Origin of the sequence: Klebsiella sp. GN_Kp190 (assembly GCF_040061795.1) — a bacterium.
Lineage (GTDB): Bacteria > Pseudomonadota > Gammaproteobacteria > Enterobacterales > Enterobacteriaceae > Klebsiella > Klebsiella michiganensis.
Map to the genome: position 1 here is coordinate 1 of NZ_JBEAFN010000030.1, position 57671 is coordinate 57671.

Genomic DNA, 57671 nt, shown 5'->3' on the forward strand with positions numbered 1-57671 from the left:
GAGCCGGAGAAAGTATCGGCAACTAAAAATGGTTGCAGGCGTTCACAGTATCTACCGACCTGCAGACTGCTGTTAACCCGTAGCCCGGTCATACAGCAGCGCCACCGGGAAGAAGCCGCACCGATACATTAATCCCGGCACATTCCCCGGGTTGCGGCGCTGCGCGCCTTACCCGGGCTACCGGTCCGCAGACGGCTGTAACCCCGTAGCCCGGCTAAGCGCAGCGCGAGCCGGGGAGAAACCACACCGGTTCATCACTCCGGCACATTCCCCGCAGGCGGCGCCCTGCGCCTTGCCCGGGCTACCGGCCCGCAGACAGCGGTGGGCTTGTAGCCCGGTCAGCGCAGCGCCACCGGGAATAAAGCAACTCCTACAGCAGGGCCAGCAGAAATATGACTTCGCCCAGCTCAATCGCCGCGCCTAATGTGTCACCGGTTTGCCCGCCCAGGGTACGCTTCAGCGCCTGACCCAGCGCCCAAACCAGCACCAGAGTGATAAGCGCCGCCCGCAGACCGTTGACCCCGAGCAGCAGCGTCGCCAGCGCCAGCGCGATCCCCATGGTAATCAGCATCTGCCGCAGCGTGATTTTGCCGATAAATAAGTTGCCCAGCCCCTCTTCCCGGGCGTAGCGCTGACGATACATCAGCAGCACCGCCATACCGCGGCCGACGGCGCAGGCGGCAGCCAGCGCGGCAAGCGCCGACGTGCCGCGCAGCGCCACTTCGCTGACCACCAGCACTTTGGCAACCAGCACAAAAATCAGCGCCAGCCCGCCGTGAGTGCCCAGCCGACTGTCGCGCATGATTTCCAGCATCCGCTCGCGGCGGCGGGCGGAAAAGATGCCATCGCAGGTATCCGCCAGCCCATCAAGATGGAACCCGCCGGTCAACAGCGCCAGCGCCAGCACGCCGAGCAGCGCGGCGAGCGGGCCGCCGCACCACGGCTGCAGCAGCATCACAACGGCGCCAGCAATCGCCCCCAGCAGCAGCCCCACCAGGGGAAATGTAATGATACTGCGTTGATATTGTTCAATTTCCAGCCCCTGGGATAAACGCGCCGGGACCGGCAGGCGGCTGATAAATGATAATGCGGCAAAAAAAGACTTAATCATTGAGTGATGACTCCTGTCGATAAACCCCGCGGCAGCGGTTATTCACGCCCGCCACCGACCGTGACCTGACTTATCCGCGCGGCTGCCGCGCGGAGAAAGCCTGCCCGCGTTCTTCCAGCCGCCAGTGGGCAAGCCGGGTATCACGGTGGTGTTGAATGCGCGCGGCCATTTGGTTGTCGGAGAGCCGGGAGGTAGCGATGAAGATCGCCGAAACGAAAGAGTTGAGTAAAGATTCGGCGTCACGGCGTTGGCCGCTAAGCGCGTCGCCGGTCATCAGTATCATCGCGGCGGCACCTGTTGCAGGGACAGCATGAGATAAACCCTTCCGATATCAATATGTTTACGGCGGAAGTATACCAAATTCCTGGGTAAAGGTTCAGCGTCGCGCGGGCGGTTTTGCTAAGGAACTGTGAGGTCACGCAAGAGGAAGAAGAGGAACTCCGGCAGCGAGCGCCGCCGGAGCGCATTAACGGGGCTTACTCGGCAGATTTATCTTCGACTTTCGCTTCGCCCATCGCTTTCAGCTTTTTAGAGATATCGCGACGTTCTTTGGAGATCTCGGCGTTTTTGATGATGTAATCGTCAACGCGATCTTCGTAATCGCTCTTCATGCTGGCGATGATGCCCTGAATAGCTTCAACGCTCATGCCCGGCTTGATGTAGTCGCTCAGGTTGTCCAGCAGCAGTACGCGCTTCTGGTTATCACGGATCTTTTTCTCAACGTCCTGAATTTCACGCTGCAATTTGTTCTTACGACGGTACAGGCGAACAAACTCCAGTACGTCCTGGAAAGAAGGCTTAGTTGTTTCCATTTTTATACCCCTAATATTTGAGATTCGGATTCGCTAAAGCGACTGCTACATAGGGCTAACATAACTGTTAGCAGCCGCTGATGACAATGTTTTTTCCTTTGCCGTTATCATAACCCTAAACGCTGCTGAATCGAAGCAAGCGATGGAAAAACCACGTGAGTCTGGTCTTTATTTACGCAACGCACGGCAGATTAAATGCGACAGCAGTTCGAGCTGGCGCGCCAGCTCGATAGTTAACCAGACATAACCGTGGATGGGCGTTTCGGAGAAATTGTCGTCCTGCTGCTCTTTGATGAGCTGGCGCAGTTCGGCCACGATTTCGTTGAGCTTTTCATTGTTGGCAAGAATCGGCTGCGGATTGCCCTCATACAATGCGTGGGCGATAGTCAGCAATGTTTGCTGGGTCATTTGCTGGGTTTCGCGCAGCGTATGGGCGTTAAGCATCACGAAGTGGCCGGGACGCGACGCCCAGTAGGCGTTGATTTGCAGCTCCAGCATGCACACCAGGTTACGGCTAACGGTCTGGATCGCCTCAAAGATGGCCTTCTGGATATGCGTCTCTTTGCTGGCAGGGGTAATTAATCCGCGCATTTTCACCACGTCGTTAAGCACCTTCTGCATATGCTTTTCCAGACGCGGACGCTCAACGAGGTTCGGCGAGAAGCCCGCCTGATACAGACGGTTGAAGGCGGTGACGTAGCTGGCCATCTGGATACGCCAGTGCAGAAAGGCCCGCTGCGGCCAGATACCGGTAAACAGCATCGCCAGCAGGGAGCCGAAGATAACGTCGCCGCTTCGCCACAGCGCGGTGGTCAGGTCGCCCGGCGGTGCGCCGACCACTACCGCCAGGGTGATGCCGATCAGCAGCGCCTGGTAGGGCTTTTTGCCCAGCGCCAGCCAGCCGCAGAGGAACATCGCCACCGCGCACCACAGCAGCATAATGGGCAGAGAGATAAGCTCCAGCTTGAGCGCCACCAGCCCGAGCGCCGAGCCGAGGATCGTGCCGCCGATACGTTCAAACGCGCGCGGTACGACGTTTCCCCAGAAGGAGATAGGCCCCATCACCACCACCAGGGTGATGAGGGGCCAGGTGCCTTCAGGAACGTTAAGCAGGCGCACCAGCACAAAGGTGAGCACAAAGGCCAATGCTATTCGCACGCCATGGACGATGCGGTAATGGCGATACAGCCGAATTTCAAATGGCTTAAGTGATTTATCCGCGCGCACAACCTACTCCGACACAACGAAAAGGCCAATTGTAACTGCTTTTTCGCCGCAAGCATCACGCGAATGTAATAAACCTTGTCAAACGAAGGGACAACGTTCTACTTCACCGCCGGCTCGACCGCGATATACATATCAATATCCCAGTAGCCATCCTGGTTACCATCGTTAAGATAGACTTCAAAACAGGGCTTCATCGCCATCTGATGGGTTGTGCTTTGCATCAAGCTCTCGAAGAACTGGTACCACGGCGTCGCAAAGTCAAAATTCTCGACTCTGGCACGGGCAACCGCATAATCCCCGCCGGCGATTTCGGTCATCATCACGCCTTCGCTACCCTCAGGAATCTGGTAGTCGTCCGCCACCGTGACGGCGGTATCGCAGCGCAGCTTTTCCGCCGGGACTTCGTCCGGGTTGTCGTAGTAAACGGCCACCCACTCCTGCGCCGGCACCTGGCTGTTATCGACCCACATCATCAGCTGTTCAAACCCCTGTTTTACCGTCTGCTCCCAGGGACCGACCAGATGAAAACCAGCAATTTTCTTCTTGCCTACGGATTTAACGTTATAGTCCATGCTGCCTCCACTGTTGATAAAATACTGTATGTATATACACATAAATTAGCAGTACTATCACCCACAGTATGTGCGGCAATTCACAAATCCGCGCGGCAAGAAGATGAAAAAATCGCCGCCATACGGTTATAAACTGAACGGTAGCTCAACGCCGATGCTGGCCCCAACATCGTCGCTGGCGCTGTGGTTAGCGTCGGTGTACCACAGGGAGGTATTCAGGCGTACCGTTGGCATAACATCGCCGCTCCAGCCCAGCTGTACGCCCTTCAGCGTATCGGCGCGCGGGAAGGCTTTATTGATTCGCTGGTTTTTTGGATTGACCTCAGCGTAGACCAGCCGCGCGCTCCAGCGCTGATTCTCTTCGGTTACCAGCTCCACCTTACCGGCATATAAACGCCCGTCGCCGCCCATCGCATCGCCCAGCGGATAGCCCTGCTGGTAGTAGCCGTCTTTATAGATAAAGTGGTTATAGATGTAGTTAGTACGGCCCATGTTCGAGCGGGTATCGTGGGCTTCCAGATACCAGTTAACCGCATTGCTGTTCCACTGGTGATGCCCTTCCACGCCGCCAAGATAGAGGTGCGCCGAGGGTAAATATCCGGCTTCGTCCTCGCCGATCATCTGGCCGTAAATGCTCACCGGCCAGCCGAGGGTGGGCGCCAGCTTCAGCTTGAAATCAAAACCGGCCAGCTGGTTGCCGGGATCGTCGGCCGAGTCGCCGGTGTTATCATTGCCGGTGAGGCCGTCCCAGAAGCTGCTGAATGAGGAAGGCCGCCCTTCGCCGCCCCACTGCATAACGCGCGAGGCTCCCAGCTCCAGCGAGGTGAGCGGTGAAAAAGTCAGGCGACCACCGAAGATTTTGGTATGCGGTACGGCTGCGTACTGGTTCATCTGGCTGGCGGAAAGCTGGTACTGCCAGGGGCCAATCCAGCTTAGCCATGAGGTTTCCGGCGCCCGCTGTTCGGCGCGCTGCAGCAGAAAACCGGTCATGGGACGCGCGGCATCGGAGCGGATCAGGCTACCTTCATAGCCCGGCCCCCACCACTGGGGGATTTGCCCGAACGCCAGCCACTGGTTCCACAGCTTAACCGCGCCGTATGCGCCGTTGGCGTTCACGCTCGAACCGTTACTGATGCGCTTGTCGCCTTCAACATTGCCCTGCAGGTGCAGATCCCACCATTCGCCGCTGTTGTTCAGGGCGAGAGAAAGCGACTGGTCGGCGGGGTAAGACTGGGCGAACCCCTGCGGCGTGCCCGGCTTATCAGTGGAGCTGTAGCCGGTAACGCGCACGTCAGCTTTCAGCGCGCTTAATCGCTGATTTACCCGACCCAGTACCACCCGCTCTGCGGACGTTGTCGGATGGGCATTGGCCAGCGCGCGCTTAATCTCCTCTTCGCTCAGAGGCCAGGTCGACAGGCTCAACGAGAGGGTTCCACGGTCGGATAACCAGGCTAAATCATTGCGGAATTCGTTATCGGCCAGAACGAGGCCGGAGGCAAAACTCGAAGTGCTAAAAACGGTGAACAGTCCCAGAGAAAGCGCACTACGCGCAAAGTATTTCATCTTCCCAGCTCCATTTATGGCGCACAAGCGCCAGGCTTTTTCCTGAAGGGTGACCGGGTAAGGTAATGGAGTGAAAGTAAACGAAGCGCCAACCGAAGCGGCATAATAATCAAACAGCTACGAGATGCCGCTCCGGGCGGAGCGGCGGAGAAGTTACAGTTTTTGATGCAGATAATCGCTAAAGCGCGACAGCACGCCGCCCTTGCCAACGCTTTCCAGCGTCACCAGCGGCCAGTGGGCCACCACTTTATCACCATCGTAAAGGGAGATTTCGCCAACCCGCTGGTGGGCGGCGATCGGCGCTTCCAGCACTTTGTTATCCAGCACGTATTTGGCCTTAATGCGCGAGACTTCCGACTTCGGCAGCGCTAACCAGAAGTCCTGATCGGTCCCCAGCTTAATCTGCTCTTTATCGCCATACCAGATTCGCTCAACGCCGACCTGCTTGCCGTCCTGCAGGACCTGGACGGTATCGAAGTTTTGCTGGCCCCAGTGCAGCAGCTTCGCCGCCTGCTGTTCACGCCCTTTCGGGCTGTCGGCCCCCATCACCACCGCAATCAGCCGGCGCTGGCCGTCCACCGCGGAGGCAATCAGGTTGAAGCCGGCGCCTGAGGTGTGGCCGGTCTTCAGACCATCGACGTTCATGGTCTTATCCCACAGCAGCCCGTTGCGGTTCTGCTGGGTAATGCCGTTCCAGGTCAGGCTCTTCTGGCTGTACATATGGTAGACGTCCGGCTCGCCGTGAATAATCGCCCGCGAGAGCACCGCCAGATCGTAGGCCGAACTGTGCTGACCCGGCGCGTCCAGACCGTGGACGGTTTCAAAATGGGTATCCTGCAAATGCAGTTTTTCCACGTAGCTGTTCATCAGCGCGACGAACTGCGGCTGGCCGCCGGCGACGTAGTCCGCCAGCGCCACGCAGGCATCGTTGCCGGAGTCAACGATCAGCCCGCGGCTTAAATCGCGTACGCTGACCCGATCGCCGGGCTTAAGGAACATCAGCGAAGAACCATTAAAGACCGGGTTACCCTGCGCCCAGGCGTCTTTCCCGACGGTGACGATGTCGTCAAAGGTGATGCGGTGGCTGTCGATAGCGCGATCGACCACGTAGCCGGTCATGAGTTTGGTCAGGCTGGCGGGATTGCGCTGCTGATGCTCGTTACCGGCGGTCAGGATCTGGCCGGTGGTGTAATCCATCAGCACCCAGGAACCGGCCTGAATAGAAGGAGGCGTCACGTTGACGGGAAAATCATTGGCGGCAAATGCGCAGGAAACGCTCGCAGCGAGCAAAGATACAGCAATAAACAAACGGCCTTTCAACGGCATATCCTCTAAATTGACAGATTCGCTGTCCTTTTTACGGAACTTCTCGTTTCAAATCAGGGTTTAATTGCAAGAAAATATGACATCGCCGACGCGAGACAAAGGGGATACCCTTCTGATGGCCCGGCAAATCGTTTACCATGAAGGCTGCTCGCCACCAGGAATAATGAACAGATTATGCAAGATAGCGCCAGCCAGCCCGGATTTTTATTTCACGATTACGAGACCTTCGGCACCAGTCCCTCGCTCGACCGACCGTCGCAGTTTGCCGCCATTCGCACCGATGAAGACCTGAATATCGTCGGCGAACCCGAAGTCTTCTACTGCAGGCTCGCCGATGACTATCTGCCGCAGCCGCAGGCGGTCATGGTCACCGGGATAACGCCACAGGAGGCGAACGCCAAGGGGGACAACGAAGCCGCTTTCGCCCGCCGCGTTCACGATCTGTTCACGGTGCCGAAAACCTGCATCGTCGGCTATAACAACGTGCGCTTCGATGACGAAGTAACGCGCAACATTCTCTATCGTAATTTTTACGATCCCTACGCCTGGAGCTGGCAGCACGACAACTCCCGCTGGGATCTGCTGGACGTGATGCGCGCCTGCTATGCGCTGCGCCCCGAAGGGATCAACTGGCCGGAAAATGAAGAGGGCTTACCGAGCTTCCGGCTGGAGCATCTGACCGTCGCTAATGGCATCGAACACAGCAACGCCCACGACGCGATGGCCGACGTTTACGCCACTATCGCCATGGCGAAGCTGGTGAAAACCCAGCAGCCGCGCCTGTTCGATTATCTTTACGCCCACCGCAACAAGCGTAAGCTGGCGACGCTGATTGACGTGCCGCAAATCAAACCGCTGGTGCATGTTTCCGGCATGTTCGGCGCGGCGCGCGGCAATACCAGCCTGGTCGCCCCGCTGGCGTGGCACCCGGACAACCGTAACGCGGTGATTATGGTCGACCTGGCCGGAGACATCGCCCCCCTGCTGGAGCTCGATGCCGACACCCTGCGCGAGCGGCTGTATACGCCGAAAAGCGAGCTGGGCGATCTGGCTGCGGTGCCGATCAAGCTGGTCCACCTGAATAAATGCCCGGTGCTGGCGCAGCAAAACACCCTGCGTCCGCAGGATGCCGACCGGCTGGGCATCAATATCCAGCGCTGTCTGGAGAACGCCCAGCTGCTGCGGGCCAATCCGCAGGTACGTGAGAAAGCGGTGGCGATTTTTGCCGAAGCGGAGCCGTTTGTGCCGTCCGATAATGTCGATACGCAGCTGTATAACGGCTTTTTCAGCGATGCCGACCGCGCGGCGATGAAAATCGTACTCGAAACCGAGCCGCGCAACCTGCCGGCGCTGGATATTACCTTCGCCGATCAGCGTATCGAGCGCCTGCTGTTCAACTATCGCGCGCGCAACTATCCCGGCACGCTGGATGAAGCCGAGCAGCAGCGCTGGTTAGAGCACCGTCGCCAGGTCTTTACGCCTGAGTTTTTGCAGACCTACGCCGATGAGCTGCAGATGCTGTACCAGCAGTATGCGGACGATAAAGAGAAGCTGGCGCAGCTGAAGGCGCTGTGGCAGTACGCGCAGGATATTGTTTGATTGGCAGAAATTCCCGGGTTGCGGCTAACGCCTTACCCGGGCTACAAACGATGGCAGGACTCGTAGCCCGGGTAAGACGCCTCGCGTCGCACCCGGGAACGTTGCTTAGCCTTTGGCGCGGCTGGCGATAATCGCCTCAGCCACGTTGCGCGGGGCTTCCGCGTAGTGGTGGAACTCCATGCTGTAGGTCGCCCGGCCCTGGGACATTGAACGCAGCGTGGTGGAATAGCCAAACATCTCGGCCAGCGGCACGTCGGCGCGGATAATCTGGCTGCCGAACCGCTCCTCCATCCCCTGCACCATTCCGCGACGGGAAGAGAGATCGCCCATGATATTCCCGGCGTACTCTTCCGGGGTCTCCACTTCCACATGCATCACCGGTTCAAGAATAACCGGGTCGGCCCTGCGCGCCCCTTCCTTGAAGCCAAATATCGCCGCCATCCGGAAAGCCATCTCCGACGAGTCGACGTCGTGATACGAACCAAACGTCAGGGTCGCCTTGATATCCACCACCGGATAGCCCGCCAGCACGCCGGTGCCCATCGCTTCGCGCAGCCCTTTTTCCACTGAAGGGATGTACTCGCGCGGCACCACGCCGCCTTTGGTCGCGTCCTCAAACACGAAACCGCTTCCCGGCTCCAGCGGTTCCAGGGTCAGCACCACGTGACCGTACTGCCCTTTACCGCCGGACTGGCGGACAAATTTGCCCTCCACCTCTTTGACCGTTTTGCGGATCGTCTCGCGATAGGTCACCTGCGGACGCCCAATATTCGCCTCGACGCCAAACTCACGCTTCATGCGGTCGACGATAATCTCCAGATGCAGTTCGCCCATCCCGGAAACGATCGTCTGGCCGGACTCCTCGTCAGTATGCAGACGAAATGACGGATCTTCCGCCGCCAGCCGCTGCAGGGCGATACCCATTTTCTCCTGATCGGCTTTGGTTTTCGGTTCAATCGCCAGCGAAATCACCGGCTCCGGAAACTCCATCCGTTCGAGGGTAATCACCGCATCCGGGTCGCACAGCGTGTCGCCGGTGGTGACATCCTTCAGGCCGACGCAGGCGGCAATGTCCCCGGCGTGCAGTTCGTCCACCTCATGGCGATCGTTGGCCTGCATCAGCACGATGCGTCCGATGCGCTCTTTCTTACCTTTCACCGGATTCCACACCGCATCGCCTTTTTTCAACGTCCCGGAATAGACGCGGATAAAGGTCAGCTGTCCGACGTAGGGGTCGGTCATCAGCTTGAAGGCCAGCGCCGAGAACGGTTCGTCGTCGCCCGGATGACGTTCAGCGGGCCGCCCTTTCTCATCCACGCCCTGAATCGCCGGGATATCCAGCGGCGACGGCATCAGCTCAACCACCGCATCGAGCATCCGCTGCACACCTTTGTTTTTAAACGCGCTGCCGCACAGCACCGCCTGGATTTCCCCCTTCACCGTGCGCTGGCGCAGACCGGCGACAATCTCCGCCTCGTCCAGCTCACCGGTTTCGAGATACTTATCCATCAGTTCGTCGCTGGCTTCCGCCGCCGCCGAGACCATTTTCTCCCGCCACAGACGGGCGGTTTCCACGAGGTCGTCAGGCACCGGCGCATAGCTGAAGGTCATCCCCTGGGTGGCGTCATCCCACAAAATGGCGCGCATTTTGATGAGATCCACCACCCCGGTGAAGTGCTCTTCGGCGCCAACCGGGATCGCAATCGGCACCGGATTGGCCTTCAGGCGATCGATCATCATCTGCACCACGCGGAAAAAGTCCGCGCCGGGGCGGTCCATCTTGTTGACGAAGGCCAGCCGCGGAACGTGGTATTTATTCGCCTGCCGCCAGACGGTTTCCGACTGCGGCTGCACGCCGCCGACGGAGTCGTAAACCATCACCGCGCCGTCCAGGACGCGCATGGAGCGTTCCACTTCGATGGTGAAATCCACGTGCCCGGGGGTATCGATGATGTTAATCCGGTGCGGCTCGAAGCTGCGGTCCATGCCGGGCCAGAAGCAGCTCACCGCCGCGGAGGTAATGGTGATCCCGCGCTCCTGCTCCTGCGCCATCCAGTCGGTGGTTGCCGCGCCATCGTGTACTTCCCCCAGCTTGTGGCTCATCCCGGTATAAAACAGGATGCGCTCGGTGGTGGTGGTTTTGCCGGCATCGATATGCGCGGAGATACCGATGTTGCGATAACGTTCGAGGGGGATGGGTCGGGGCATGATGCGTCCTTAGTCATTGTGACTGTTAACAGGCGGCCGGAATTGGCCGCCGTTCATATAACGGCATCTATCATAGTACAACTGTACGAGTATATTCGAACTATTTTTGCTATCGTTACTATTGGTGAAGCTGCGACGACCCGCGTGGCTTTAGAAAAGCAGTTTCGGTATATTACCGGCCAGCCGCCGATACGGGCTGCTGCTCACGGAGCTGCGCCGCCGCCGACACAGGAATATTATGATCGCCAATCACCCCGAACGTGAACAAATTCGCCTCGAAAATGTCCTTTTCGCTCTCGGCAACCCGCTGCGGCTTGAGATTATCCGTATCCTTGCCGACGGCAGCGAGCAGAGCTGTAACGCCCTGCGTCATGAAGATGTGGCGAAGTCGACCATGACCCACCACTGGCGCGTCCTGCGCGACAGCGGTGTGATCTGGCAGCGGCCTCAGGGGCGGGAGAATTTGATTTCGCTGCGCCGGGAAGATTTAGACGCGCGCTTTCCCGGCCTGCTGGATACGCTGCTTAAGGTCATGCAGCACGATAGCTAAAGGCCTGCGCGCCGGCCCCTACTCCTCACCGGCCAGCCGCCGATACTGGGCAAAGCGGGCGCGCGCATCCTCCTCGGTTCTGCTAAAAAGCGCATCCGCGAGATGCGGCGTCGTTTTGTGCAGCGAGGCGTAGCGCACTTCGCCAAGCAAAAAGTCGCGGAAGCTCTCCTCCGGCTCTTCGGAATCGAGCATAAACGGCGTCTTGCCCTCCGCTTCCCGCTGCGGATGATAGCGCCACAGGTGCCAGTATCCCGCTTCAACCGCCCGTTTCGCCTCGCGCTGGCTGCAGCGCATACCGGCTTTCAGCCCGTGGTTAATGCAGGCGGCGTAGGCAATCACCAGCGACGGTCCCGGCCAGGCTTCAGCCTCGGCGATCGCGCGCAGCGTCTGATCTTTATCGGCGCCCATGGCGACCTGGGCCACGTACACATTGCCGTAGCTCATCGCCATCATGCCAAGATCTTTTTTCCGCGTGCGTTTGCCCTGCGCGGCAAACTTCGCGATGGCCGCCACCGGGGTCGATTTAGACGACTGCCCGCCGGTATTGGAGTAAACCTCGGTATCAAACACCAGAATATTCACGTCTTCCCCGCTCGCCAGCACGTGATCGAGACCGCCGAAGCCGATATCGTAGGCCCAGCCGTCGCCGCCGAAAATCCACTGCGACCGGCGCACAAAATAGTCGCGGTTCTGCCATAGCTGCTCCAGCAGCGGCACGCCCTCTTTTTCCGCCGCCAGCCGTTCGCTGAGCCGGTCCGCGCGCTCGCGGGTACCCTCGCCTTCATCCTGCTTCGCCAGCCACTGGCGCATCGCGTCGAGGAGTTCGTCGCTGACCGGCAGCGCCAGCGCGGCGGTCATATCATCGGCGATTTGTTGACGCACCGCCTGGCCGCCGAGCATCATGCCGAGGCCAAACTCCGCGTTATCCTCAAACAGCGAGTTCGCCCATGCCGGGCCGTGCCCGCGGTGGTTGGTGGTATAGGGAATCGACGGCGCGCTGGCTCCCCAGATTGAAGAGCAGCCGGTGGCGTTAGCGATCAGCATCCGGTCGCCAAACAGCTGGGTTATCAGGCGGGCATAAGGCGTTTCGCCGCATCCCGCGCAGGCGCCGGAAAACTCCAGCAGCGGGGTTTCAAACTGGCTGCCTTTGACCGTCGTCTTCCGGAACGGATTGCTCTTCGGCGTCAGCGCCAGCGCATAGTCCCAGACCGGCGCCATCTGGCGCTGGCTATCAAGAGACTGCATTTTTAACGCCTTGCCGCGCGAAGGACAGATATCCACACAGTTGCCGCAGCCGGAGCAATCCAGCGGCGAAATAGCCAGATGGTAGTGGTACGCCTTCGCTCCCTGAGCGGGTTTGCTCAACAGCCCGGCCGGCGCGGCGTCCTGCTCTTCGCCGTTGAGCAGCGCCGGGCGGATCGCCGCGTGGGGGCAGATAAAGGCGCACTGGTTACACTGCGTGCAGCCCTCCGGCTGCCAGACCGGCACTTCCAGCGCGATCCCGCGTTTCTCCCAGGCGGCGGTGCCCGAGGGAAAGGTGCCGTCTTCCATGCCGACAAACGCGCTTACCGGCAGCTGGTCGCCGCACTGGCGGTTCATCGGCTGCAGAATATCGCGGATGAAATCCGGCATCATGGCTGAAGCCTGCGCCACGGGCTCATCCAGCGTCGCCCAGTGCGCCGGAATGGTCACCTGATGCAGCGAGGCCATGCCCAGCTCGATCGCCCGCTGGTTCATCTCGATCACCGCCGCCCCTTTGCTGCCGTAGCTTTTTTCAACCGCCTGCTTGAGGTAATCCGCCGCGGTCTGCGGGTCGATAATCGCCGCCAGCTTAAAGAACGCCGCCTGCATCAGCATATTAAAGCGCCCGCCCAGCCCGAGCTCGCGGGCGATATCCACGGCGTTCAGGGTATAAAAATGGATATTTTCCCGCGCCAGATAGCGTTTAAAGCCGACCGGCAGATGCTGTTCCAGCTCCGCATCGGACCAGCTGCAGTTGAGTAAAAAGGTCCCGCCCGGCTTTAACCCATCCAGCAGGTCATAGCGCTCCACGTAGGACTGCTGCGAACAGGAGATAAAATCGGCCCGATGGATCAGGTAGGGCGAATTGATCGGCCGGTCGCCGAAGCGCAAATGCGAAACGGTAATGCCGCCGGATTTTTTCGAGTCATAGGAAAAGTAGGCCTGCGCGTAGAGCGGCGTTTTGTCGCCGATGATTTTAATCGCGCTTTTATTGGCCCCAACGGTGCCGTCCGAGCCCATGCCCCAAAATTTACAGGCGGTGATGCCATCATGCGAGACCGCCAGCGTCTGCTGGCGCGGAGGCAGCGAGGTAAAGGTGACATCATCGACAATGCCGAGGGTAAAGCCGTCCATCGGCAGCGGTTTATTGAGGTTGTCAAAGACCGCCGCGATATCGTTAGGCAGAACGTCCTTACCGCCAAGCGCGTAGCGGCCGCCGACAATCAGCGGCGCATCGTCGTGGTGGTAGAAGGCGTTTTTCACATCCAGGCACAGCGGTTCGGCCTGAGCGCCGGGCTCTTTGGTGCGGTCAAGCACGGCAATCCGCTGTACGGTTTTCGGCAGCTGAGCGAAAAAGTGGGCCAGCGAAAAAGGGCGAAACAGATGCACGCTGAGCAGCCCGACCTTCTCTCCCGCCGCGTTCAGCGTATCCACCACTTCCTGAACGGTGTCGCAGACCGACCCCATGGCGATAATCACCCGTTCGGCATCCGCCGCGCCGGTGTAGTTAAACAGATGGTACTCCCGGCCGGTGAGCGCGCTGATTTGCGCCATATAGCTTTCGACAATATCGGGCAGCGCCTGATAAAAACGGTTACCCGCCTCTCTTTCCTGGAAGTAGATATCCGGGTTTTGCGCCGTTCCGCGGATGACCGGATGATCCGGATGCAGCGCGTTACGGCGGAAGCTGTCGAGCGCGGCCCGGTCCAGCAGCGTCGCCAGCTGGTCATATTCCAGCACCTCGATTTTTTGAATTTCGTGCGAGGTGCGGAAACCATCGAAGAAGTTAACAAACGGGATGCGTCCCTTAATCGCCGCCAGATGCGCCACCGCCGACAAATCCATCACCTGCTGCACGTTGTTCTCCGCCAGCATCGCGCAGCCGGTCTGGCGAACCGCCATCACGTCCTGGTGATCGCCAAAAATATTCAGCGAATTGGTCGCCAGCGCCCGGGCGCTGACGTGAAAGACGCCCGGCAGCAGTTCACCGGCGATTTTGTACATGTTGGGGATCATCAGTAGCAGCCCCTGGGAGGCCGTATAGGTGGTGGTGAGCGCCCCGGCCTGCAGCGCGCCGTGTACCGCGCCTGCCGCGCCGGCTTCCGACTGCATCTCCATTAAGCGCACCGGCTGGCCAAAAAGGTTCTTTTTCCCCTGCGCCGCCCACTCGTCGACGTTTTCCGCCATCGGCGTGGAAGGGGTAATGGGGTAAATCGCCGCGACCTCGGTAAAGGCATAAGAGATCCAGGCCGCCGCGGCGTTGCCATCCATTGTTTTCATTTTTCCGGACATTGTTCAATCCTCGAAGGTGAGAGGCATCTTCGCCGCCTCAAATAAGCGGCAAACCCAGTTGTTGCCTCAAGCACAGCCTGTGCCAGCTCGCGGATGACCGAAGAGTTAGCGCGAATTCAACGCGTTATGAAGATAAAGGCAACGCAGCGCGCCGAGAGATTGCGTGGAACAAGACACAGGGGACGACAAGCTGTTGAACAGACGACAAACCGCCACAATGGCCCCGGCAGGCGGAATTGTTCTGTTTCCCACATTTGGTGGCCTTATTGTGCCGTTTTGTTTTACGCCCTGCGCGGCAATGAATTAATAAATTCATAAAAATCAGATAAATAAATAAAAAGGCACGGCTGGTATGTTCCCTGCACTTCTCTGCTGGCAAACACTCAACCACAGGAGAAGTCACCATGACCATGCGTCAATGCGCTATTTACGGTAAAGGCGGTATCGGCAAATCCACCACCACGCAGAACCTCGTCGCCGCGCTGGCGGAGATGGGTAAGAAAGTGATGATCGTCGGCTGCGATCCGAAGGCGGACTCCACCCGCCTGATCCTGCACGCTAAAGCACAGAACACCATTATGGAGATGGCCGCGGAAGTCGGCTCGGTCGAGGATCTTGAGCTCGAAGACGTGCTGCAAATTGGCTACGGCGACGTGCGCTGCGCGGAATCCGGCGGCCCGGAGCCAGGCGTCGGCTGCGCGGGGCGCGGCGTGATCACGGCGATCAACTTTCTTGAAGAAGAAGGCGCCTACGAGGACGATCTCGATTTTGTCTTCTATGACGTGCTCGGCGACGTGGTCTGCGGCGGCTTCGCCATGCCTATCCGCGAAAACAAAGCCCAGGAGATCTACATCGTCTGCTCCGGCGAAATGATGGCGATGTACGCCGCCAACAATATCTCCAAAGGGATCGTTAAATACGCTAAATCCGGCAAGGTGCGCCTCGGCGGCCTGATCTGTAACTCACGCCAGACCGACCGTGAAGACGAACTGATCATGGCCCTGGCGGAAAAGCTCGGGACCCAGATGATCCACTTTGTCCCCCGCGACAATATCGTGCAGCGCGCGGAGATCCGCCGAATGACGGTGATCGAGTACGACCCCGCCTGCCAGCAGGCCAACGAATACCGCACCCTGGCGCAGAAGATCGTCAACAACACCATGAAAGTGGTACCGACACCCTGCACCATGGATGAGCTGGAGTCGCTGCTGATGGAGTTCGGCATCATGGAAGAAGAAGACACCAGCATCATTGGTAAAACCGCCGCCGAAGAAAGCGCGGCCTGAGCACAGGACAATAATGATGACCAACGCAACGGGCGAACGTAATCTGGCGCTGATCCAGGAAGTCCTGGAGGTGTTCCCGGAAACCGCGCGAAAAGAGCGCAGAAAGCACATGATGGTCAGCGATCCGCAAATGGAGAGCGTCGGCAAGTGCATTATCTCTAACCGCAAATCACAACCCGGCGTGATGACCGTGCGCGGCTGCGCCTACGCCGGCTCGAAAGGGGTGGTATTCGGGCCAATCAAGGATATGGCCCACATCTCGCACGGGCCGGTCGGCTGCGGCCAGTATTCCCGCGCCGGACGACGCAACTACTACACCGGGGTCAGCGGCGTCGATAGCTTCGGCACGCTGAACTTCACCTCTGATTTTCAGGAGCGCGACATCGTCTTCGGCGGCGATAAAAAGCTCAGCAAACTGATTGAAGAGATGGAGCTGCTGTTCCCGCTCACCAAAGGGATCACCATACAGTCAGAATGCCCGGTGGGGCTGATCGGCGATGATATCAGCGCGGTGGCTAACGCCAGCAGCAAAGCGCTGGATAAACCGGTGATCCCGGTACGCTGCGAAGGCTTTCGCGGCGTGTCGCAGTCGCTGGGGCACCATATCGCCAACGACGTGGTGCGCGACTGGATCCTCAACAATCGCGAAGGACAGCCGTTTGAAACCACCCCTTACGATGTGGCGATCATCGGCGACTACAACATCGGCGGCGACGCCTGGGCCTCGCGCATCCTGCTTGAAGAGATGGGGCTACGGGTGGTCGCGCAGTGGTCCGGCGACGGCACGCTGGTGGAGATGGAGAACACCCCATTCGTCAAGCTGAACCTGGTTCACTGCTACCGTTCGATGAACTATATCGCCCGCCATATGGAGGAAAAACATCAGATTCCGTGGATGGAGTACAACTTCTTCGGGCCGACCAAAATCGCCGAATCGCTGCGCAAAATCGCCGACCAGTTTGACGATACCATTCGCGCGAACGCCGAAGCGGTGATCGCCCGGTATGAGGGGCAGATGGCGGCGATTATCGCCAAATATCGCCCGCGCCTGGAGGGGCGTAAGGTGCTGCTCTATATGGGCGGCCTGCGGCCACGCCACGTCATCGGCGCCTACGAGGATCTCGGCATGGAGATCATCGCCGCCGGGTACGAGTTTGCCCATAACGATGACTACGACCGCACCCTGCCGGATCTGAAAGAGGGCACGCTGCTGTTCGATGACGCCAGCAGCTATGAGCTGGAAGCGTTCGTTAAGGCGCTGAAGCCCGACCTTATCGGCTCCGGCATCAAGGAAAAATATATCTTCCAGAAAATGGGCGTGCCGTTCCGCCAGATGCACTCGTGGGACTATTCCGGCCCGTACCACGGCTACGATGGTTTCGCCATTTTCGCCCGCGATATGGATATGACCCTGAACAACCCGGCGTGGAACGAACTCACCGCGCCGTGGCTGAAGTCTGCGTGATTGCCCACTCACTGTCCCGTCTGTTCACCGATTTGTGGCGCGGGAGGAGAACACCATGAGCCAAACGATTGATAAAATTAATAGCTGCTATCCGCTATTCGAACAGGATGAATACCAGGAGCTGTTCCGCAATAAGCGGCAGCTGGAGGAAGCGCACGATGCCCAACGCGTGCAGGAGGTCTTTGCCTGGACCACCACCGCCGAGTATGAAGCGCTGAATTTCCAGCGCGAGGCGCTGACCGTTGACCCGGCGAAAGCCTGCCAGCCGCTTGGCGCGGTGCTTTGCTCGCTGGGATTTGCCAATACCCTGCCGTACGTCCACGGCTCCCAGGGGTGCGTGGCCTACTTTCGCACCTATTTTAACCGCCATTTCAAAGAGCCGATCGCCTGCGTCTCCGACTCGATGACCGAGGACGCGGCGGTCTTCGGCGGCAACAACAACATGAATCTGGGTCTGCAGAACGCCAGCGCGCTGTACAAGCCGGAGATCATCGCGGTTTCCACCACCTGCATGGCGGAAGTCATCGGCGATGACCTGCAGGCGTTTATCGCCAACGCCAAAAAAGATGGCTTCGTCGATAGCAGCATCGCCGTGCCCCATGCCCATACGCCAAGCTTTATCGGCAGCCACGTCACCGGCTGGGACAACATGTTTGAAGGCTTCGCCAAAACCTTCACCGCGGACTACCAGGGGCAGCCGGGCAAACTGCAGAAGCTCAATCTGGTGACCGGCTTTGAAACCTATCTCGGCAACTTCCGCGTATTAAAGCGGATGATGGAACAGATGGCGGTGCCGTGCAGCCTGCTCTCCGATCCGTCAGAAGTTCTCGACACGCCCGCCGACGGCCATTATCGGATGTATTCCGGCGGCACCACGCAGCAGGAGATGAAAGAGGCCCCTGACGCCATCGATACGCTGCTTCTGCAGCCGTGGCAGCTGCTGAAGAGCAAAAAAGTGGTGCAGGAGATGTGGAACCAGCCCGCCACCGAGGTCGCGATTCCGCTGGGGCTGGCCGCTACCGATGAACTGCTGATGACCATCAGCCAGCTTAGCGGCAAGCCGATCGCCGACGCCCTCACCCTTGAGCGCGGCCGGCTGGTTGACATGATGCTCGATTCCCACACCTGGCTGCACGGCAAGAAATTTGGCCTGTACGGCGACCCGGACTTCGTGATGGGCCTCACCCGCTTCCTGCTGGAGCTGGGCTGCGAGCCGACGGTGATCCTGAGCCATAACGCCAACAAACGCTGGCAAAAAGCGATGAAGAAAATGCTCGATGCCTCGCCGTACGGGCGCGACAGCGAAGTGTTTATCAACTGCGATTTGTGGCACTTCCGTTCGCTGATGTTCACCCGTCAGCCGGACTTTATGATCGGCAACTCCTACGGCAAGTTTATCCAGCGCGATACCCTGGCGAAGGGCAAAGCCTTTGAAGTACCGCTTATCCGCCTCGGCTTTCCGCTGTTCGACCGCCACCATCTGCACCGCCAGACAACCTGGGGTTATGAAGGAGCGATGAACATTGTCACGACGCTGGTGAACGCCGTACTGGAGAAACTGGATAGCGATACCAGCCAGCTGGGCAAAACCGATTACAGTTTCGATCTCGTCCGTTAACCATCAGGCGCCCCGCGTCATGCGGGGCCAGGAGGGAGTATGCCCATCGTGATTTTCCGTGAACGCGGCGCGGACCTGTACGCCTATATCGCGAAACAGGATCTGGAGGCGCGAGTGCTGCAGATTGAGCATAACGACGCTGAACGCTGGGGCGGCGCGATTTCGCTGGAAGGGGGACGCCGCTACTACGTCAATCCGCAGCCGGGGCGCCCCGCCTTTCCGATAAGCCTGCGCGCGACGCGCGGCGCGTTGATATAAGGAGCTGGAGATGTCCGACAACGATACCCTTTTCTGGCGCATGCTGGCGCTGTTTCAGTCCCTGCCGGACCTGCAGCCGGCGCAAATTGTCGACTGGCTGGCGCAGGAGTGCGGCGAGACGCTGACTCCGGCGCGGCTGGCGACCCTGACCCAGCCGCAGCTGGCCGCCAGCTTCCCCTCCGCGACGGCGGTGATGTCCCCCGCTCGCTGGTCGCGGGTGATGGCGAGCCTGCAGGGCGCGCTGCCCGCCCATTTACGCATCGTTCGCCCTGCCCAGCGAACGCCGCAGCTGCTGGCGGCGTTTTGCTCCCAGGATGGCCTGATGATTAACGGCCATTTCGGCCAGGGGCGGCTGTTTTTTATCTACGCGTTCGATGAGCAAGGCGGCTGGCTGCACGATCTGCGCCGCTATCCCTCCTCGCCCACCCAGCAGGAAGCCAGCGAAGTGCGCGCCCGGCTGATTGAAGACTGCCAGCTGCTGTTTTGTCAGGAGATCGGCGGGCCCGCCGCCGCCCGGCTGATCCGCCACCGGATCCACCCGATGAAAGCGCAGCCCGGGACGACGATTCATGCCCAGTGCGAGGCGATCAATACGCTGCTGGCCGGCCGTTTGCCGCCGTGGCTGGCGAAGCGGCTTAACCGGGATAACCCTCTGGAAGAACGCGTTTTTTAATCCCTGTTTTGTGCTTGTTGCCCGCTGACCCCGCGGGCTTTTTTTTGCGTATGGACGCGTTCCCCACGTTACGGTCAGGGGAATATTCCGTTCACGGTTGTTCCGGGCTTCTTGATGCGCCTAACCCCCTCGCTGCCAGCCTTCCAGCAACAAATAGCCATGCCAGTGCGATAGGACATAAAGCATTACTTACCGCCATCCCTTGTCCGATTGTTGGCTTTGTCGCAAAGCCAACAACCCTTTTTCTTTAAATATCAAGGCGCCGCTTATGGAGCGCGAATTGCATCTTCCCCCTCATCCCCCACCGTCAACGAGGTCACTATGAAGGGAAATGAAATTCTGGCGCTGCTGGATGAACCGGCCTGTGAACACAACCATAAACAAAAATCCGGCTGCAGCGCGCCCAAACCCGGCGCCACCGCCGGCGGCTGCGCGTTCGACGGCGCGCAGATAACCCTGCTGCCCATTGCCGACGTGGCGCATCTGGTCCATGGCCCCATCGGCTGCGCCGGAAGCTCCTGGGATAACCGCGGCAGCGCCAGCTCCGGCCCCACCCTGAATCGGCTCGGGTTCACCACCGATCTCAACGAACAGGACGTGATTATGGGCCGCGGCGAACGTCGCCTGTTTCACGCCGTGCGCCATATCGTCACCCGTTATCATCCGGCGGCGGTCTTTATCTACAACACCTGCGTACCAGCCATGGAGGGCGATGACCTGGAAGCGGTATGCCAGGCCGCGCAGACCGCCACCGGCGTACCGGTTATCGCCATTGACGCGGCCGGTTTTTACGGCAGTAAAAATCTCGGTAACCGGCTGGCCGGCGAGGTCATGGTGAAACGGGTAATCGGTCAGCGCGAGCCCGCGCCCTGGCCGGAGAGCACGCCCTTTGCCCCGGAGCAGCGTCACGATATTGGCCTGATTGGCGAATTCAATATTGCCGGCGAGTTCTGGCATATTCAGCCGCTGCTCGACGAGCTGGGGATCCGCGTGCTCGGCAGCCTCTCCGGCGATGGCCGTTTCGCCGAGATCCAGACCATGCATCGGGCGCAGGCCAATATGCTGGTCTGCTCGCGGGCGCTAATTAACGTCGCCAGAGCCCTGGAGCAGCGCTACGGCACGCCGTGGTTCGAAGGCAGCTTCTACGGGATCCGCGCCACCTCCGACGCCCTGCGCCAGCTGGCGGCGCTGCTGGGCGATGACGACCTTAGCCAGCGCACCGAAGCGCTGATTGCGCGGGAGGAACAGGCGGCGGAACTGGCGCTACAACCGTGGCGCGAACGGCTGCGCGGCCGCAAAGCGCTGCTCTATACCGGCGGGGTGAAATCCTGGTCGGTGGTCTCGGCGCTTCAGGATTTGGGCATGACCGTGGTGGCAACCGGCACGCGTAAATCCACAGAAGAGGATAAACAGCGGATCCGCGAGCTGATGGGCGAAGAGGCGGTAATGCTGGAAGAAGGCAACGCCCGCACGCTGCTGGATGTGGTCTATCGCTATCAGGCCGACCTGATGATTGCCGGCGGACGCAATATGTACACCGCCTATAAAGCCAGGCTGCCGTTTCTCGATATCAATCAGGAGCGCGAACACGCCTTCGCCGGCTACAAGGGGATCGTCACCCTCGCCCGCCAGCTATGTCAGACCATCGACAGTCCTATCTGGCCGCAAACCCATGCCCGCGCCCCGTGGCACTAAGGAGTACACCATGGCAGACATTTTCCGCACCGATAAACCGCTGGCGGTCAGCCCGATCAAGACCGGCCAGCCGCTCGGCGCAATCCTCGCCAGCCTCGGGATTGAACACAGTATCCCTCTGGTCCACGGCGCGCAGGGATGCAGCGCCTTCGCCAAAGTCTTTTTTATTCAACACTTCCACGACCCGGTTCCCCTGCAGTCGACGGCGATGGACCCCACCTCGACGATTATGGGCGCGGACGGCAATATTTTCACCGCCCTGGATACCCTCTGCCAGCGCAACGCGCCGCAGGCTATCGTGCTGCTCAGCACCGGGCTGTCTGAGGCTCAGGGCAGCGACATTTCCCGCGTGGTTCGCCAGTTTCGCGAAGAGTATCCCCGGCACAAGGGCGTGGCGATATTAACCGTTAACACGCCGGATTTTTATGGTTCCATGGAAAACGGCTTCAGCGCGGTGCTCGAGAGCGTCATTGAGCAGTGGGTTGCGCCGACGCCGCGCCCGGCTCAGCGCAATCGCCGGGTCAACCTGCTGGTCAGCCACCTCTGCTCGCCGGGCGATATCGAGTGGCTGCGCCGATGCGTCGAAGCCTTTGGTCTGCAGCCGATAATCCTGCCGGACCTGGCGCAATCGATGGATGGGCACCTGGCGCAAGGCGATTTCTCGCCGCTGACCCAGGGCGGGACGCCGCTGCGCCAGATAGAACAGATGGGACAAAGCCTGTGCAGCTTCACCATTGGCGTCTCCCTCCACCGCGCGTCATCGCTGCTGGCCCCGCGCTGCCGGGGCGAGGTTATCGCCCTGCCGCACCTGATGACCCTCGATCGCTGCGACGCCTTTATTCATCAACTAGCGAAAATTTCCGGACGCGCCGTTCCCCCGTGGCTGGAGCGCCAGCGCGGTCAGCTGCAGGATGCGATGATCGACTGTCATATGTGGCTTCAGGGCCAGCGCATGGCGATAGCGGCGGAAGGCGATCTGCTGGCGGCGTGGTGTGATTTCGCCAACAGCCAGGGGATGCAGCCCGGCCCGCTGGTGGCTCCTACCGGCCATCCCAGCCTGCGCCAGCTGCCGGTGGAACGCGTGGTGCCGGGAGATCTGGAGGATCTGCAAACGCTGCTGTGCGCCCAACCCGCCGACCTGTTGGTGGCCAACTCCCACGCCTGCGACCTGGCGGAGCAGTTTGCGCTGCCGCTGGTGCGCGCGGGTTTTCCGATCTTTGACAAGCTCGGTGAATTCCGCCGGGTGCGTCAGGGGTACAGCGGAATGCGCGATACGCTGTTCGAGCTGGCAAACCTGATGCGCGAGCGCCATCACCACCTCGCCCGCTACCGATCGCCGCTTCGCCAGAACACCGAATCTTCACTCTCCACAGGAGGCGCCTATGCCGCCGATTAACCGTCAGTTTGATATGGTCCACTCCGATGAGTGGTCTATGAAGGTCGCCTTCGCCAGTTCCGACTATCGTCATGTCGATCAGCATTTTGGCGCCACGCCGCGGCTGGTGGTATATGGCGTCAAGGCGGATCGGGTCACCCTGATCCGGGTGGTTGATTTCTCCGTTGAGAACGGCCACCAGACGGAGAAGATCGCCAGGCGGATCCACGCCCTTGAGGATTGCGTCACGCTGTTCTGCGTGGCGATTGGCGACGCGGTTTTTCGTCAGCTGTTGCAGGTCGGCGTCCGCGCCGAACGCGTTCCCGCCGACACCACCATCGTCGGCTTACTGCAGGAGATCCAGCTTTACTGGTACGACAAAGGGCAGCGCAAAAATGCGCGCCAGCGCGACCCGGAGCGCTTTACCCGTCTGCTGCAGGAACAGGAGTGGCATGAAGAACCGGACCCGCGCCGCTAGCCGTGTCGTTTGTGTGACAAAGCCCACAAAACATCCCGACACTGTCGGGCGCGTCTTGTCAGGGTAAAATATAACAAATTGAAAATATTGAATTTTATTCTCTGGTATCGCATTTGCTAGTTCGTTAACGCCACCGCACTCCTGCGGTGAACCGCGCCCCGGCGTTTTCCGTCATCATCCCTGGAGCTGACAGCATGTGGAATTACTCCGAGAAAGTGAAAGACCATTTTTTTAATCCCCGCAACGCGCGCGTGGTGGACAACGCCAACGCGGTAGGCGATGTGGGGTCATTAAGCTGCGGCGACGCGCTGCGCCTGATGCTGCGCGTTGACCCGCAAAGCGAAATTATCCAGGAAGCGGGCTTCCAGACCTTCGGCTGCGGCAGCGCCATCGCCTCCTCCTCCGCGCTGACGGAGCTGATTATCGGCCATACCCTGGCCGAAGCCGGGCAGATAACCAATCAGCAGATTGCCGATTATCTCGACGGGCTACCGCCGGAGAAAATGCACTGCTCGGTGATGGGCCAGGAGGCCCTGCGCGCGGCTATCGCCAACTTTCGCGGCGAAAGCCTGGAGGAAGAGCATGAGGAGGGCAAGCTGATCTGCAAATGCTTCGGCGTCGATGAAGGACACATTCGCCGCGCGGTGCAGAACAACGGCCTGACCACCCTTGAAGAGGTGATCAACTACACCAAAGCGGGCGGCGGCTGCACCGCCTGCCACGAAAAAATCGAGCTGGCGCTGGCGGAGATCCTCGCGCAGCCGCCGCAGACGCCGCCCGCCGCGGCCAGCGGCAAAGATCCGCACTGGCAGAGCGTCGTCGAGACCATCGCTGAACTGCGCCCGCATATTCAGGCCGACGGCGGCGATATGTCGCTGCTCAGCGTCGCCAACCACCAGGTGACCGTCAGCCTCTCCGGCAGCTGTAGCGGCTGCATGATGACCGATATGACCCTGGCCTGGCTGCAGCAAAAACTGATGGAACGTACCGGCTGTTATATGGAAGTGGTGGCGGCCTGAGCCGCGGTTAACTGACCCAAGGGGGACAAGATGAAACAGGTTTATCTCGATAACAACGCCACCACCCGTCTGGACCCGATGGTTCTGGAAGCGATGATGCCCTTTTTGACCGACTTTTACGGCAACCCCTCGTCGATACACGATTTTGGCCTACCGGCCCAGGCGGCTCTGGAGCGCGCGCATCAACAGACCGCGGCGCTGCTGGGCGCGGAGTATCCCAGCGAGATCATCTTTACCTCCTGCGCCACCGAAGCTACCGCCACCGCCATCGCCTCGGCCATCGCCCTGCTGCCGGAGCGGCGCGAAATTATCACCAGCGCGGTCGAACATCCGGCGACGCTGGCGGCCTGCGAGCACCTGGAGCGCCAGGGCTATCTGATTCATCGCATCGCGGTGGATAGCGAGGGGGCGCTGGATATGGCGCAGTTCCGCGCCGCGCTCAGCCCGCGCGTCGCGCTGGTCAGCGTGATGTGGGCGAATAACGAAACCGGGGTGCTTTTCCCGATCGCCGAAATGGCGGAGCTGGCCCATGAACAAGGGGCGCTGTTTCACTGCGATGCGGTACAGGTAGTGGGCAAAATACCGATTGCCGTGGGCGAGACCCGCATCGACATGCTCTCCTGCTCGGCGCATAAGTTTCACGGACCAAAAGGCGTAGGCTGCCTCTATCTGCGCCGGGGAACGCGCTTTCGCCCGCTGCTGCGCGGCGGTCATCAGGAGTACGGTCGGCGCGCCGGGACGGAAAATATCTGCGGAATCGTCGGCATGGGCGCGGCCTGCGAGCTGGCGAATATTCATCTGCCGGGAATGGCGCATATCGGCCAGCTGCGCGACAGGCTGGAGCATCGACTGCTGGCCAGCGTACCGTCGGTCATGGTGATGGGCGGTAGCCAGCCGCGGGTGCCCGGCACGGCGAATCTGGCCTTTGAGTTTATTGAGGGAGAGGCCATTCTGCTGCTGCTCAACCAGGCCGGGATCGCCGCCTCCAGCGGCAGCGCCTGCACGTCAGGCTCGCTGGAACCCTCCCACGTGATGCGGGCGATGAATATCCCCTATACCGCCGCCCACGGCACCATCCGCTTTTCCCTCTCGCGCTACACCCGGGAGAAAGAGATCGATTACGTCGTCACCGCGCTGCCGCCGATTATCGACCGGCTGCGCGCGCTGTCGCCCTACTGGCACAACGGCAAGCCGCGCCCGGCGGACGCCGTCTTCACGCCGGTTTACGGCTAAGGCGGAGGTGGCTGATGGGACGCGTGCTGATTAACGATACCACCCTGCGCGACGGCGAACAGAGCCCCGGCGTCGCCTTTCGCACCAGCGAAAAGGTCGCCATTGCCGAGGCGCTTTATGCCGCAGGGATTACGGCGATGGAGGTCGGCACCCCGGCGATGGGGGACGAGGAGATCGCGCGGATCCAGCTGGTGCGTCGTCAGCTGCCCGACGCGACGCTGATGACCTGGTGCCGGATGAACGCGCTGGAAATCCGCCAGAGCGCCGATCTGGGCGTTGACTGGGTGGATATTTCGATTCCGGCTTCAGATAAGCTGCGGCAGTACAAACTGCGCGAGCCGCTAACGGTGCTGCTGGAGCGGCTGGCGATGTTTATCCGCCTTGCGCATACGCTCGGTCTGCAGGTATGCATCGGCTGCGAGGACGCCTCGCGCGCCGGGGGCCAGGCCCTGCGCGCTATCGCCGAGGTCGCGCAGCAGTGCGGCGCCGCCCGCCTGCGCTATGCCGATACGGTCGGCCTGCTCGACCCCCTCTCCACCGCGGCGCAAATCTCGGCCCTGCGCGAAGTCTGGGCCGGGGAAATCGAAATGCACGCCCACAACGACCTGGGTATGGCCACCGCCAATACGCTGGCGGCGGTAAGCGCCGGGGCCACCAGCGTGAATACGACGATCCTCGGCCTCGGCGAGCGGGCGGGCAACGCGGCGCTGGAAACCGTCGCGCTGGGCCTGGAGCGCTGCCTCGGCGTGAAGACCGGCGTGCATTTTCCGGCGCTGCCCGCGCTCTGTCAGAGGGTCGCCGAAGCCGCCCAGCGCGCCATCGACCCGCAGCAGCCGCTGGTCGGCGAGCTGGTGTTTACCCATGAATCAGGGGTCCACGTGGCGGCGCTGCTGCGCGACAGCGAGAGCTATCAGTCGATCGCCCCTTCCCTGATGGGCCGCAGCTACCGGCTGGTGCTGGGTAAACACTCCGGGCGTCAGGCGGTCAACGGCGTATTTGACCAGATGGGCTATCACCTTAACGCCGCGCAAATTAACCAGCTGCTGCCCGCCATCCGCCGCTTCGCCGAGAACTGGAAGCGCAGCCCGAAAGATTATGAGCTGGTGGCTATCTACGACGAGCTGTGCGGTGAATCCGCCCTGCGGGCGAGGGGGTAATGATGGAGTGGTTTTATCAAATTCCCGGCGTGGACGAACTTCGCTCCGCCGAATCCTTTTTCCAGTTTTTCGCCGTCCCCTACCAGCCCGAGCTGCTTGGCCGCTGCTGCCTGCCGGTGCTGGCAACCTTTCACCGCAAACTGCGCGCCGAGGTGCCGCTGCAAAACCGGCTGGAGGAAAACGCCCGCGCTCACTGGCTGCTGGCGCGACGACTGCTCGCGGAGAGCTATCAGCAACAGTTTCAGGAGAGCGGAACATGAGACCAAAATTCACCTTTAGCGAAGAGGTCCGCGTCGTACGCGCGATTCGTAACGACGGCACCGTGGCGGGCTTCGCCCCCGGCGCGCTGCTGGTCAGGCGCGGCAGCACCGGCTTTGTGCGCGACTGGGGCGTTTTTTTGCAGGATCAGATTATCTACCAGATCCACTTTCCGGAAACCGATCGGATCATCGGCTGCCGCGAACAGGAGCTGATCCCCATCACCCAGCCGTGGCTGGCCGGAAACTTGCAATATGGGGATAGCGTGACCTGCCAGATGGCGCTTGCGGTCAACGGCGATGTGGTCGTGAGCGCCGGCCAGCGGGGACGCATCGAGGCGACCGATCGCGGAGAGACCGGCGACAGCTACACCGTGGACTTTAGCGGCCGCTGGTTCAGGGTTCCGGCGCGGGCCATCACCCTTATAGAGGAGAGAGAAGAATGAACGCATGGCAACGTTTTGCCCGGCAGCGGCTGGCGCGCAGCCGCTGGAATAGCGACCCCACGGCCCTGGAGCCGGCCGATACGCCGGCTTTTGAACAGGCCTGGCAACGTCAGTGCCGCATGGAGCAGGCGATCGTCGCGCGGGTCCCGGAAAGCGATATTCCGGCGGCGCTGCTGGAGAATATCGCCGCCTCCCTTGCCGTCTGGCTCGACGAGGGGGAATTTACGCCGCCGGAGCGCGCAGCCATCGTGCTGCATCACGCCCGACTGGAGGTCGGCTTTACCGATATCGCCCGCCAGGCACCGCAGCCGGATCTCTCCACGGTACAGGCCTGGTATCTGCGCCACCAGACGCAGTTTATGCGCCCGGAGCAGCGTCTGACCCGCCACCTGCTGCTGACGGTCGATGGCGACCGCGAAGCCGTACATCAGCGGATCCTCGGCCTGTATCGGCAAATCAACGCCTCCCGGGACGCGTTTGCTCCGCTGGCTCGCCGCCATTCCCACTGCCCAAGCGCCCTGGAAGAGGGCCGTCTGGGCTGGATTAGCCGCGGGCTGCTCTATCCCCAGCTCGAGACCGCGCTGTTTTCACTGGCGGAAAACGCCCTGAGCCTCCCCGTCGCCAGCGAGCTGGGGTGGCATCTTTTATGGTGTGAAGCAATTCGTCCCGCCGCGCCCATGGAGCCGCAGCAGGCGCTGGAGAGTGCGCGCGATTATCTTTGGCAGCAGAGCCAGCAGCGCCATCAGCGCCAGTGGCTGGAACAAACGATCTCCCGTCAGCCGGGCCTGTGCGGGTAGCCTCGCGGCTACCCGTTAACGCCTACAGCACCGCGCGTTTAATCTCCTCAAGCCAGCTCGCCAGACGCGCTTCGGTCTGGTCGAACTGGTTATCCTGATCCAGTACCAGCCCAATAAAGCGTTCGCCCTCCAGTGCCGCAGAGGCGCTGAATTCATAGCCCTCATTTGGCCAGCTGCCGATTATCTGCGCGCCGCGCGCGCGCAGAGCGTCGTACAGCGGACGCATCCCGCTAACGAAGTTGTCCGGGTAGCCTTTCTGGTCGCCGAGGCCGAACAGAGCCACGGTTTTCCCGCTCAGGCTGGCGTCGTCGAGGCCGCTGATGAATTCGCTCCATGATTCGCCTTCGCATCCGGCCTCAAGCCCCGGCAGCTGGCCGTCGCCGAGCGTCGGCGTGCCCAGCAGCAGCACCGGATAGGCCATAAAGTCGTCCAGCGTCGTGCGGTTAATGTTGACCGGGGCATCCGCCAGCTCGCCCAGCTGTTTGTGGATCATTTTCGCGATTTTGCGGGTTTTACCGGTATCGGTGCCAAAGAAAATACCAATGTTCGCCATATTGCGCTCCTGTCGGAAAGGGGGATTGAAAACACGCGTTCTCGCAGAGGTATTGCGAAGGCTGTGCCAGGTTTCTTTGCACTATCGCGGCTCACCCCTGCCCCAAAACGATCGCTTCCGCGCCCGCCCGCCGCCCGCAGCGGGGCCGGCGGGCCGCTTAAAATGAAAAAAGCGCTGGGTTTTCCCCTACCGGATCAATGTTTCTGCTTATCTCGCCGATAAGGGCGCACGCTTTGCATGGTTATCGAGATTCGACAAACGCCGCGGCGTTCTCGTCACGGTGTCGGACAAATTGTCATAACTGCGACACAGGAGTTTGCGATGACCCTGAATATGATGCTCGATAACGCCGTACCCGAGGCGATTGCCGGTGCGCTGACTCAACAACATCCGGGGCTATTTTTTACGATGGTCGAACAGGCATCGGTAGCCATTTCCCTCACCGACGCCCGGGCGAATATTATCTACGCCAACCCGGCGTTTTGCCGCCAGAGCGGATATTCGCTGGCGCAACTGCTCAATCAAAACCCGCGCCTGCTGGCCAGCAGCCAGACGCCGCGCGAAATCTACCAGCAGATGTGGCAAACCCTGCTTCAGCGCCAGCCGTGGCGCGGCCAGCTGATTAATCAGCGCCGCGACGGCGGCCTGTATCTGGTGGATATCGACATCACGCCGGTGCTGAATCCCCAGGGCGAGCTGGAGCATTATCTGGCGATGCAGCGGGACATCAGCGTCAGCTATACCCTGGAACAGCGGCTGCGCAATCATATGACGCTGATGGAGGCGGTGCTCAACAACATCCCCGCCGCCGTGGTCGTGGTGGATGAGCAGGATCGGGTGGTGATGGATAATCTCGCCTACAAAACGTACTGCGCGGACTGCGGCGGAAAAGAGCTGCTGGTCGAGCTCCAGATTTCACCGCGCAAAATGGGGCCCGGCGCGGAGCAAATCCTGCCGGTGGTGGTTCGCGGCGCGGTCCGCTGGCTGTCGGTGACCTGCTGGGCGCTGCCCGGCGTAAGCGAAGAAGCCAGCCGCTATTTTGTCGACAGCGCCCCGGCGCGCACGCTGGTGGTGATCGCCGACTGCACCCAGCAGCGCCAGCAGCAGGAGCAGGGCCGTCTCGACCGTCTGAAGCAGCAGATGACCGCCGGAAAGCTGCTGGCCGCCATTCGCGAGTCGCTGGACGCGGCGCTGATTCAGCTTAATTGCCCGATCAATATGCTGGCGGCGGCCCGTCGGCTGAACGGCGAAGGCAGCGGCAACGTGGCGCTGGACGCGGCGTGGCGCGAAGGCGAAGAGGCCATGGCGCGACTGCAGCGCTGCCGCCCTTCTCTCGAGCTGGAAAGCAGCGCCGTCTGGCCGCTTCAGCCCTTCTTTGACGACCTGTACGCCCTCTACCGCACCCGCTTTGACGACCGCGCGCGGCTGCGGGTTGACATGGCATCGCCGCATCTGGTCGGCTTCGGCCAGCGTACCCAGATGCTGGCCTGCTTAAGTTTATGGCTCGATCGGACGCTGGCCCTCGCCGCTGAACTGCCCTCCGTACCGCTGGAGATCGAGCTTTATGCCGAAGAGGACGAGGGCTGGCTCTCGCTGTATCTCAACGACAATGTACCGCTGCTGCAGGTGCGCTACGCCCACTCACCCGATGCCTTAAACTCTCCCGGCAAAGGGATGGAGCTGCGGCTGATCCAAACGCTGGTCGCCTACCACCGCGGCGCGATTGAACTGGCTTCTCGACCCCAGGGAGGCACCAGCCTCGTTCTGCGATTCCCGCTCTTTGATACCCTGACCGGAGGTGAGCAATGATCCATAAATCCGATTCGGACACCACCGTCAGGCGCTTCGATCTCTCCCAGCAGTTTACCGCCATGCAGCGGATAAGCGTGGTGCTGAGCCGCGCCACCGAAGCGAGCAAAACCCTGCAGGAGGTGCTGAGCGTTTTACATAACGATGCGTTTATGCAGCACGGGATGATTTGCCTGTACGACAGCCAGCAGGAGATCCTGAGCATCGAAGCGCTGCAGCAAACGGAAAACCAGACGCTGCCCGGCAGTACGCAAATTCGCTACCGGCCGGGAGAAGGACTGGTCGGTACCGTGCTGGCGCAGGGCCAGTCGCTGGTGCTGCCGCGCGTCGCCGATGACCAGCGGTTTCTCGATCGTCTGAGCCTGTACGACTACGACCTGCCGTTTATCGCCGTTCCGCTGATGGGCCCTCATTCCCGGCCCATCGGCGTACTGGCGGCGCAGCCGATGGCGCGTCAGGAAGAGCGGCTACCCGCCTGCACGCGCTTTCTCGAAACCGTCGCCAATCTGGTGGCCCAGACGATTCGCCTGATGATTCTGCCGACCTCCGCCCCGCAGCCGCCGCAGCAGAGCTCCCGAGTTGAGCGCCCGCGCGCCTGTACCCCTTCGCGCGGTTTCGGCCTGGAGAATATGGTCGGCAAAAGCCCGGCGATGCGGCAGATTATGGACATTATCCGTCAGGTCTCCCGCTGGGATACCACGGTGCTGGTGCGCGGCGAGAGCGGCACCGGGAAAGAGCTGATCGCCAACGCCATTCATCATAATTCCCCGCGCGCCGCCGCCGCATTCGTCAAATTTAACTGCGCGGCGCTGCCGGACAATCTGCTGGAGAGCGAGCTGTTCGGCCATGAGAAAGGCGCGTTCACCGGCGCGGTGCGCCAGCGGAAAGGCCGCTTTGAGCTGGCGGACGGCGGCACCCTATTCCTGGATGAAATCGGTGAAAGCAGCGCCTCGTTTCAGGCCAAGCTGCTGCGAATTCTGCAAGAAGGAGAGATGGAGCGCGTCGGCGGCGATGAAACCCTGCGCGTCAACGTGCGCATCATCGCGGCGACCAACCGCCATCTGGAAGAGGAGGTGCGGCTGGGGCATTTCCGTGAAGACCTTTACTACCGCCTGAACGTAATGCCTATCGCGCTGCCGCCGCTGCGCGAGCGCCAGGAGGATATCGCCGAACTGGCGCATTTTCTGGTACGTAAAATCGCCCACAGCCAGGGGCGAACGCTGCGCATCAGCGATGGGGCAATTCGCCTGCTGATGGAGTACAGCTGGCCGGGAAACGTCCGCGAACTGGAAAACTGTCTCGAACGTTCGGCGGTGATGTCGGAAAGCGGCCTGATCGACCGGGACGTGATTCTGTTCAACCATCGCGATAACCCGCCGAAAGCGCTGCCCAACGGCGGCCAGACGGAAGACGGCTGGCTCGACAACAGCCTCGACGAGCGCCAGCGGCTGATCGCCGCCCTGGAGAAAGCGGGCTGGGTGCAGGCCAAAGCGGCGCGGCTGCTCGGGATGACGCCGCGTCAGGTGGCGTATCGCATTCAGATCATGGATATCACCATGCCGCGGCTGTGAAGCGTTATGTGAGATTCAGGACATTGTCGCCAGCGCGGCGGAATTACGACAATTTTACCTGGCCGGCCGTCAGTTAAAGCGTTTATTTTTCATAGGGTTGTAAAAAATCCCTCTGGTATAGCATTTGCAGCAGGAAGGTATCGCCCAACCACGAAGGTATGACCATGACTTCCTGCTCCTCTTTTTCTGGCGGCCCAGCCTGCCGCCCGGCGGATGACAGCGCCCTGACGCCGCTTGTGGCCGATAAAGCTGCCGCGCACCCCTGCTACTCTCGTAATGGGCATCACCGTTTCGCGCGGATGCATCTGCCCGTCGCGCCCGCCTGCAATTTGCAGTGCAATTACTGTAATCGCAAATTCGATTGCAGCAATGAGTCCCGCCCCGGCGTATCGTCAACGCTGCTCACGCCTGAGCAGGCGGTCGTCAAAGTGCGTCAGGTCGCACAGGCGATCCCGCAGCTTTCGGTGGTCGGCATCGCCGGCCCCGGCGATCCGCTCGCCAATATCGCCCGCACCTTCCGTACCCTGGAGCTGATCCGCGAACAGCTGCCGGACCTGAAGTTATGCCTGTCGACCAACGGGCTGATGCTGCCCGACGCGGTGGACCGCCTGCTGGACGTCGGGGTTGACCACGTCACGGTCACCATTAATACCCTCGACGCGGAGATTGCCGCGCAAATCTACGCCTGGCTATGGCTGGACGGCGAGCGCTACAGCGGACGCGAAGCGGGAGAGATTCTGATTGCTCGTCAGCTGGAGGGCGTGCGCAGGCTGACCGCCCAGGGCGTGCTGGTGAAAATAAATTCGGTGCTGATCCCCGGCATCAACGATAGCGGCATGGCCGACGTGAGCCGCGCGCTGCGGGCCAGCGGCGCGTTTATCCATAATATTATGCCGCTGATCGCCAGGCCGGAGCACGGCACGGTGTTTGGCCTCAACGGCCAGCCGGAGCCGGACGCAGAGACGCTCGCCGCCACCCGCAGCCGGTGCGGAGAAGTGATGCCGCAGATGACCCACTGCCACCAGTGCCGCGCCGACGCCATCGGGATGCTTGGCGAAGATCGCAGCCAGCAGTTTACCCAGCTTCCGGCCCCGGAGAGCCTCCCGGCCTGGCTGCCAATCCTCCACCAGCGCGCGCAGCTGCACGCCAGCATTGCCACCCGCGGCGAATCTGAAGCCGATGACGCCTGCCTGGTCGCCGTGGCGTCAAGCCGCGGGGACGTGATTGATTGCCACTTTGGCCACACCGACCGGTTCTCTATCTACAGCCTCTCGGCCGCCGGCATGGTGCTGGTCAACGAACGGTTTACGCCTAAATATTGTCAGGGGCGCGAAGAGTGCGAGCCGCAGGATAACGCGGCCCGGTTCGCGGCGATCCTCGAACTGCTGGCGGACGTTAAAGCCGTATTCTGCGTGCGTATCGGCCATACGCCGTGGCAAATGCTGGAACAGGAAGGCATTGAACCGTGCGTTGACGGTGCGTGGCGGCCGGTCTCCGAAGTGCTGCCCGCGTGGTGGCAGCAGCGCCGGGGGAGCTGGCCTGCCGCGCTACCGCATAAGGGGGTCGCCTGATGCCGCCGCTCGACTGGCTGCGGCGCTTATGGCTGCTGTACCACGCGGGGAAAGGCAGCTTTCCGCTGCGCATGGGGCTTAGCCCGCGCGACTGGCAGGCGCTGCGGCGACGCCTGGGCGAGGCGGAGACGCCGCTGGACGGCGAGGCGCTAACCCGCCGCCGCCTGATGAGCGAACTCAACGCTACCCGCGAGGAGGAGCGCCAGCAGCTGGGCGCGTGGCTAGCGGGCTGGATGCAGCAGGAGGCCGGGCCGATGGCGCAGATTATCGCCGAGGTTTCGCTGGCGTTTAACCATCTCTGGCAGGATCTGGGCCTTGCGTCGCGCGCCGAACTGCGCCTGCTGATGATCGACTGCTTTCCGCAGCTGGTGGCGATGAACGAACACAATATGCGCTGGAAAAAGTTCTTTTACCGTCAGCGCTGTTTGCTCCAGCAGGGGGAAGTTATCTGCCGGTCGCCAAGCTGCGACGAGTGCCGGGAGCGCAGCGCCTGCTTTGAGTAGCGGTTACCCGAGCTCCTGCCCGGCCTGCGGAACGCCAGAAACAAAAAAGCCGGAGGTCTCCCTCCGGCTTTTCACATCACCAAACGCGATCAGGCAACGTCTTCGTACTGCGGTACCGGGTTGCGGAAGCTTTTGGTCACGCAGGCCAGGTAGACCAGACCAATACCGCCCCAGATCAGGCCGAGAACCATGGAGCTCTCTTCCAGATTGATCCACAGTGCGCCAACGGTCAGCGCGCCGCACACCGGCAGAACCAGATAGTTGAAGTGGTCTTTCAGCGTTTTGTTGCGCTTTTCACGGATCCAGAACTGGGAGATCACCGACAGGTTAACGAAGGTGAACGCCACCAGCGCACCGAAGTTAATCAGCGCCGTCGCCGTGACGAGGTCGAATTTAATCGCCAGCAGCGCAATTGCGCCAACCAGCAGCACGTTCCACGCCGGAGTCCGCCATTTCGGATGCACGTAGCCGAAGAAGCGCGTCGGGAACACGCCGTCGCGGCCCATCACGTACATCAGACGGGAAACGCCCGCGTGCGCGGCCATGCCGGACGCCAGTACGGTGACGCTGGAGAAAATCAGCACGCCCCACTGGAAGGTTTTGCCCGCCACGTACAGCATGATTTCAGGCTGCGATGCGTCCGGATCCTTAAAGCGCGAGATATCCGGGAAGTACAGCTGCAGGAAGTAGGAAGCGCCGATAAAGATCAGGCCGCCAATCAGCGCGGTCAGGAAGATAGCCTTCGGGATCACGCGCTCTGCGTCTTTGGTCTCTTCAGACAGCGAAGAGATACCGTCGAAGCCGAGGAACGAGAAGCACAGGATGGTCGCGCCGGTAATCATCGGCACCACGTGCGCGCCTTCAGACCAGAACGGACGGGTGCTGGTCAGCGTGCCCGCGCCTTCGCCGTGCATAACGCCGTAGATAATCAGGCCAACAATCACCGCCACGATGCCCATCTGCAGGATAACGATCAGGGTGTTGAAGTTCGCCACGGTCTTGATGCTGCGCAGGTTGGAGATGGTCATAAAGGCCACCAGCGCGACAACGAAGATCCACGATGGAATAGAAGGCACCAGCGCTTCAAAGTAAATTTTCGCCAGCAGAATGTTGATCATCGGCATGAACAGGTAGTCCAGCAGCGATGACCAGCCAACCATAAAGCCAACGGCCGGGCTAATGGATTTCTGCGCGTAGGTATAAGCGGAACCCGCCGAAGGGAAACGGCGAACCAGTTTACCGTAGCTCAGCGCCGTGAAAAGAATGGCGATCAGCGCGAAGGCGTAAGCCGTCGCAACGTGACCATCAGTCAATCCAGAGACGATACCAAACGTATCGAACAGCGTCATCGGCTGCATATAGGCCAGGCCCATCATGACAACCGGAATCAACGTAAGCGTTTTACGTAATTCCACGCGAGAGGTTTTTGGAGTAGCGTTATGCGACATAGTTATCCCCTTTTACGGTGAACGCCAGCGCGTAAGCAAAAAATTGCCCCATTTCTTTGTATTCCTCAGCGACAACCACTGTCGGTTTTTAGTAAATATCTATCCGGTACGAAGCCCGGCCTCTTGGTATTGAATGATGTGTCTTTCAACCAAAAAAATAACCGACACTTTAAAAAAGCGTCGGCCAGTTTCTGATTTTCAGGACGCGTATTTTGCAACAACTACTGGCACGATGACAAGATGTTACAAGGCTTAATAATTACGGCGATTCTCTAACAGATTAATATTCATACGATTTTAGTATTATAGACCTGATGGATAGCACTATTTGCTAATATCTCCTTTCGCCACCACTCGCCCGCCTGCCCGCAAATATCTTCATTCCAGCCTATCCACGCGCGATTGACCGGTTCAGGCACCGTCGTTTTTAATATTTGTAGCTCGCCGCGGGCGATGAAAGGCTGTACCTGAAATAGCGGCAAATAGCCCCATCCCAGTCCGGCGCACAGCAGCGTCAGCCGGGCGGAAAGATCGAATACCGCCAGGCTATCCTGAGCGTCAATCTGCGGCCACGCGCCGTCGGCCACAATCGCCCGATGACGGCGCAACGTCCGCCAGCCCAGCGGGCCGGCAATCTGCGCAAGCGGATGCCGGGGCGCAACAACAAACGCCTGCGCCACCTCTCCCAGCAGAACAGAGCCGCAGCCGCTGAGCGCCGGCGGGTCGCCCAGCACGCCGAGCAGAAGATCCGCCCGCCCTTCCATCAGCATCTGCCAGTTTGCGCCCGTGTTATCGCGGCGAAATTCAAGGCGGGTGGCGTGATGCTGGTGATAAAACGCCGCGATCGCGGGAGCCAACAGCGGGAACGGAAAGGTGGCATCGACGTTGAGTATCAGCGCATTTTCCCAGCCCTGATGCAGCCTGACGGCCTGCTTTTCCAGTTCGCGGGCGGTGTGCAGCACGTCGCGCCCCTTTTCCAGCAGCATCTGCCCGGTACGGGTAAAGCGCGCCCGGTGGCCGCTGCGGTCAAGCAGTTGAATATTGAGTTCGCTTTCCAGCTTATGAATGGTGTAGCTCAGCGCCGACGGCGTTTTATAGAGCTTCGCCGAGGCGGCGGCAAAACTGCCCTCTTTGTCGAGGGCATCAAGAATGACGAGCACATCCAGCAGTGGTTTCATCGCTACCCCCTTACGGTACGCGATTCACCGCTGGCGCATTACTCCATCGGCATGACCAGCGGATCGGGGTACTGGTACTCAAACCCCAGTTCGTTGCAAATACGGCTGCCATCTACGATCTTACCGCTACCGTTCTCCGGGTTATCAGAGAATACGGGGACGGGAAGCCCAAGCTCGCGGGCCATCTGCGGATAAAAGACGCCGCGCGCGGGATGCTTAGGCGCACATATATTATAGATGCGCCCGCCTTTCGGAGCCTGCAGTAACAGTTCGATCGCGGCAATCACATCCTGAAGATGCACCAGATTGACGCCGTGCTGGCCGTCCGGCGCGGATTTTCCGGCAAAAAAGCGCCCCGGATGACGGGACGGCCCCACCAGACCGGCGAGGCGCAGAATGTCCACCGAGGTGCCGGGAAGGTTATGCAGCCAGTCCTCCAGCTCTTTCAGCACCCGCCCGCTGGCGGTTTGCGGGTTGCGGGGCGAGTTCTCTTTCAGCGTGCCGCTGGCGTTGCCGTAAACCGACGTTGAGCTGGTGAATATGATGCGCGGCACGTGATGCGCCAGCGCGGTATCGACGATCTCCTGTACCGCCTGAAGATAAAAGTCCTCTCCCGGTCCGGTTCGCCGCGCCGGTAAGGTAATGACCAGCGCGTCAACGTTCATTAAGGCATCCAGATCTTCGGTGTCGCAGACCAGCTGCGGCTCCAGACGCAGCGGATAGCCGTCGATGCCGCACATCCGCGCCGCCTCGACGCCATCCTGCGTGGTCTTACTGCCGGTCACCTGCCATCCCCGCGACATCAACGACAGCGCAAGCGGCATACCCAGCCATCCTAAACCTACAATTGCGACCTTTTTCATCCCCTTGCTCCTGAATTTTCGCTGTGCTGACTTAAGGCTACGCCAGCCGGCGGCAGCTGACAATTTCTTAGGTCAATATGAAATCAATTAATGATAGAAAAAAGCCCTTGCTTTATGCGAGTGAAGTGGTTTAGGTTAAAAGGCATCAAATGCATAGTCATTCACAGAGAATTTTATGAACAGCGTTCAATTTAAAAACCACCATCATCACCATCATCCTGACTAGTCTTTCAGGCGATGTGTGCTGGAAGACGTTTGGATCTTCCAGTGGTGCATGAACGCAAAGAGAGCCCCCGGAAGATTCACTTCCGGGGGCTTTTTTTTGGACCGAATTCGGACAGATTCAGACAGGGTTACAGAGGAAAATAAGAATGTTAGACAACAGCCGTTTACGCATAGCTATTCAGAAATCAGGGCGTTTAAGCGAAGATTCACGCGAATTACTCAGCCGCTGCGGCATCAAAGTGAATCTGCACACCCAGCGCCTGATCGCGCTGGCGGAAAATATGCCCATCGATATTCTGCGCGTGCGTGATGACGATATTCCGGGCCTTATCATGGACGGCGTGGTCGATTTGGGGATTATCGGCGAAAACGTGCTGGAGGAAGAGCTGCTGAGCCGCCGCGCTCAGGGCGAAGACCCGCGCTACTTCACCCTGCGCCGTCTCGACTTCGGCGGCTGCCGCCTGTCGCTGGCGACCCCGGCGGATGAACCCTGGGACGGCCCGGCAGCGCTGGACGGCAAACGCATCGCCACCTCCTACCCGCACCTGCTGAAGCGCTACCTTGACCAGAAAGGCATCTCGTTCAAATCCTGCCTGCTGAACGGCTCGGTTGAAGTGGCCCCGCGCGCCGGTCTGGCCGACGCGATTTGCGACCTGGTATCAACCGGCGCGACTCTCGAAGCAAACGGCCTGCGCGAAGTGGAAGTGATGTTCCGCTCCAAAGCCTGCCTGATCCAGCGCGACGGCGAGATGGCCGATAGCAAACAGCAGTTGATCGACCGCCTGCTGACCCGTATTCAGGGGGTGATTCAGGCCCGCGAATCAAAATACATCATGATGCACGCGCCGACCGAGCGCCTGGAAGAAGTGGTCGCCCTGCTGCCCGGCGCCGAGCGCCCGACCATTCTGCCGCTGGCCGGCGACAAGCAGCGCGTGGCGATGCACATGGTGAGCAGCGAAACCCTGTTCTGGGAAACCATGGAAAAACTGAAAGCGCTGGGCGCCAGCTCCATTCTGGTCCTGCCGATTGAGAAGATGATGGAGTAAACCGGCGGGTCGGTCACGGGATAAACAGGGGAAACAACCATGAGCTTCAACACAATTATCGACTGGAACGGCTGTAGCGCAGAACAACAGCAACAGCTCTTAACGCGCCCGGCCATTTCCGCCTCCGAGAGCATCAGCAAGACGGTGTCGGAGATCCTGAATAACGTTAAAGACAACGGCGATGCGGCCCTGCGCGAATACGGCGCGAAGTTCGATAAAACCGACGTCAAGGCGCTGAAGGTCAGCGACGAAGAGATTGCCGCCGCCGGCGCGCGCCTGAGCGACGAGCTCAAGCAGGCGATGGCCGTGGCGGTCAAAAATATCGAAACCTTCCACAACGCGCAGCGGCTGCAGGCCGTCGATGTGGAAACCCTGCCGGGCGTACGCTGCCAGCAGGTGACCCGCCCTATCGCCTCCGTCGGCTTATATATTCCCGGCGGCTCGGCGCCGCTGTTCTCCACGGTGCTGATGCTCGCCACGCCGGCGCGCATCGCGGGCTGCCAGCAGGTGGTGCTATGCTCGCCGCCGCCGATTGCCGATGAAATCCTCTATGCCGCCCAGCTGTGCGGCGTGCGCAATATCTTTAACGTCGGCGGCGCGCAGGCGATTGCCGCCCTGGCGTTCGGCACCGAATCGGTAGCGAAGGTCGATAAAATCTTTGGCCCGGGCAACGCCTTCGTGACCGAAGCCAAGCGCCAGGTCAGCCAGCGTCTTGACGGCGCGGCTATCGATATGCCCGCCGGGCCGTCGGAAGTGCTGGTGATCGCCGACAGCGGCGCCACTCCGGATTTCGTCGCCTCTGACCTGCTTTCCCAGGCGGAGCACGGCCCGGATTCGCAGGTGATCCTGCTGACGCCGGATAGCGAGATGGCCACCCGCGTCGCGCAAGCCGTTGAGCGCCAGCTGGCCGCGCTGTCCCGTGCGGAAACGGCCCGCGGGGCGCTCTCCGCCAGCCGCATCATCGTGGCTCGCGATATCGCCCAGTGCGTGGAGATTTCCAACCAGTACGGTCCGGAGCACCTGATTATTCAGACCCGCAACGCCCGCGAACTGGTCGACGGCATTACCAGCGCCGGTTCGGTATTCCTCGGCGACTGGTCGCCGGAGTCCGCCGGCGATTACGCCTCCGGCACCAACCACGTGCTGCCGACCTACGGCTACACCGCCACCTGCTCCAGCCTCGGCCTGGCGGATTTTCAGAAACGCATGACCGTGCAGGAGCTGTCGCGCGACGGGTTTGCCGCCCTCGCCTCAACAATTGAGATTCTGGCCGCCGCCGAGCGTCTGGACGCCCACAAAAACGCCGTTACGCTGCGCGTCGCAGCCCTTAAGGAGCAAGCATGAGCATCGAAGATTTAGCCCGCGCCAACGTCCGCGCGCTGACGCCGTATCAATCTGCTCGCCGTCTGGGCGGTAAAGGCGACGTCTGGCTGAACGCCAACGAATTCCCGACCGCGGTCGCGTTTCAGCTGACCGAGCAGACGATGAACCGCTATCCGGAACCGCAGCCGAAAGCGGTCATTGAACGCTACGCGCAGTATGCGGGCGTCAAGCCGGAGCAGGTGTTGGTCAGCCGCGGCGCCGATGAAGGCATTGAACTGCTGATCCGCGCCTTCTGCGAGCCGGGGCAGGACGCAGTGCTCTACTGCCCGCCGACCTACGGCATGTACAGCGTCAGCGCCGAAACCATCGGCGTGACCTGCCGTACGGTGCCCACCCTCGCCGACTGGCAGCTGGATCTGCCGGGCATCGCGGCCAATCTTGACGGCGTGAAAGTGGTGTTCGTCTGCAGCCCGAATAACCCGACCGGGCAGATTATCAACCCGAAAGATTTTCGCACCCTGCTGGAGATGGCGCGCGGTAAAGCCATCGTGGTCGCGGATGAAGCCTATATTGAGTTCTGCCCGCAGGCCACGCTGGCAACCTGGCTCAACGAGTATCCGCACCTGGTGATTCTGCGTACCCTCTCCAAGGCCTTCGCCCTGGCCGGACTGCGCTGCGGCTTTACCCTCGCCAACGCCGAGGTGATTAACGTGCTGATGAAGGTTATCGCACCTTATCCGCTCTCGACGCCGGTCGCCGACATCGCCGCCCAGGCGCTCAGCGCGGAAGGCATTGCCGCCATGCGGGCACGCGTGGCGCAGATCCTCGCCGAACGCGATTATCTGGTCAGCCAGCTGCGCAGCATTGCCTGCGTTGAAGAGGTGTTCGATTCCGAGAGCAACTACGTTCTGGCGCGGATCACCGCCTCTAGCGCGGTATTTAAATCTTTGTGGGATCAGGGCATTATCTTACGTGACCAGAATAAACAACCTTCATTAAGCGGCTGTTTGCGTATCACTATCGGTACCCGTGCAGAGAGCCAGCGCGTCATTGACGCTTTGACTGCGGAGAATGTATGACCCAGAAGTTTCTCTTTATTGACCGTGACGGTACGCTGATTTCCGAGCCACCGGTTGATTTTCAGGTAGACCGCTTCGATAAGCTGGCGTTCGAGCCGCAGGTGATCCCGGCCCTGCTGAAGCTGCAGCAGGAAGGGTACAGGCTGGTGATGATCACCAATCAGGACGGGCTGGGAACCGCCAGCCTGCCGCAGGACGAGTTCGACGGCCCGCACAACCTGATGATGCAGATTTTCGCCTCGCAGGGCGTCAACTTTGACGAGGTGCTGATTTGTCCGCATCTCCCGGCGGATAACTGCGACTGCCGCAAGCCGAAAACCAAACTGGTGCTGCCGTGGCTGGAGCAAGGGGTGATGGACACCGCCAACAGCTACGTGATTGGCGACCGCGCGACCGATATCCAGCTGGCGGATAACATGGGCATTACCGGCCTGCGCTATGACCGCGAAAAGCTGGACTGGCCAACCATTTGCGAACAGCTAACCCGCCGCGACCGTTACGCCCACGTTGAGCGCATCACCAAAGAGACCCAGGTGGATGTGAAAGTGTGGCTGGACCGCGAAGGCGGCAGCAAAATCTCCACCGGCGTCGGCTTCTTCGATCATATGCTTGACCAAATCGCCACCCACGGCGGCTTCCGCCTGGAGATTAACGTCGGCGGCGATCTTTATATCGACGATCACCACACCGTGGAAGATACCGGGCTCGCGCTGGGCGAAGCGCTGAAGCTGGCCCTAGGCGACAAACGCGGTATCGGCCGTTTCGGCTTTGTGCTGCCGATGGACGAATGCCTGGCCCGCTGCGCGCTGGATATCTCCGGCCGTCCGCACCTCGAATACAAAGCCGACTTTACCTATCAGCGCGTTGGCGATCTGAGCACCGAGATGGTGGAACACTTCTTCCGCTCGCTCTCCTATACCATGGCGGTCACTCTGCACCTGAAAACCAAGGGCAAAAACGACCACCACCGCGTAGAGAGCCTGTTTAAGGCCTTCGGCCGCACGCTACGCCAGGCGATTCGCGTCCAGGGCGACACGCTGCCGTCTTCGAAAGGGGTACTCTGATGAACGTGGTGATCCTCGATACCGGCTGCGCCAACCTCAATTCGGTGAAATCCGCGGTGAGCCGCCACGGCTACGAGCCGCAGGTCAGCCGCGACCCGGATGTGGTGCTGCGCGCCGATAAACTGTTTCTGCCGGGGGTGGGCACGGCTCAGGCGGCGATGGACCAGCTGCGCGAGCGCGATTTGATCGAGCTGATTAAAGCCTGTACCCAGCCGGTGCTGGGCATTTGCCTCGGCATGCAGCTGCTGGGAAAACGCAGCGAGGAGAATAACGGCGTTGACCTGCTGGGCATTATCGACCAGGACGTGCCGAAAATGACCGACCACGGCCTGCCGCTACCGCATATGGGCTGGAACCGGGTATATGCCAAAGCGGGCGATCGTCTGTTTCGCGGCATTGAAGACGGGGCGTATTTTTACTTCGTCCACAGCTACGCGATGCCGGTCAACGTCAATACCATCGCCCAGTGCAGCTACGGCGAGGCCTTCACCGCGGCGGTGCAGAAAGATAACTTCTTTGGCGTCCAGTTCCACCCTGAACGCTCCGGCAGCGCCGGGGCGCAGCTGCTGAAAAACTTCCTGGAGATGTGATGATCATTCCTGCTTTAGATTTAATTGACGGCACGGTCGTCCGTCTCCATCAGGGCGATTACGCTCAGCAGCGCGACTACGGCAACGACCCGCTGCCGCGCCTGCAATCCTATGCCGCCCAGGGGGCCGAAGTGCTGCACCTGGTCGACCTGACCGGGGCGAAAGATCCGGCGAAGCGCCAGATCCCGCTGCTGAAAACGCTGGTTGCCGGCGTGGACGTGCCGGTGCAGGTTGGCGGCGGCGTGCGGACGGAAGAAGACGTGGCCGCCCTGCTTGATGCAGGCGTGGCGCGCGTGGTTGTGGGTTCGACGGCGGTGAAGTCGCCGGAAGTGGTGAAAGGCTGGTTTACGCGTTTTGGCCCACAGCATCTGGTGCTGGCGCTTGACGTGCGGATCGATGCGCAAGGCAACAAGCAGGTGGCGGTCAGCGGCTGGCAGGAGAACTCCGGCGTAACCCTGGAGGAGCTGGTGGAGAGCTATCAGTCCGTCGGCCTGCAGCACGTGCTGTGTACCGATATTTCCCGCGACGGGACGCTGGCCGGGTCTAACGTCTCGCTGTATGAAGAAGTCTGCGCCCGCTATCCGCAGGTCGCGTTTCAGTCTTCCGGCGGCATTGGCGATCTGCATGATATCGCCGCGCTGCGCGGAACCGGAGTGCGCGGGGTGATTGTCGGCCGGGCGCTGCTGGAAGGTAAATTTAACGTAACGGAGGCCATTCAATGCTGGCAAAACGGATAATCCCCTGTCTCGACGTTCGCGACGGCCAGGTAGTGAAAGGCGTGCAGTTCCGTAATCACGAAATCATCGGTGATATCGTCCCGCTGGCAAAACGCTATGCCGACGAAGGCGCGGATGAGCTGGTGTTCTACGATATCACCGCCTCCAGCGACGGCCGCGTGGTGGACAAAAGCTGGGTATCGCGGGTCGCGGAAGTGATCGACATTCCGTTCTGCGTCGCCGGCGGCATTAAGTCGCTGGACGATGCGGCGCAAATTCTCTCCTTCGGCGCGGATAAAATCTCCATCAACTCCCCTGCCCTGGCGGATCCGACGCTGATTACCCGCCTGGCCGACCGTTTCGGCGTGCAGTGTATTGTGGTGGGCATCGATACCTGGTTTGACGCCGCGAGCGGTAAGTATCACGTCAACCAGTATACCGGCGATGAGAGCCGGACGCGGGTGACGCAGTGGGAAACCCTGGACTGGGTGCAGGAAGTACAAAAGCGCGGGGCCGGCGAGATCGTCCTCAATATGATGAACCAGGACGGCGTGCGTAACGGCTACGATCTGGCGCAGTTAAGCAAGGTCCGCGCCGTGTGCCACGTGCCGCTGATTGCATCCGGCGGCGCGGGCACCATGGAGCACTTCCTGGAAGCCTTCCGCGACGCTAACGTCGACGGCGCGCTGGCCGCCTCGGTGTTCCACAAGCAAATTATTAATATTGGTGAACTGAAAACGTACCTGGCAGCACAGGGCGTGGAGATTAGGGTATGTTAAGTGAACAGCTGGATTGGCAAAAAACCGACGGTCTGATGCCGGTCATCGTGCAGCACGCCGTTTCTGGTGAAGTGCTGATGCTGGGCTATATGAATCAGGATGCGCTGGCGAAAACCGAAGAGACCGGCAAAGTGACCTTCTACTCCCGGACAAAGCAGCGTCTGTGGACCAAGGGGGAAACCTCGGGCAATTTCCTCAACGTGGTGAGCATCACCCCGGATTGCGATAACGATACCCTGCTGGCGCTGGTTAATCCGATTGGCCCAACCTGCCATAAAGGCACCTCAAGCTGCTTTGGCGAAACCGGCCATCAGTGGCTGTTCTTATATCAGCTGGAGCAGCTGCTGGCGGAACGCAAACACGCCGATCCGGAGAGCTCCTATACCGCGAAGCTGTACGCCAGCGGCACCAAACGTATTGCGCAGAAGGTGGGGGAAGAAGGCGTGGAGACCGCGCTGGCCGCGACGGTGCATGACCAGTTCGAACTGAAGAATGAAGCGTCGGATTTGATGTATCACCTGCTGGTGCTGCTGCAGGATCAGGGGCTGAATTTGACGGATGTGGTGGAAAACCTGCGGAGCAGGCATAAGTAAGTCATCAAAGGGAGGCGGCATGACGCCTCCCTTGCAATATCAACTTCGCCAGCGCGCTGGTTGATATCACCTGTTTATCATCGTCATGACTTTTTTCGTGCGGTTATTTCTTTAACTAGCCTCAATGGTTTCGTCATTTTCCATGATAAAGATGAAACCAAATCTGTATAGCGCTGAGTCAGCTCATGGTACGCATTTTCAATGCTGAGCAATTTCTGTTGCTGAGTTTGATACTCGTCCTCTAAACCCGCATTCCGCTGTTCAAGCTCGTGGATAATGGTGGTTTTATCGCTAACCTGCGCCTTCAGAACATCAATTTCACTTCGCTGAGATACCGTCGACTGTTTAAGAGAAGTCATTTCTTCCTGCAGCGTTGAGTTCATCATTTGTGCATGTTCAAGCTCGCGTAACGCTCTGTCTTTCAGAGAAAAAATATACTCTTCCGCTGTCTGATTAACGATCCGGCCATACGCAGCTTTGATAAAGTCATCATAAAAGTCATCACAGTCGATTTCTAAAGATAAGATGAACGACTTTACTTGGTTAAACAACGGGTTAAACGTACCACCAGAAATCGTATTGAGATGCCACTCAAGAAAAACAACGGCGTAATTATTAAAATCACGACTTCTGGACGCCAGTAAATCACGATCTTGCATAAACAAACGTAGCGAAGTTAATGCCTGCAGCGCGCAGTGCCACGAATTTTCTCTGGTGGAGGAAAGCGACTCAGCGCGGTGGATAGTATGAGAGATTAAGATCTCATCAACCAGAGAGATGCGATTTGCTAACAGCATGAAACAACTCACAAAGTACAGGTCGTTTGTGGTTCTCAGCGGTTGAAACTCCAGGCCCATTGCCAGGATAGCCTCGCGTCTGAAGAGCTTATCCCATGGCCACCATATAAAGGCTCTGAAAAAATCGTCAGCAATTTCCCGTGAAGAGAAGACCTCTTTTTCAGGCAGTAAATCCTCACGCGCCGACAAAGGCATGGGAGAACGGGTATTGGTTTGCAGATCGACTGACTGGCACCGGCAGATAACAACATCCGTTTGCAGGGCCGTAGCCCGGTCGGACATTCTCTTTAACATCTCTTTATCGGCGTAATCGTCATCGTCGAGGAAAATGATGTATTCGCCGGTCGCTACACGTAGGCCGATATTTCGCGATTCGCCGCCACCAACGTTGCTCGGGTTGGTGATAACCCGGACTCGCGAATCTTCACTGGCTATTTTAGTGACAATATCCAGAGTATTATCCGTTGAGCTATCGTTAACAAGGATAATCTCAATCTCTTTTAAAGACTGGGCTAACACCGTAGTAAGCGTCTCAGCAATATACTCCGCGGCGTTATGGACAGGGATAATAACGGATACAATAACGTTACTTGATTCATCAGACATTCAATCACCTTCAAAATAAGTGGCACGCAATCATTTAACTCATCATGCGTTTGCTGAGCAGTTACATAGCTTAAAATGCAACCGCTTCGGAGGTGTTTGATTTACATGAAGCTGTAATCTCTTGCGTTACATCATCCCTGAACCACATCATGATAAGTCTTTAAGGTCTTGCTAATGATCATACCGCTAGAAAACTTATCCTGAACGCGTTGCCGTCCTTTAATACCCATCTCTACTCGTGCTTTGGGATTGGCTAACAAGAATTCAAGCTTATCGGCCAGCTCCTGCGGAGAGTTACTTTTCACGATAATGCCGTTATCGTTATTAATGATCAGGCTATCGCAGCCGCCAACATCGTAGGCAATGCAGGCCCGGCCAACCGAGGAAGCCTCAAGCAGTATACGCGGCACGCCTTCGGAATAGATCGAAGGTAATGCCACAATGTTCGACTCCTCGATCAAGTCGCAAACGTTAGAGCTGTGACCCAACCAGTTAATCAGGCCTTCTTTATGCCATTGCTGGATCACCGCAAGGGATATAGCATCCTTATCGTTTTCAACGAGTATCCCGGCGACGTTTAGCGTAAAATGAATATTTCTTGCTTCGAGGATTTTCTTGGCTTCAATTAAATCCCCGAGCCCTTTACTCCAGAGCATTCTGCTGGCAAACAGCACAACCGGAACGTCACGCTCCTGCTCCAGAGAATATTTATAGATCTCCGGATTGATACCCGCGCCATCGATGACAATAGTCTGCTGATAGTCAATCCCGACAAAACCCGCCAGTTTTTTACGATCTTTATCGTGCTCAAACATAAATATACTGCGCTTATTACTGGCAATATATTTGTAGGCCATGATGGTGATATTGCGCAATAGCTTAAGCAAACCCGTATCACCTGAAAATACACGACCCAGACCAACAAAACTCACGATGACGGGACGGTTGTTTGTCCTGGACAGGAGCCCACCGATCAGACAGGGTTTAATAGTGATACAGTGTAAAAGGTCGGGATTAATTTCTTTAATGAGCTTTCGGGAGGCAAAAAAGGCCCGAAAGAAAGTTAATGCATTAAATGATTGAGCATCAAGTGGGACATTATGACACTTAAAACCGAATGTTTTAAATTTATTCAGCACTTTACCGTCGACAAAATGACTGATGATGTGAATCTCATAACCAGCATCTCGGGCGGCGATCGCACGATCAATCCAGTGCAAATCAAAATACCAATCCGAGTTTATGAAATAACACAGTTTTTTCATTGCTATATCCACTTAATGATTCTTACCGCTGATTCCTTTTACACCATGGATAATTCCACGACGCAAGTATTTAAAATATAACAATTTATTGCGTTGCCATGGCAATATTGATACATATTTAATCAACCGTAAAAGGATTGAGAGACGGCTAAAAATGGCAACTCGCGGAAAAATTCTCTTCGCCAAAATAAGATTTCGACAAAGATAATAAACCTTCCATTCGGGAACAATACATTTCCCCTGGATACTCACATCGTGGGTAAAGATGACCTCGGGAGAATAGCGAATAGCTTCGCCATCTAATGTCAGCTGATAGCCAAAATAGAGATCGTCAAAATATAAAAATAATTCGTCGTGAATACTGTGGAGACGCTTTTGCAGCACATCTCGCTGAATAATCATACCGACAAAGGAAACCGTCTGTACCGCACACGCCCGGGAAACCGACGGAAGAAACTCCGCAGGATTTCTGATGTAGCGTAATGTGTCCATAAACGACGACGGAACTTTGGCAAAAGGCATGTTCATCGGACAGGGTTGCCCCTGAAGATCCTTGACCAAAGCGGTGAACACCCGACAGTTAGCCTTTTCTAGCTGGGCAAATTTTTCCAGCGCATCGCTCTCGGGCCAGGCGTCATCATCGTAAAAGAAAACCCAGTCGCTATCGACGTTGTCGCATAAATATTGACTCCCGGCCTTAAAGCCACCCGCGCCACCGCTGTTGGATGGCAGATTAAGAACAATCACTCGCGGGTCGCTAAGGGTGGCTAACCAGGCCTGGGTTCCATCCGTGGACCCGTTATTGACAACAACGATCGCTGTAAAATTTAATTTCACCGTGTTGGCAATAGTCAGCTTTAACTTCTCTAAACGATTATACGTGACTATTAATGCGGAGCAATTCATCGCACAGAAACCGTAAATACTGGCATAGACTCATTACTGCTAAGGGAGGACAAGTACTTATCGGCTGTATTTAATGCTTCAGCGATAGTGACATCCATATCCAGATATCGATAGGTTCCAAGGCGGCCAACAAACGTCATATTCTTTTCATTTTCCGCGAGGGACAAATATTTATCGAGTAAAGCCATCTCCCCCATCTGACGAATCGGATAATAAGGGATATCCTTTTCACCACATTCGCGGCTGTATTCCTTGTAACAGACCGATCCCTCATGGGATTCCCATGGCGAAAAGTACTTATGTTCAGTGATACGGGTATAAGGAACATCCAGCGAGCAGTAATTCATTACCGCGCAGCCCTGATAATCGCCCTGCCAGGTGAATTTTTCAAAATCCAGAGTACGATAGCCCAGGCGACCATATTGATAGGAATAAAAAGCATCCAGCGGCCCGCTATAGAACACGTGATCGTACTGTTCTCTCTCTTCAGCGTTAAACGATTGCTGAAGTTCGATGGTAATATTTTCATGATTGGCGATTGACTCAATCATTTTCGTATAACCCAGTTTCGGCATGCCCTGAAACCTGTGGTTAAAGTAATTATCATCGTAGTTAAAACGAACCGGCAGACGCTTAAGAATCGACGCAGGAAGCTGCGAAGGCTCCATGCCCCACTGCTTGATGGTATAGCCCTTGAAGAACGCCTCATAGAGCTCTTTGCCGATAAAACGCAGAGCCTGTTCTTCAAAGGTCTTCGGTTCCAGGATCGAACTGTCCCCTTTTTCGGCAATAAGCGCCCGGGCCTCATCTGGCGAACAGGTCTTCGCAAAAAACTGGTTGATGGTATGCAGGTTGATCGGCAGAGAGAACACCTGGCCATTAACCGTTGCTTTGACACGGTTCACATACGGCATCATCTCAGTGTGCTGAGTCACATAGTTCCACACAGTTTCATTATCGGTGTGAAAGATATGCGGGCCATAAACGTGAACCATAACGTCAGTTTGCGGATCGCGCGCATCATAGGAGTTACCGCCTATGTGGTCACGCTGGTCAATAATTCTGATGTGATGACCTTGTTCAGCGAGCTGGCGTGCGATAACCACGCCGGAAAAACCCGCTCCGACGATAAGAATATTTTTACTGTTCATAATATAACTCCAGCAGCCTTAACCAAGAATTGAGCGTCTAACTTTATAGTAGTATTTTGTTATCGTGTTTCGCCTCGGTGAACCGACAGGAGCATATTTATTGAGGAAAGGCATCAACGCTTTTTTGATCTTAGTCTGAAGCAGAACTGGCGTTTGCCCTGCAGTTTGCGCAGGACTTGATGAATTTACCGGAGATAACTGACGGAAATAGGTCTCTTTTTCCCATGGCGTATTGATGACGTTTTCCAGGAAATCGTCATAAAAGTCAACCTTGTCCGTATTCCACGGTTTATTCTCCCCGGCATAGTGAATCATATTCGGGTTCTTTCTGGCTTTTAAAAAGCGCATATATGTTGCGAACTGGAGATTGGGGAAAAAGTCATCCGTATTGCCATTACCGTGATAGACATTCCACTCCAGCGGTAAAAACTCAACCCGGCCATAGAAGACTTTGTTCATGATGTCCTGGTCGAGGAACCAGTACTTCTTCTCTTTGAGCGTCTTAATCAGCGCTGAGAAGGTATCTTCCTGCACCATCTGGGCAACGTTAAAAACGATAATTCCCGCCTGGAAATACTCATCCGGATTGGTCATTTTAAGCGTTTTTTGCAGATACTCGCCGGCGGGCATCACGCCATCTGCCGACTCCGACATCGCACCAAACTTGACGAAGCCTTCCATCACGATATCTTTAACGGCGGCAACAAGGTTTGTGCCGAGGTCGACATTAAGCAAAGTCGCAAGATCGGCCTTCACCACAGTATCGGAATCGATAAAAATGACCTTCTCATATTCACGGAAAAGCTGCGGAATAAACAAGCGAGCATAGGTTGATGCGCTAAAGTGCGCGCGGGTATGTACGCCATTCAATTCAGTAAAGGCATTCACATCAAAAAATCGAAGTGAAAAGTTTGTATGGGCCGAGACCAGTTTTAGTAAGCGCTGCTTGTTAAGGTTACTCACCTTATTTTCCAGCACAACAATATCATAATGGGTGTTTTTATCAGAATGACGAACAATGGAGTTGATTAAGGCTCCACCGCTGATGGCATAGTTGTCATCAAAACTGATGACTATCGGCGCAGCGTGAGGAAAAACCGGTTCCAGCTTGCCGTTGAATGTCTCATTCGTCACGAAAGTACGCTGAAGTTCTTTAACTTTCAGGGCCCGGTCTTGCTGCTGCTTAATAATATAAATGTTAAAAAGACGCTCAGCAATATGTCCAATAACACGCTTTTCTTGCGCGTTATAATTATTCATAGAGATGCGGCTTTCAAGATTAGTCAAAATCGCGAAGAGCCATTCTGAATAATCCACGAACATATCTTTGTGCATCACAAACATGTTCGTGTAATAGCCATCTGTGGCATTGTTAAACTGCTGAATAGCCGCTTTATAATCCGGATAAAGCTCTTCGACAACCTCCAGGGCAGCCAGATAGTCCTTTATATGTAAAAACTCACCTTTCTCATAATGATCGAGGTTATTTTTACTGCCGGCAGAGGTCACAGACCACTTCTTTGGTAACAGCAGGTCAAACCCTGAAATACAATCCTGGATTGCCGTGTCGGTTAAACCAAACTGCTTTTCATACTCTGCATCAATAACGGGTGAATTAACGACGCCCCAATTATCTTCGGGAAAGCTCTGCTCTGAGGAAAAGTTCAGATGTCGGCGATAATGCATAAAGCCGACATAATCAGAAAGAGATTCATTTTTCCAAACCCAATAATGTGCTGTTAACTCACAGTAAAAAGGGTTTTTAAACGAAATATTATCACCTGTATCATCGCCAATACAGCCGATATCATTATAGGAGTTGGCTTTACCTACATGCAATGGTTTGATAATCGATGCATTAAGGAATGCGCTCGGCTTATGATGACAGGTATAGATCTTAATACTATTCATTTAATTACCAGATTTAGGCCATTGCTTGTTTATAAAGCTCGATGATTCTTTCAGCAGAACCGATTTCCCGCAGACGGTGATTTTCGATCCAGACAACCCGATCGCATATCTTTTCCACATCACTCATGTTGTGGCTAACAAACAATATTGTCACGCCACGATTTTTGAACTCTTTAATCGTCTTGATACATTTGGCCTGAAAAGAAATATCGCCGACGGCAAGCACTTCATCGATAATCAAAATATCAGGCTCAACTTGACTGATAACAGAAAAACCAAGTTTCGCTAGCATACCGCTAGAATAGACGCGGATCGGCTCATCGATAAATTCTCCTAATTCGGAAAATTCAATGATGCGCTCCATTCGCTGCTGCACCTCTTTACGGCGTAACCCAAGAAGTGTGGCATTAAGAAAAATGTTCTCACGCCCCGTCAATTCTGGATGAAAGCCGCCGCCCAGCTCAAGCATTGAAGCGACTCGCCCACGCGTGGTGACCGATCCTTTTGTGGGTTTTATCACACCGGCAACCAGCCCCAAAGATGTGCTTTTACCTGCGCCATTTCGCCCGATGAGCGCAACGGCCTCTCCTTTACCGACCGTAAAAGAAACATCCTGAATTGCAAGATATTTGCGGCCCTTCAGTAATTGAAATGCTCTTTTGGGATGAAATATTAAATCTTTAATACCTGAGCCAATATGATGGTAAAGTGGATACTCTTTTGTCACATTATTAAAATCAATTACTGGTTCCATCACAAGATCTCTGCAAAGCGATATTTTAATTTATTAAAAATACTCAGACCGATAACCGTCAGCACTATACCCGTCAAATATAATACTGAAATATGCTCATAGTTTAAAACCCCATCCATAAATAAGTTGCGCCAGCTTAAAATCATACTCGCCAGAGGGTTATAGTCAATAACCCAGCTATATTTTGCCGGAATCATATCGGATGCGTATAAAATAGGCGTACAGTAGAACATTAACATAATACCGAGAGTCACAAATCTTTCCAGATCTCTAAAAAATAGATTCAACGTTGAAAAGATTATGGATATGCCAAAGGTGAATATCACCTGCCCGATAGCAATGAGCGGTATTCCCCACAGCCACGAAAGCGAAGGACGCATACCGTATACAAAAAGAAAAGCGACGATGACAGGAATGGTACACAAGAAGTGTAACCCTTCCATCATGACATTACTGAGCGGGATAACTGAGCGCGGAAATACAGTTTTTTTAATAATTTGCGCATTAGCAATAAATGAAAAAAGTGAATTTGTTGCTGAGCTTGCAAACCACTGCCAGGGAAACAGCCCCGTTATTAGAAAAAGGGTATAATTAGGTATCTGAACACGCATGATCAGTTTGAAAATAAAATAGTAGATCATCGCAAAAAGCAAAGGATTGGCAATTGACCATAAATAACCAAACACGCTACTTTTATACCGTACCTTTAGATCTTTATTAGTGATAACAACAAGCAGGTCAAATAAATACCCTAGATTATACTTCATTTTTATACTCATAAATTATTCTACGAAATTTTAAGCATTTTGTTATGCACTTTAGATTTCGCATTGTAGCTGACTAAACCCCCGTCAGCTGCGATAGCTCTAACGCCCGAACTTATAGATTGCCGGTAGATACCGTGACTTGAGCATACGAGCTGAAAACCTAAGCACATAGATTAAAGCAAGATTTTCCCGAGTTTTGTCTCCGCTTTAATGCATTGGCAGCAGCCGACCATTGTAGATCTTGCATACCGAACTGGGACAAGTGAGATGCTGACCTGGAGATGACCAGTTAATGTGCTGTTTCATGGCAAACATTAAAAACTGCTATTTTACAGTCAGATACCCCCTCCCTTTAATGTTATGAGATAGCTTTAAATCACGCTACCGCCCTTGGCTGTCGCAACCAAACTGCGTAATGATTCATCTATCTTGTCTGTCAAAACCTCCAGCGCCGGTTATCACAACCACAGCGCACTGGCTCAACGCCGTCCTGACGTTAAACAGCGGGCGCCGGCAGCGGCTGTCGAAAAAGTGGCCGCCCGTGACACCGGGTGTTGCTCGCTTGAAAACGATAAAGATTCAAGCAGGGGCACACTCTCGCTGTTTGTTTTCGCCTCATCCATCAGGAATTTCTCAATTCGCTCTTCCGACAAGCCTGTTTTTCATGCGTTACAGGGCTCTGTCTCCGTTATCTGCCCATTCATCTTCTGATGAATCAGCGCAAACTGTGCTCCAATATTGATTGAAATGACGCCAACAATCAGTTTAGTGTCATATTTAATGCTGCGCACAGGATAGCTGATTAAGCTGACAACACAATGGTCATGCAAATGAGCAGCAGCATTATAGCGCTGGTCTATAGGAATAAAAATGAAAATACGTTGCCAATCAATTCATATTGCAAATGATTCAGGGGGTAAACATAATTTAAACAAAATACAGCAATGAAAATAAGCGTTTGATTTAAAAAGGAAAACCTTAAAAAGCCGCCTTCAATGTGAAATAATTGTAAACTCAAACATAAAATCAATTTTAATCTGCGTTAATTCTCCGGGGCATAAACCGTTCTGGCAGAACAGGGAATCCTGAGTACGCGATCAAACCATACGCAATCATTATCTTGCTAATCATAAAGCACAGATAATGAATTTCATTCAAACTACAGAACGCCAGTACATTCTCGGTACTATCCGGACGCCAGCGCTTCCCCAGCGAACACATGAACATAATCAGCAACGGTAAAGCAGGTGATCCACGCGGCAAGCCAGTGTAAAATCAACGAATAGATAGCGGGACACAGTCACCCCAGAGGATGAATATGAAATTTTTAGTAACTGGAGCCGCAGGATTCATCGGCTTTCATACCTGCAAGCGCCTTCTGGAGGCGGGTCATGAGGTTGTCGGCCTCGACAACATGAACGACTATTATGACGTCAATCTTAAGCAGGCCCGTCTGGATTTACTGCAATCTCCACTGTTCAGTTTTCACAAAATCGATCTCGCGGATCGTGAAGGTATTGCCCGGCTTTTTGCTAACGAGAAATTTAACCGAGTGATCCATCTCGCCGCGCAGGCAGGGGTTCGCTACTCCCTGGAAAACCCGTTCGCTTACGCTGATGCTAACCTGATTGGTTATCTGAACATTCTTGAAGGCTGCAGACACAACAACGTTGAGCATTTGCTCTATGCCTCATCCAGTTCGGTCTATGGCCTGAACCGTAAAATGCCGTTCTCTACGGAGGATTCAGTTGATCATCCGGTTTCGCTGTATGCCGCCACCAAGAAAGCGAATGAACTGATGGCGCATACCTACTCGCATCTTTATGGCATTCCAACCACCGGACTGAGATTCTTCACCGTCTACGGCCCGTGGGGCCGTCCGGATATGGCGCTGTTCAAGTTTACGAAAGCCATGCTGGAAGGTAAGAGTATTGATGTCTACAACTACGGCAAGATGAAGCGCGACTTCACCTACATTGACGATATCGTTGAGGCGGTTGTAAGGATGCAGGACATTATCCCGCAGCCTAATCCGGAATGGACCGTTGAAACGGGTTCACCAGCGGATAGCTCGGCGCCATACCGGGTGTATAACATCGGGAATAGCTCACCGGTTGAGCTCATGGATTACATCACTGCTCTGGAAGAGGCTCTGGGGATGGTGGCGGAGAAAAATATGATGCCGATACAGCCCGGCGATGTGCTGGAAACCAGCGCAGATACCAGGCCGCTGTATGATGCGGTGGGATTCAGGCCACAAACGACGGTTAGCCAGGGGGTGAAGAACTTCGTTGACTGGTATAAAGCCTATTACAAGGCGTAGTCATATCAGGCATTGTGGATTTAGCCGCAGCAGAACGCTACTGCGGCTTTTTTATATCGGAAATGGTCATTGGATAAACTTATCCATCCAGCTGCGAGTTGAGAGACGCCATTTATTCATGACCTGCCGCTGAAAACCACACAATACATAAACGCAGATTTAACACGAAGCAAACAAAACCTTCAACAAACTCTCATCTAAGCCACTTCCATTACCCTCACTGAAGAGCATTACCTTATAAAGCAAACAATCCCCAGCTCATCAGTCTGCCAGCAAAGTCGGCCACAGCGCTATTGTTCAACGTAACGGCAATGAAAAAGTTTTTTCCACTTTTCTCAAAAAAAAACCACAAATACCATATAGGAATTTTCTTAAATTCAGGCTATGTTAAGCAGGCAAAGGCATGCTTTTGCAGAGATATTAGTTCGCAGGCAAATGGATTTATAACATTCCTTTCATTCTGGTACGCATTATGGCAAACATAATTTTCTTAGCAGTTGCTGCCATCCTGTTGATTGTTTCAGTCTATTTTCTGATTTCTTATATCAAAGATCAGAAAAAGACCAAGCTGACTTTTAACAAACGAAAGTGGTGAAAAGAAAACTTAATATAATTATAATACAGGCATAGGAAATAATAATATTAGAATAAAACACTGCCAGCGGTGGGGATACGCATAGTCTTTACAGCTGGCATTGGATATCTTTTTAAAATAAAAATGTCATATTAAACTGATACTATATCCTTAGCATCAGCACGCTCTTCTCATGGCCATGAATGGCTTGCGTTTGCTATGCCTGCGCCCTTCCCTTGAAAGATCCCGCCCTTCCCCGTTTAAATATCAATCAGCGCCGCAACGCAGTACGGCTGAGAACCCGGGATCCAGAAACAACAAAAGCCTGCAAGCAGGCTCTGTTTTACCTTCCGGCGCTTATCTCCAGCGTCTACATCACAGTGACGGTAGCTCTTCACAAGGTAAATTTAACATATCCGACCTCAATGATTGGGACAAGATGATCGATTGAAGAATTTAAGCTAGGTCACGTTTTTTAGGGAGTTGGGCCGGCGAAGAGGAGCAATACGATTCGTCAGGCGAATAGCTGCCACTTTACTGAAGTTGATTGAACGATATTCACAATACATTTTTCCGAAGCTTTTCCAAAGTCTGAGATGACAGAGATACCCGTTGAATCACAAAAAACTCCACCATATTGACTGTCCTGTGAGCTGAATTTCCGCCGTAAGGGCAAACAATGACTGCTGGTGTATAATACCTGACCACTGGCTATACCTGAAACACAGAACATTAGCTGAGTTGTCAATATCATGCATAATACCTTGGCATGGGGCCATTATTTCAGCACGTTAAATGTCATTGATAACTTTAACCATGAGGCGTTGTTGATTGAAATCGATTTGAAACTGCCGGCTCCGCATGAACTGCGAGGAATCAGGGGAAAAGTCATCAGAATATAAATGTGAACCCCAATATAAACTTCTGAAAGTATAGAGCCGGAGGGATATCGACAGCACCATTATTTAGCTAACTTCTCAAAAGATATGAAGTTAAAAGGGTTTATTTATAGTAATATTTTTATTAATTCAAAAGGTTCTATAAGAACAACCATTGACATAACTCTAATGATAAGCACCCATGTGATAAAAATTTAAAATTATTATACTAATTATTTATATTACAATTAGACGTGGCAATTAAAATTTTAATGAAATTGATAACAGAGTGAGATTATGACACACCTATATTTGAAATCACCTTTACATGCAATCAAAATAGGCCGTAAAGACGCTTGAATTAAGTACCCCACCTTATGAAGGTGGCTATTGAGCCCCTCCTGTAAGGGGCTTCTGTCAATATTCGATTACCACTCTAACAGTTCCATCTGCTATTCATGCGTTTATTCCGTTTTCTCCTGATGCCTCACATATCGTCTGATAATTTTTTCATTCACTCCAACCGTATTGACAATGTAGCCTCGGGAGCAGAAATGCTGTCCCCATAG

General features: G+C 56.8%; 51 protein-coding genes, 2 pseudogenes and 1 other annotated feature (1 of these 54 running past the window's edge). Of the genes and pseudogenes, 32 read left to right on the forward strand and 21 right to left on the reverse strand.

The genetic code is table 11. The features are described 5' to 3' along the window. Window positions 1-370 precede the first annotated feature (370 nt). From cobS to dacD, 7 genes are all read right to left on the reverse strand, one after another. Window positions 371-1111 carry an adenosylcobinamide-GDP ribazoletransferase gene (cobS, locus tag ABLU67_RS18620; RefSeq protein ID WP_014838908.1) on the reverse strand — a complete coding sequence of 247 codons (741 nt, stop codon included), beginning with the start codon at window positions 1109-1111 and terminating at the stop codon, window positions 371-373. A 70-nt stretch (window positions 1112-1181) separates the two neighbouring features. Further along, a complete protein-coding gene (locus ABLU67_RS18625) occupies window positions 1182-1394 on the reverse strand; it encodes a bifunctional adenosylcobinamide kinase/adenosylcobinamide-phosphate guanylyltransferase (RefSeq protein ID WP_004852374.1) in 213 nt (70 codons plus the stop codon). Window positions 1395-1587: 193 nt separating this feature from the next. Further along, a complete protein-coding gene (locus tag ABLU67_RS18630) occupies window positions 1588-1923 on the reverse strand; it encodes a DUF496 family protein (protein ID WP_004103624.1) in 336 nt (111 codons plus the stop codon). Window positions 1924-2091: 168 nt separating this feature from the next. Beyond that, window positions 2092-3150 (reverse strand): FUSC family protein, encoded by a 1059-nt coding sequence (locus ABLU67_RS18635; protein WP_048260883.1) that lies wholly within the window; start codon window positions 3148-3150, stop codon window positions 2092-2094. Between the two features lie 98 nt (window positions 3151-3248). Beyond that, on the reverse strand, window positions 3249-3722 hold the full coding sequence (sbmC, locus tag ABLU67_RS18640) for a DNA gyrase inhibitor SbmC (protein ID WP_048260881.1): 474 nt from the start codon (window positions 3720-3722) through the stop codon (window positions 3249-3251). 126 nt (window positions 3723-3848) lie between these two features. Beyond that, window positions 3849-5285 carry a capsule assembly Wzi family protein gene (locus ABLU67_RS18645; RefSeq protein ID WP_048260879.1) on the reverse strand — a complete coding sequence of 479 codons (1437 nt, stop codon included), beginning with the start codon at window positions 5283-5285 and terminating at the stop codon, window positions 3849-3851. Between the two features lie 153 nt (window positions 5286-5438). Beyond that, window positions 5439-6605, reverse strand: a complete 1167-nt coding sequence (gene dacD, locus ABLU67_RS18650; protein WP_009654490.1) for a serine-type D-Ala-D-Ala carboxypeptidase DacD — start codon at window positions 6603-6605, stop codon at window positions 5439-5441. A 180-nt stretch (window positions 6606-6785) separates the two neighbouring features. Here dacD and sbcB point away from each other — a divergent pair, with 180 nt between their 5' ends. Further along, window positions 6786-8210 (forward strand): exodeoxyribonuclease I, encoded by a 1425-nt coding sequence (gene sbcB, locus ABLU67_RS18655; protein WP_085520795.1) that lies wholly within the window; start codon window positions 6786-6788, stop codon window positions 8208-8210. Window positions 8211-8315: 105 nt separating this feature from the next. On the opposite strand, the gene fusA is transcribed toward sbcB, so the two are convergent. Next, window positions 8316-10418: an elongation factor G gene (fusA, locus tag ABLU67_RS18660; protein ID WP_025107724.1), complete on the reverse strand. Its 2103-nt coding sequence runs from the start codon at window positions 10416-10418 to the stop codon at window positions 8316-8318. A 238-nt stretch (window positions 10419-10656) separates the two neighbouring features. Between fusA and ABLU67_RS18665 the strand changes: the two genes are divergently transcribed. After that, a complete protein-coding gene (locus ABLU67_RS18665; protein WP_014230020.1) occupies window positions 10657-10968 on the forward strand; it encodes a helix-turn-helix domain-containing protein in 312 nt (103 codons plus the stop codon). Between the two features lie 18 nt (window positions 10969-10986). Here the strand turns inward: ABLU67_RS18665 and nifJ are convergent, their stop codons facing one another. Then, window positions 10987-14502 carry a pyruvate:ferredoxin (flavodoxin) oxidoreductase gene (nifJ, locus tag ABLU67_RS18670; RefSeq protein WP_014838914.1) on the reverse strand — a complete coding sequence of 1172 codons (3516 nt, stop codon included), beginning with the start codon at window positions 14500-14502 and terminating at the stop codon, window positions 10987-10989. 404 nt (window positions 14503-14906) lie between these two features. Between nifJ and nifH the strand changes: the two genes are divergently transcribed. From nifH to nifM, 14 genes are all read left to right on the forward strand, one after another. Further along, window positions 14907-15788: a nitrogenase iron protein gene (gene nifH, locus ABLU67_RS18675; protein WP_004852391.1), complete on the forward strand. Its 882-nt coding sequence runs from the start codon at window positions 14907-14909 to the stop codon at window positions 15786-15788. 16 nt (window positions 15789-15804) lie between these two features. Further along, window positions 15805-17253 carry a nitrogenase molybdenum-iron protein alpha chain gene (gene nifD / locus ABLU67_RS18680; protein WP_014230022.1) on the forward strand — a complete coding sequence of 483 codons (1449 nt, stop codon included), beginning with the start codon at window positions 15805-15807 and terminating at the stop codon, window positions 17251-17253. A 55-nt stretch (window positions 17254-17308) separates the two neighbouring features. After that, a complete protein-coding gene (gene nifK / locus ABLU67_RS18685; protein WP_102803421.1) occupies window positions 17309-18871 on the forward strand; it encodes a nitrogenase molybdenum-iron protein subunit beta in 1563 nt (520 codons plus the stop codon). A gap of 39 nt (window positions 18872-18910) precedes the next feature. Next, window positions 18911-19129, forward strand: coding sequence for a putative nitrogen fixation protein NifT (gene nifT, locus ABLU67_RS18690; RefSeq protein WP_014230024.1), 219 nt, complete (start codon window positions 18911-18913; stop codon window positions 19127-19129). 10 nt (window positions 19130-19139) lie between these two features. Next, entirely contained in the window at window positions 19140-19802 is a 663-nt protein-coding gene (locus ABLU67_RS18695) for a NifB/NifX family molybdenum-iron cluster-binding protein (protein ID WP_348852450.1), read from the forward strand. A gap of 321 nt (window positions 19803-20123) precedes the next feature. Then, the gene (gene nifE / locus ABLU67_RS18700) at window positions 20124-21497 is read left to right on the forward strand and encodes a nitrogenase iron-molybdenum cofactor biosynthesis protein NifE (protein WP_025107729.1); all 1374 of its coding nucleotides are present in this window, start codon (window positions 20124-20126) and stop codon (window positions 21495-21497) included. Window positions 21498-21507: 10 nt separating this feature from the next. Then, a complete protein-coding gene (nifN, locus tag ABLU67_RS18705; protein WP_201993978.1) occupies window positions 21508-22893 on the forward strand; it encodes a nitrogenase iron-molybdenum cofactor biosynthesis protein NifN in 1386 nt (461 codons plus the stop codon). Continuing rightward, window positions 22880-23350 carry a NifB/NifX family molybdenum-iron cluster-binding protein gene (locus ABLU67_RS18710; protein ID WP_014230028.1) on the forward strand — a complete coding sequence of 157 codons (471 nt, stop codon included), beginning with the start codon at window positions 22880-22882 and terminating at the stop codon, window positions 23348-23350. Before nifN ends, ABLU67_RS18710 begins: the two co-directional genes overlap by 14 nt. 194 nt (window positions 23351-23544) lie before the next feature. Further along, on the forward strand, window positions 23545-24369 hold the full coding sequence (gene nifU / locus ABLU67_RS18715; protein WP_014230029.1) for a Fe-S cluster assembly protein NifU: 825 nt from the start codon (window positions 23545-23547) through the stop codon (window positions 24367-24369). A gap of 30 nt (window positions 24370-24399) precedes the next feature. Then, on the forward strand, window positions 24400-25602 hold the full coding sequence (gene nifS / locus ABLU67_RS18720; RefSeq protein WP_201993976.1) for a cysteine desulfurase NifS: 1203 nt from the start codon (window positions 24400-24402) through the stop codon (window positions 25600-25602). Window positions 25603-25616: 14 nt separating this feature from the next. Next, on the forward strand, window positions 25617-26759 hold the full coding sequence (gene nifV, locus ABLU67_RS18725) for a homocitrate synthase (RefSeq protein ID WP_048260856.1): 1143 nt from the start codon (window positions 25617-25619) through the stop codon (window positions 26757-26759). Next, window positions 26759-27019, forward strand: a complete 261-nt coding sequence (locus ABLU67_RS18730; protein WP_014230032.1) for a nitrogenase-stabilizing/protective protein NifW — start codon at window positions 26759-26761, stop codon at window positions 27017-27019. Before nifV ends, ABLU67_RS18730 begins: the two co-directional genes overlap by 1 nt. Continuing rightward, window positions 27016-27462: a nitrogen fixation protein NifZ gene (locus tag ABLU67_RS18735; protein ID WP_032750499.1), complete on the forward strand. Its 447-nt coding sequence runs from the start codon at window positions 27016-27018 to the stop codon at window positions 27460-27462. Before ABLU67_RS18730 ends, ABLU67_RS18735 begins: the two co-directional genes overlap by 4 nt. Then, window positions 27459-28259, forward strand: a complete 801-nt coding sequence (gene nifM, locus ABLU67_RS18740; RefSeq protein ID WP_014230034.1) for a nitrogen fixation protein NifM — start codon at window positions 27459-27461, stop codon at window positions 28257-28259. The genes ABLU67_RS18735 and nifM overlap by 4 nt, the downstream gene beginning before the upstream one ends. 22 nt (window positions 28260-28281) lie before the next feature. Here nifM and ABLU67_RS18745 read toward each other — a convergent pair whose 3' ends face one another. Next, window positions 28282-28812, reverse strand: a complete 531-nt coding sequence (locus ABLU67_RS18745) for a flavodoxin (RefSeq protein ID WP_025107735.1) — start codon at window positions 28810-28812, stop codon at window positions 28282-28284. A gap of 321 nt (window positions 28813-29133) precedes the next feature. Here ABLU67_RS18745 and nifL point away from each other — a divergent pair, with 321 nt between their 5' ends. The 4 genes from nifL (at window position 29134) to ABLU67_RS18765 (ending at window position 34266) form a co-directional block, all read left to right on the forward strand. Then, window positions 29134-30621 (forward strand): nitrogen fixation negative regulator NifL, encoded by a 1488-nt coding sequence (nifL, locus tag ABLU67_RS18750; protein WP_014230036.1) that lies wholly within the window; start codon window positions 29134-29136, stop codon window positions 30619-30621. Continuing rightward, window positions 30618-32192 carry a nif-specific transcriptional activator NifA gene (gene nifA / locus ABLU67_RS18755; RefSeq protein WP_049104332.1) on the forward strand — a complete coding sequence of 525 codons (1575 nt, stop codon included), beginning with the start codon at window positions 30618-30620 and terminating at the stop codon, window positions 32190-32192. Before nifL ends, nifA begins: the two co-directional genes overlap by 4 nt. Before the next feature lie 164 nt (window positions 32193-32356). Beyond that, window positions 32357-33763, forward strand: a complete 1407-nt coding sequence (gene nifB / locus ABLU67_RS18760; RefSeq protein ID WP_014230038.1) for a nitrogenase cofactor biosynthesis protein NifB — start codon at window positions 32357-32359, stop codon at window positions 33761-33763. Beyond that, window positions 33763-34266: a nitrogen fixation protein NifQ gene (locus tag ABLU67_RS18765; protein WP_014230039.1), complete on the forward strand. Its 504-nt coding sequence runs from the start codon at window positions 33763-33765 to the stop codon at window positions 34264-34266. The genes nifB and ABLU67_RS18765 overlap by 1 nt, the downstream gene beginning before the upstream one ends. An 89-nt stretch (window positions 34267-34355) precedes the next feature. On the opposite strand, the gene ABLU67_RS18770 is transcribed toward ABLU67_RS18765, so the two are convergent. From ABLU67_RS18770 to ABLU67_RS18780, 3 genes are all read right to left on the reverse strand, one after another. Then, window positions 34356-35714, reverse strand: coding sequence for an APC family permease (locus tag ABLU67_RS18770; protein ID WP_004103635.1), 1359 nt, complete (start codon window positions 35712-35714; stop codon window positions 34356-34358). A gap of 287 nt (window positions 35715-36001) precedes the next feature. Beyond that, on the reverse strand, window positions 36002-36892 hold the full coding sequence (locus ABLU67_RS18775; protein WP_185219995.1) for a LysR substrate-binding domain-containing protein: 891 nt from the start codon (window positions 36890-36892) through the stop codon (window positions 36002-36004). 38 nt (window positions 36893-36930) lie between these two features. Further along, window positions 36931-37755, reverse strand: a complete 825-nt coding sequence (locus ABLU67_RS18780) for an SDR family oxidoreductase (RefSeq protein ID WP_004852412.1) — start codon at window positions 37753-37755, stop codon at window positions 36931-36933. A 175-nt stretch (window positions 37756-37930) separates the two neighbouring features. Here ABLU67_RS18780 and hisL point away from each other — a divergent pair, with 175 nt between their 5' ends. The 9 genes from hisL (at window position 37931) to hisIE (ending at window position 45170) form a co-directional block, all read left to right on the forward strand. Then, on the forward strand, window positions 37931-37981 hold the full coding sequence (gene hisL, locus ABLU67_RS18785; RefSeq protein ID WP_009654477.1) for a his operon leader peptide: 51 nt from the start codon (window positions 37931-37933) through the stop codon (window positions 37979-37981). After that, window positions 37957-38079, forward strand: a sequence feature (His leader region). It overlaps the preceding gene by 25 nt. A 47-nt stretch (window positions 38080-38126) precedes the next feature. Continuing rightward, window positions 38127-39026 carry an ATP phosphoribosyltransferase gene (hisG, locus tag ABLU67_RS18790; RefSeq protein WP_014230042.1) on the forward strand — a complete coding sequence of 300 codons (900 nt, stop codon included), beginning with the start codon at window positions 38127-38129 and terminating at the stop codon, window positions 39024-39026. 39 nt (window positions 39027-39065) lie between these two features. Further along, window positions 39066-40370 carry a histidinol dehydrogenase gene (gene hisD / locus ABLU67_RS18795; protein ID WP_032719822.1) on the forward strand — a complete coding sequence of 435 codons (1305 nt, stop codon included), beginning with the start codon at window positions 39066-39068 and terminating at the stop codon, window positions 40368-40370. Beyond that, the gene (gene hisC, locus ABLU67_RS18800; protein WP_009654461.1) at window positions 40367-41428 is read left to right on the forward strand and encodes a histidinol-phosphate transaminase; all 1062 of its coding nucleotides are present in this window, start codon (window positions 40367-40369) and stop codon (window positions 41426-41428) included. The genes hisD and hisC overlap by 4 nt, the downstream gene beginning before the upstream one ends. Then, window positions 41425-42492: a bifunctional histidinol-phosphatase/imidazoleglycerol-phosphate dehydratase HisB gene (gene hisB, locus ABLU67_RS18805; RefSeq protein ID WP_025107741.1), complete on the forward strand. Its 1068-nt coding sequence runs from the start codon at window positions 41425-41427 to the stop codon at window positions 42490-42492. The genes hisC and hisB overlap by 4 nt, the downstream gene beginning before the upstream one ends. Next, complete coding sequence (gene hisH / locus ABLU67_RS18810) at window positions 42492-43082, forward strand: imidazole glycerol phosphate synthase subunit HisH (protein ID WP_014230046.1); 591 nt, start codon at window positions 42492-42494, stop codon at window positions 43080-43082. The genes hisB and hisH overlap by 1 nt, the downstream gene beginning before the upstream one ends. Beyond that, complete coding sequence (gene hisA, locus ABLU67_RS18815; protein WP_148841927.1) at window positions 43082-43819, forward strand: 1-(5-phosphoribosyl)-5-[(5-phosphoribosylamino)methylideneamino]imidazole-4-carboxamide isomerase; 738 nt, start codon at window positions 43082-43084, stop codon at window positions 43817-43819. The genes hisH and hisA overlap by 1 nt, the downstream gene beginning before the upstream one ends. Beyond that, window positions 43801-44577 carry an imidazole glycerol phosphate synthase subunit HisF gene (gene hisF, locus ABLU67_RS18820; RefSeq protein WP_014230048.1) on the forward strand — a complete coding sequence of 259 codons (777 nt, stop codon included), beginning with the start codon at window positions 43801-43803 and terminating at the stop codon, window positions 44575-44577. The genes hisA and hisF overlap by 19 nt, the downstream gene beginning before the upstream one ends. Continuing rightward, window positions 44571-45170, forward strand: coding sequence for a bifunctional phosphoribosyl-AMP cyclohydrolase/phosphoribosyl-ATP diphosphatase HisIE (hisIE, locus tag ABLU67_RS18825; RefSeq protein ID WP_004122447.1), 600 nt, complete (start codon window positions 44571-44573; stop codon window positions 45168-45170). Before hisF ends, hisIE begins: the two co-directional genes overlap by 7 nt. A gap of 83 nt (window positions 45171-45253) precedes the next feature. Here the strand turns inward: hisIE and ABLU67_RS18830 are convergent, their stop codons facing one another. From ABLU67_RS18830 to ABLU67_RS18860, 7 genes are all read right to left on the reverse strand, one after another. Further along, on the reverse strand, window positions 45254-46573 hold the full coding sequence (locus tag ABLU67_RS18830) for a glycosyltransferase (RefSeq protein ID WP_049104328.1): 1320 nt from the start codon (window positions 46571-46573) through the stop codon (window positions 45254-45256). Between the two features lie 131 nt (window positions 46574-46704). Continuing rightward, the gene (locus ABLU67_RS18835) at window positions 46705-47850 is read right to left on the reverse strand and encodes a glycosyltransferase family 4 protein (RefSeq protein WP_025107744.1); all 1146 of its coding nucleotides are present in this window, start codon (window positions 47848-47850) and stop codon (window positions 46705-46707) included. Next, on the reverse strand, window positions 47851-48744 hold the full coding sequence (locus tag ABLU67_RS18840; protein ID WP_046877516.1) for a glycosyltransferase: 894 nt from the start codon (window positions 48742-48744) through the stop codon (window positions 47851-47853). After that, window positions 48741-49895 carry a UDP-galactopyranose mutase gene (glf, locus tag ABLU67_RS18845; protein WP_049104327.1) on the reverse strand — a complete coding sequence of 385 codons (1155 nt, stop codon included), beginning with the start codon at window positions 49893-49895 and terminating at the stop codon, window positions 48741-48743. The genes ABLU67_RS18840 and glf overlap by 4 nt, the downstream gene beginning before the upstream one ends. 18 nt (window positions 49896-49913) lie before the next feature. Then, window positions 49914-51806 carry a DUF4422 domain-containing protein gene (locus ABLU67_RS18850; RefSeq protein WP_032719826.1) on the reverse strand — a complete coding sequence of 631 codons (1893 nt, stop codon included), beginning with the start codon at window positions 51804-51806 and terminating at the stop codon, window positions 49914-49916. 13 nt (window positions 51807-51819) lie between these two features. Beyond that, on the reverse strand, window positions 51820-52560 hold the full coding sequence (locus tag ABLU67_RS18855; protein WP_004852439.1) for an ABC transporter ATP-binding protein: 741 nt from the start codon (window positions 52558-52560) through the stop codon (window positions 51820-51822). Beyond that, window positions 52560-53327 carry an ABC transporter permease gene (locus tag ABLU67_RS18860; protein WP_004138730.1) on the reverse strand — a complete coding sequence of 256 codons (768 nt, stop codon included), beginning with the start codon at window positions 53325-53327 and terminating at the stop codon, window positions 52560-52562. The genes ABLU67_RS18855 and ABLU67_RS18860 overlap by 1 nt, the downstream gene beginning before the upstream one ends. Window positions 53328-54645: 1318 nt before the next feature. Here ABLU67_RS18860 and ABLU67_RS18865 point away from each other — a divergent pair. The 3 genes and pseudogenes from ABLU67_RS18865 to ABLU67_RS18875 all read left to right on the forward strand — a co-directional run. Beyond that, a complete protein-coding gene (locus ABLU67_RS18865; RefSeq protein WP_042945661.1) occupies window positions 54646-55650 on the forward strand; it encodes an NAD-dependent epimerase in 1005 nt (334 codons plus the stop codon). A gap of 472 nt (window positions 55651-56122) precedes the next feature. Continuing rightward, window positions 56123-56245, forward strand: a complete 123-nt coding sequence (locus ABLU67_RS18870; protein WP_004138729.1) for a small membrane protein — start codon at window positions 56123-56125, stop codon at window positions 56243-56245. Between the two features lie 528 nt (window positions 56246-56773). After that, window positions 56774-57081, forward strand: a pseudogene (locus tag ABLU67_RS18875) (IS3 family transposase); the annotation flags it as partial. 485 nt (window positions 57082-57566) lie between these two features. Here the strand turns inward: ABLU67_RS18875 and tnpA are convergent. After that, window positions 57567-57671: pseudogene (gene tnpA / locus ABLU67_RS18880) on the reverse strand (IS200/IS605 family transposase); it runs 212 nt beyond the window's last position.

Bases quoted from the DNA above. Each gene is read 5' to 3' on its own strand.
- cobS (WP_014838908.1), bottom strand. From the start codon at position 1,111: ATGATTAAGTCTTTTTTTGCCGCATTATCATTTATCAGCCGCCTGCCG.
- ABLU67_RS18625 (WP_004852374.1), bottom strand. From the start codon at position 1,394: ATGATACTGATGACCGGCGACGCGCTTAGCGGCCAACGCCGTGACGCC.
- ABLU67_RS18630 (WP_004103624.1), bottom strand. From the start codon at position 1,923: ATGGAAACAACTAAGCCTTCTTTCCAGGACGTACTGGAGTTTGTTCGC.
- sbmC (WP_048260881.1), bottom strand. From the start codon at position 3,722: ATGGACTATAACGTTAAATCCGTAGGCAAGAAGAAAATTGCTGGTTTT.
- ABLU67_RS18645 (WP_048260879.1), bottom strand. From the start codon at position 5,285: ATGAAATACTTTGCGCGTAGTGCGCTTTCTCTGGGACTGTTCACCGTT.
- sbcB (WP_085520795.1), top strand. From the start codon at position 6,786: ATGCAAGATAGCGCCAGCCAGCCCGGATTTTTATTTCACGATTACGAG.
- fusA (WP_025107724.1), bottom strand. From the start codon at position 10,418: ATGCCCCGACCCATCCCCCTCGAACGTTATCGCAACATCGGTATCTCC.
- ABLU67_RS18665 (WP_014230020.1), top strand. From the start codon at position 10,657: ATGATCGCCAATCACCCCGAACGTGAACAAATTCGCCTCGAAAATGTC.
- nifJ (WP_014838914.1), bottom strand. From the start codon at position 14,502: ATGTCCGGAAAAATGAAAACAATGGATGGCAACGCCGCGGCGGCCTGG.
- nifH (WP_004852391.1), top strand. From the start codon at position 14,907: ATGACCATGCGTCAATGCGCTATTTACGGTAAAGGCGGTATCGGCAAA.
- nifD (WP_014230022.1), top strand. From the start codon at position 15,805: ATGACCAACGCAACGGGCGAACGTAATCTGGCGCTGATCCAGGAAGTC.
- nifK (WP_102803421.1), top strand. From the start codon at position 17,309: ATGAGCCAAACGATTGATAAAATTAATAGCTGCTATCCGCTATTCGAA.
- nifT (WP_014230024.1), top strand. From the start codon at position 18,911: ATGCCCATCGTGATTTTCCGTGAACGCGGCGCGGACCTGTACGCCTAT.
- ABLU67_RS18695 (WP_348852450.1), top strand. From the start codon at position 19,140: ATGTCCGACAACGATACCCTTTTCTGGCGCATGCTGGCGCTGTTTCAG.
- nifE (WP_025107729.1), top strand. From the start codon at position 20,124: ATGAAGGGAAATGAAATTCTGGCGCTGCTGGATGAACCGGCCTGTGAA.
- nifN (WP_201993978.1), top strand. From the start codon at position 21,508: ATGGCAGACATTTTCCGCACCGATAAACCGCTGGCGGTCAGCCCGATC.
- ABLU67_RS18710 (WP_014230028.1), top strand. From the start codon at position 22,880: ATGCCGCCGATTAACCGTCAGTTTGATATGGTCCACTCCGATGAGTGG.
- nifU (WP_014230029.1), top strand. From the start codon at position 23,545: ATGTGGAATTACTCCGAGAAAGTGAAAGACCATTTTTTTAATCCCCGC.
- nifS (WP_201993976.1), top strand. From the start codon at position 24,400: ATGAAACAGGTTTATCTCGATAACAACGCCACCACCCGTCTGGACCCG.
- nifV (WP_048260856.1), top strand. From the start codon at position 25,617: ATGGGACGCGTGCTGATTAACGATACCACCCTGCGCGACGGCGAACAG.
- ABLU67_RS18730 (WP_014230032.1), top strand. From the start codon at position 26,759: ATGATGGAGTGGTTTTATCAAATTCCCGGCGTGGACGAACTTCGCTCC.
- ABLU67_RS18735 (WP_032750499.1), top strand. From the start codon at position 27,016: ATGAGACCAAAATTCACCTTTAGCGAAGAGGTCCGCGTCGTACGCGCG.
- nifM (WP_014230034.1), top strand. From the start codon at position 27,459: ATGAACGCATGGCAACGTTTTGCCCGGCAGCGGCTGGCGCGCAGCCGC.
- ABLU67_RS18745 (WP_025107735.1), bottom strand. From the start codon at position 28,812: ATGGCGAACATTGGTATTTTCTTTGGCACCGATACCGGTAAAACCCGC.
- nifL (WP_014230036.1), top strand. From the start codon at position 29,134: ATGACCCTGAATATGATGCTCGATAACGCCGTACCCGAGGCGATTGCC.
- nifA (WP_049104332.1), top strand. From the start codon at position 30,618: ATGATCCATAAATCCGATTCGGACACCACCGTCAGGCGCTTCGATCTC.
- nifB (WP_014230038.1), top strand. From the start codon at position 32,357: ATGACTTCCTGCTCCTCTTTTTCTGGCGGCCCAGCCTGCCGCCCGGCG.
- ABLU67_RS18765 (WP_014230039.1), top strand. From the start codon at position 33,763: ATGCCGCCGCTCGACTGGCTGCGGCGCTTATGGCTGCTGTACCACGCG.
- ABLU67_RS18770 (WP_004103635.1), bottom strand. From the start codon at position 35,714: ATGTCGCATAACGCTACTCCAAAAACCTCTCGCGTGGAATTACGTAAA.
- ABLU67_RS18775 (WP_185219995.1), bottom strand. From the start codon at position 36,892: ATGAAACCACTGCTGGATGTGCTCGTCATTCTTGATGCCCTCGACAAA.
- ABLU67_RS18780 (WP_004852412.1), bottom strand. From the start codon at position 37,755: ATGAAAAAGGTCGCAATTGTAGGTTTAGGATGGCTGGGTATGCCGCTT.
- hisG (WP_014230042.1), top strand. From the start codon at position 38,127: ATGTTAGACAACAGCCGTTTACGCATAGCTATTCAGAAATCAGGGCGT.
- hisD (WP_032719822.1), top strand. From the start codon at position 39,066: ATGAGCTTCAACACAATTATCGACTGGAACGGCTGTAGCGCAGAACAA.
- hisC (WP_009654461.1), top strand. From the start codon at position 40,367: ATGAGCATCGAAGATTTAGCCCGCGCCAACGTCCGCGCGCTGACGCCG.
- hisB (WP_025107741.1), top strand. From the start codon at position 41,425: ATGACCCAGAAGTTTCTCTTTATTGACCGTGACGGTACGCTGATTTCC.
- hisH (WP_014230046.1), top strand. From the start codon at position 42,492: ATGAACGTGGTGATCCTCGATACCGGCTGCGCCAACCTCAATTCGGTG.
- hisA (WP_148841927.1), top strand. From the start codon at position 43,082: ATGATCATTCCTGCTTTAGATTTAATTGACGGCACGGTCGTCCGTCTC.
- hisF (WP_014230048.1), top strand. From the start codon at position 43,801: ATGCTGGCAAAACGGATAATCCCCTGTCTCGACGTTCGCGACGGCCAG.
- hisIE (WP_004122447.1), top strand. From the start codon at position 44,571: ATGTTAAGTGAACAGCTGGATTGGCAAAAAACCGACGGTCTGATGCCG.
- ABLU67_RS18830 (WP_049104328.1), bottom strand. From the start codon at position 46,573: ATGTCTGATGAATCAAGTAACGTTATTGTATCCGTTATTATCCCTGTC.
- ABLU67_RS18840 (WP_046877516.1), bottom strand. From the start codon at position 48,744: ATGAATTGCTCCGCATTAATAGTCACGTATAATCGTTTAGAGAAGTTA.
- glf (WP_049104327.1), bottom strand. From the start codon at position 49,895: ATGAACAGTAAAAATATTCTTATCGTCGGAGCGGGTTTTTCCGGCGTG.
- ABLU67_RS18850 (WP_032719826.1), bottom strand. From the start codon at position 51,806: ATGAATAGTATTAAGATCTATACCTGTCATCATAAGCCGAGCGCATTC.
- ABLU67_RS18855 (WP_004852439.1), bottom strand. From the start codon at position 52,560: ATGGAACCAGTAATTGATTTTAATAATGTGACAAAAGAGTATCCACTT.
- ABLU67_RS18860 (WP_004138730.1), bottom strand. From the start codon at position 53,327: ATGAAGTATAATCTAGGGTATTTATTTGACCTGCTTGTTGTTATCACT.
- ABLU67_RS18865 (WP_042945661.1), top strand. From the start codon at position 54,646: ATGAAATTTTTAGTAACTGGAGCCGCAGGATTCATCGGCTTTCATACC.
- ABLU67_RS18870 (WP_004138729.1), top strand. From the start codon at position 56,123: ATGGCAAACATAATTTTCTTAGCAGTTGCTGCCATCCTGTTGATTGTT.